The sequence below is a fragment of the Streptomyces sp. NPDC051018 genome (assembly GCF_044456085.1).
Taxonomy (GTDB): Bacteria; Actinomycetota; Actinomycetes; order Streptomycetales; family Streptomycetaceae; genus Streptomyces.
The window spans coordinates 518019-573943 of the sequence record NZ_JBITFN010000002.1 but is presented as its reverse complement, the minus strand read 5'-3'; the positions used below and the strand labels follow the sequence as shown (position 1 = coordinate 573943).

The 55925-nt window shown below is 72.8% G+C and carries 49 protein-coding genes; 16 read left to right on the top strand and 33 right to left on the bottom strand.

All coding sequences use genetic code 11. The features are described from left to right. Positions 1-29 precede the first annotated feature (29 nt). From ACIBCM_RS06170 to ACIBCM_RS06160, 3 genes are all read left to right on the top strand, one after another. Positions 30-737, top strand: coding sequence for an NAD(P)-dependent oxidoreductase (locus ACIBCM_RS06170; RefSeq protein WP_399240735.1), 708 nt, complete (start codon positions 30-32; stop codon positions 735-737). A gap of 478 nt (positions 738-1215) precedes the next feature. Further along, the gene (locus tag ACIBCM_RS06165; RefSeq protein ID WP_399240733.1) at positions 1216-2142 is read left to right on the top strand and encodes a hypothetical protein; all 927 of its coding nucleotides are present in this window, start codon (positions 1216-1218) and stop codon (positions 2140-2142) included. 111 nt (positions 2143-2253) lie between these two features. Then, entirely contained in the window at positions 2254-2622 is a 369-nt protein-coding gene (locus tag ACIBCM_RS06160; RefSeq protein ID WP_399240731.1) for a hypothetical protein, read from the top strand. Between the two features lie 179 nt (positions 2623-2801). On the opposite strand, the gene ACIBCM_RS06155 is transcribed toward ACIBCM_RS06160, so the two are convergent. The 7 genes from ACIBCM_RS06155 to ACIBCM_RS06125 all read right to left on the bottom strand — a co-directional run bounded on the left by ACIBCM_RS06155 (position 2802) and on the right by ACIBCM_RS06125 (position 10503). Then, positions 2802-3455: an ABC transporter ATP-binding protein gene (locus ACIBCM_RS06155; RefSeq protein WP_399240729.1), complete on the bottom strand. Its 654-nt coding sequence runs from the start codon at positions 3453-3455 to the stop codon at positions 2802-2804. Continuing rightward, complete coding sequence (locus tag ACIBCM_RS06150) at positions 3448-4371, bottom strand: ABC transporter ATP-binding protein (RefSeq protein ID WP_399240804.1); 924 nt, start codon at positions 4369-4371, stop codon at positions 3448-3450. The genes ACIBCM_RS06155 and ACIBCM_RS06150 overlap by 8 nt, the downstream gene beginning before the upstream one ends. Positions 4372-4412: 41 nt before the next feature. Further along, entirely contained in the window at positions 4413-5288 is an 876-nt protein-coding gene (locus ACIBCM_RS06145) for an ABC transporter permease (RefSeq protein ID WP_399240726.1), read from the bottom strand. After that, positions 5281-6246 (bottom strand): ABC transporter permease, encoded by a 966-nt coding sequence (locus tag ACIBCM_RS06140; protein WP_399240724.1) that lies wholly within the window; start codon positions 6244-6246, stop codon positions 5281-5283. The genes ACIBCM_RS06145 and ACIBCM_RS06140 overlap by 8 nt, the downstream gene beginning before the upstream one ends. Positions 6247-6305: 59 nt before the next feature. Beyond that, the gene (locus ACIBCM_RS06135; RefSeq protein ID WP_399240722.1) at positions 6306-7883 is read right to left on the bottom strand and encodes an ABC transporter substrate-binding protein; all 1578 of its coding nucleotides are present in this window, start codon (positions 7881-7883) and stop codon (positions 6306-6308) included. Positions 7884-8693: 810 nt separating this feature from the next. Further along, positions 8694-9656, bottom strand: coding sequence for an NADPH:quinone oxidoreductase family protein (locus ACIBCM_RS06130; RefSeq protein WP_399240720.1), 963 nt, complete (start codon positions 9654-9656; stop codon positions 8694-8696). Positions 9657-9948: 292 nt separating this feature from the next. After that, a complete protein-coding gene (locus ACIBCM_RS06125; RefSeq protein WP_399240802.1) occupies positions 9949-10503 on the bottom strand; it encodes a helix-turn-helix domain-containing protein in 555 nt (184 codons plus the stop codon). A gap of 791 nt (positions 10504-11294) precedes the next feature. Between ACIBCM_RS06125 and ACIBCM_RS06120 the strand changes: the two genes are divergently transcribed. Then, complete coding sequence (locus ACIBCM_RS06120; RefSeq protein WP_399240718.1) at positions 11295-12122, top strand: ribokinase; 828 nt, start codon at positions 11295-11297, stop codon at positions 12120-12122. Positions 12123-12334: 212 nt separating this feature from the next. Further along, positions 12335-13216, top strand: a complete 882-nt coding sequence (locus tag ACIBCM_RS06115) for an SDR family oxidoreductase (protein ID WP_399240716.1) — start codon at positions 12335-12337, stop codon at positions 13214-13216. 353 nt (positions 13217-13569) lie between these two features. Here the strand turns inward: ACIBCM_RS06115 and ACIBCM_RS06110 are convergent, their stop codons facing one another. The 3 genes from ACIBCM_RS06110 to ACIBCM_RS06100 all read right to left on the bottom strand — a co-directional run bounded on the left by ACIBCM_RS06110 (position 13570) and on the right by ACIBCM_RS06100 (position 16561). Continuing rightward, positions 13570-14403: an enoyl-CoA hydratase/isomerase family protein gene (locus ACIBCM_RS06110; RefSeq protein ID WP_399240714.1), complete on the bottom strand. Its 834-nt coding sequence runs from the start codon at positions 14401-14403 to the stop codon at positions 13570-13572. A 78-nt stretch (positions 14404-14481) separates the two neighbouring features. Then, entirely contained in the window at positions 14482-15234 is a 753-nt protein-coding gene (locus ACIBCM_RS06105) for a PIG-L deacetylase family protein (RefSeq protein ID WP_399240712.1), read from the bottom strand. Positions 15235-15262: 28 nt separating this feature from the next. After that, positions 15263-16561: an alpha/beta fold hydrolase gene (locus tag ACIBCM_RS06100; protein ID WP_399240710.1), complete on the bottom strand. Its 1299-nt coding sequence runs from the start codon at positions 16559-16561 to the stop codon at positions 15263-15265. Between the two features lie 272 nt (positions 16562-16833). On the opposite strand from ACIBCM_RS06100, the gene ACIBCM_RS06095 reads away from it, so the two are divergent. Next, on the top strand, positions 16834-17997 hold the full coding sequence (locus ACIBCM_RS06095; protein WP_399240708.1) for an ABC transporter ATP-binding protein: 1164 nt from the start codon (positions 16834-16836) through the stop codon (positions 17995-17997). Positions 17998-18228: 231 nt separating this feature from the next. Continuing rightward, complete coding sequence (locus ACIBCM_RS06090) at positions 18229-19626, top strand: hypothetical protein (RefSeq protein WP_399240801.1); 1398 nt, start codon at positions 18229-18231, stop codon at positions 19624-19626. 78 nt (positions 19627-19704) lie between these two features. Here the strand turns inward: ACIBCM_RS06090 and ACIBCM_RS06085 are convergent, their stop codons facing one another. The 4 genes from ACIBCM_RS06085 to ACIBCM_RS06070 all read right to left on the bottom strand — a co-directional run bounded on the left by ACIBCM_RS06085 (position 19705) and on the right by ACIBCM_RS06070 (position 23252). After that, positions 19705-20670 (bottom strand): ABC transporter substrate-binding protein, encoded by a 966-nt coding sequence (locus tag ACIBCM_RS06085; protein WP_399240706.1) that lies wholly within the window; start codon positions 20668-20670, stop codon positions 19705-19707. After that, positions 20667-21341 (bottom strand): ABC transporter permease, encoded by a 675-nt coding sequence (locus tag ACIBCM_RS06080; protein WP_399240704.1) that lies wholly within the window; start codon positions 21339-21341, stop codon positions 20667-20669. Before ACIBCM_RS06080 ends, ACIBCM_RS06085 begins: the two co-directional genes overlap by 4 nt. Continuing rightward, positions 21338-22090 carry an ABC transporter permease gene (locus ACIBCM_RS06075; RefSeq protein WP_399240702.1) on the bottom strand — a complete coding sequence of 251 codons (753 nt, stop codon included), beginning with the start codon at positions 22088-22090 and terminating at the stop codon, positions 21338-21340. The genes ACIBCM_RS06080 and ACIBCM_RS06075 overlap by 4 nt, the downstream gene beginning before the upstream one ends. A 145-nt stretch (positions 22091-22235) precedes the next feature. Continuing rightward, complete coding sequence (locus ACIBCM_RS06070; RefSeq protein WP_399240700.1) at positions 22236-23252, bottom strand: acyl-CoA dehydrogenase family protein; 1017 nt, start codon at positions 23250-23252, stop codon at positions 22236-22238. A 53-nt stretch (positions 23253-23305) separates the two neighbouring features. Here ACIBCM_RS06070 and ACIBCM_RS06065 point away from each other — a divergent pair, with 53 nt between their 5' ends. Further along, positions 23306-23854, top strand: a complete 549-nt coding sequence (locus ACIBCM_RS06065; protein ID WP_399240698.1) for a DUF1062 domain-containing protein — start codon at positions 23306-23308, stop codon at positions 23852-23854. A gap of 76 nt (positions 23855-23930) precedes the next feature. Here the strand turns inward: ACIBCM_RS06065 and ACIBCM_RS06060 are convergent, their stop codons facing one another. After that, the gene (locus ACIBCM_RS06060; protein WP_399240696.1) at positions 23931-26312 is read right to left on the bottom strand and encodes an NACHT domain-containing protein; all 2382 of its coding nucleotides are present in this window, start codon (positions 26310-26312) and stop codon (positions 23931-23933) included. Positions 26313-26475: 163 nt separating this feature from the next. On the opposite strand from ACIBCM_RS06060, the gene ACIBCM_RS06055 reads away from it, so the two are divergent. Continuing rightward, on the top strand, positions 26476-26895 hold the full coding sequence (locus ACIBCM_RS06055; RefSeq protein WP_399240694.1) for a hypothetical protein: 420 nt from the start codon (positions 26476-26478) through the stop codon (positions 26893-26895). After that, complete coding sequence (locus ACIBCM_RS06050; RefSeq protein WP_399240692.1) at positions 26888-27427, top strand: TetR/AcrR family transcriptional regulator; 540 nt, start codon at positions 26888-26890, stop codon at positions 27425-27427. The genes ACIBCM_RS06055 and ACIBCM_RS06050 overlap by 8 nt, the downstream gene beginning before the upstream one ends. Before the next feature lie 144 nt (positions 27428-27571). Here ACIBCM_RS06050 and ACIBCM_RS06045 read toward each other — a convergent pair whose 3' ends face one another. The 3 genes from ACIBCM_RS06045 to ACIBCM_RS06035 form a co-directional block, all read right to left on the bottom strand. Next, complete coding sequence (locus ACIBCM_RS06045; protein ID WP_399240690.1) at positions 27572-28924, bottom strand: alpha/beta hydrolase-fold protein; 1353 nt, start codon at positions 28922-28924, stop codon at positions 27572-27574. Positions 28925-29075: 151 nt separating this feature from the next. After that, the gene (locus tag ACIBCM_RS06040) at positions 29076-30542 is read right to left on the bottom strand and encodes an MFS transporter (protein ID WP_399240688.1); all 1467 of its coding nucleotides are present in this window, start codon (positions 30540-30542) and stop codon (positions 29076-29078) included. Positions 30543-31013: 471 nt separating this feature from the next. Then, the gene (locus ACIBCM_RS06035) at positions 31014-32687 is read right to left on the bottom strand and encodes a DUF885 domain-containing protein (protein WP_399240686.1); all 1674 of its coding nucleotides are present in this window, start codon (positions 32685-32687) and stop codon (positions 31014-31016) included. Between the two features lie 118 nt (positions 32688-32805). Between ACIBCM_RS06035 and ACIBCM_RS06030 the strand changes: the two genes are divergently transcribed. Both ACIBCM_RS06030 and ACIBCM_RS06025 read left to right on the top strand, forming a co-directional pair. Beyond that, positions 32806-33333, top strand: a complete 528-nt coding sequence (locus tag ACIBCM_RS06030) for a GbsR/MarR family transcriptional regulator (protein WP_399240685.1) — start codon at positions 32806-32808, stop codon at positions 33331-33333. 211 nt (positions 33334-33544) lie between these two features. Next, a complete protein-coding gene (locus ACIBCM_RS06025; protein ID WP_399240683.1) occupies positions 33545-34366 on the top strand; it encodes a polysaccharide deacetylase family protein in 822 nt (273 codons plus the stop codon). 235 nt (positions 34367-34601) lie between these two features. Here the strand turns inward: ACIBCM_RS06025 and ACIBCM_RS06020 are convergent, their stop codons facing one another. From ACIBCM_RS06020 to ACIBCM_RS06010, 3 genes are all read right to left on the bottom strand, one after another. Further along, positions 34602-35642: an NAD(P)-dependent alcohol dehydrogenase gene (locus ACIBCM_RS06020; protein ID WP_399240681.1), complete on the bottom strand. Its 1041-nt coding sequence runs from the start codon at positions 35640-35642 to the stop codon at positions 34602-34604. Between the two features lie 119 nt (positions 35643-35761). After that, positions 35762-36604 carry an amidase family protein gene (locus ACIBCM_RS06015; RefSeq protein WP_399240800.1) on the bottom strand — a complete coding sequence of 281 codons (843 nt, stop codon included), beginning with the start codon at positions 36602-36604 and terminating at the stop codon, positions 35762-35764. Continuing rightward, the gene (locus ACIBCM_RS06010) at positions 36492-37226 is read right to left on the bottom strand and encodes an amidase (protein ID WP_399240679.1); all 735 of its coding nucleotides are present in this window, start codon (positions 37224-37226) and stop codon (positions 36492-36494) included. The genes ACIBCM_RS06015 and ACIBCM_RS06010 overlap by 113 nt, the downstream gene beginning before the upstream one ends. 261 nt (positions 37227-37487) lie before the next feature. Between ACIBCM_RS06010 and ACIBCM_RS06005 the strand changes: the two genes are divergently transcribed. Continuing rightward, positions 37488-38312, top strand: coding sequence for an SAM-dependent methyltransferase (locus ACIBCM_RS06005; RefSeq protein WP_399240677.1), 825 nt, complete (start codon positions 37488-37490; stop codon positions 38310-38312). A gap of 38 nt (positions 38313-38350) precedes the next feature. Here ACIBCM_RS06005 and ACIBCM_RS06000 read toward each other — a convergent pair whose 3' ends face one another. The 3 genes from ACIBCM_RS06000 to ACIBCM_RS05990 all read right to left on the bottom strand — a co-directional run bounded on the left by ACIBCM_RS06000 (position 38351) and on the right by ACIBCM_RS05990 (position 40664). After that, positions 38351-38803, bottom strand: a complete 453-nt coding sequence (locus ACIBCM_RS06000; protein ID WP_399240675.1) for a DUF6234 family protein — start codon at positions 38801-38803, stop codon at positions 38351-38353. Positions 38804-39123: 320 nt separating this feature from the next. Beyond that, a complete protein-coding gene (locus ACIBCM_RS05995; RefSeq protein ID WP_399240673.1) occupies positions 39124-40020 on the bottom strand; it encodes a polyphosphate polymerase domain-containing protein in 897 nt (298 codons plus the stop codon). Next, positions 40017-40664, bottom strand: a complete 648-nt coding sequence (locus ACIBCM_RS05990; RefSeq protein ID WP_399240671.1) for a DUF4956 domain-containing protein — start codon at positions 40662-40664, stop codon at positions 40017-40019. Before ACIBCM_RS05990 ends, ACIBCM_RS05995 begins: the two co-directional genes overlap by 4 nt. 471 nt (positions 40665-41135) lie before the next feature. Between ACIBCM_RS05990 and ACIBCM_RS05985 the strand changes: the two genes are divergently transcribed. Then, positions 41136-41783 carry an HD domain-containing protein gene (locus ACIBCM_RS05985; RefSeq protein ID WP_399240669.1) on the top strand — a complete coding sequence of 216 codons (648 nt, stop codon included), beginning with the start codon at positions 41136-41138 and terminating at the stop codon, positions 41781-41783. 407 nt (positions 41784-42190) lie between these two features. Then, complete coding sequence (locus ACIBCM_RS05980) at positions 42191-43588, top strand: FAD-binding oxidoreductase (RefSeq protein WP_399240667.1); 1398 nt, start codon at positions 42191-42193, stop codon at positions 43586-43588. A 188-nt stretch (positions 43589-43776) separates the two neighbouring features. Here the strand turns inward: ACIBCM_RS05980 and ACIBCM_RS05975 are convergent, their stop codons facing one another. Continuing rightward, the gene (locus tag ACIBCM_RS05975) at positions 43777-44958 is read right to left on the bottom strand and encodes a PucR family transcriptional regulator (protein ID WP_399240665.1); all 1182 of its coding nucleotides are present in this window, start codon (positions 44956-44958) and stop codon (positions 43777-43779) included. A 281-nt stretch (positions 44959-45239) separates the two neighbouring features. On the opposite strand from ACIBCM_RS05975, the gene ACIBCM_RS05970 reads away from it, so the two are divergent. Continuing rightward, positions 45240-46445 carry a M20 family metallopeptidase gene (locus ACIBCM_RS05970; protein WP_399240663.1) on the top strand — a complete coding sequence of 402 codons (1206 nt, stop codon included), beginning with the start codon at positions 45240-45242 and terminating at the stop codon, positions 46443-46445. A 302-nt stretch (positions 46446-46747) separates the two neighbouring features. Here ACIBCM_RS05970 and aroC read toward each other — a convergent pair whose 3' ends face one another. The 8 genes from aroC to ACIBCM_RS05930 all read right to left on the bottom strand — a co-directional run bounded on the left by aroC (position 46748) and on the right by ACIBCM_RS05930 (position 55874). Then, positions 46748-48004, bottom strand: a complete 1257-nt coding sequence (aroC, locus tag ACIBCM_RS05965) for a chorismate synthase (protein WP_399240661.1) — start codon at positions 48002-48004, stop codon at positions 46748-46750. A gap of 40 nt (positions 48005-48044) precedes the next feature. Continuing rightward, on the bottom strand, positions 48045-48845 hold the full coding sequence (locus ACIBCM_RS05960) for a sulfite exporter TauE/SafE family protein (RefSeq protein ID WP_399240659.1): 801 nt from the start codon (positions 48843-48845) through the stop codon (positions 48045-48047). After that, positions 48842-49966, bottom strand: a complete 1125-nt coding sequence (locus tag ACIBCM_RS05955; protein WP_399240657.1) for a zinc-binding dehydrogenase — start codon at positions 49964-49966, stop codon at positions 48842-48844. The genes ACIBCM_RS05960 and ACIBCM_RS05955 overlap by 4 nt, the downstream gene beginning before the upstream one ends. Then, complete coding sequence (locus ACIBCM_RS05950; RefSeq protein WP_399240655.1) at positions 49963-50874, bottom strand: ABC transporter permease; 912 nt, start codon at positions 50872-50874, stop codon at positions 49963-49965. Before ACIBCM_RS05950 ends, ACIBCM_RS05955 begins: the two co-directional genes overlap by 4 nt. A 9-nt stretch (positions 50875-50883) precedes the next feature. Then, the gene (locus tag ACIBCM_RS05945; RefSeq protein WP_399240653.1) at positions 50884-52026 is read right to left on the bottom strand and encodes an ABC transporter permease; all 1143 of its coding nucleotides are present in this window, start codon (positions 52024-52026) and stop codon (positions 50884-50886) included. Beyond that, positions 52023-54167: an ABC transporter ATP-binding protein gene (locus ACIBCM_RS05940; RefSeq protein ID WP_399240651.1), complete on the bottom strand. Its 2145-nt coding sequence runs from the start codon at positions 54165-54167 to the stop codon at positions 52023-52025. The genes ACIBCM_RS05945 and ACIBCM_RS05940 overlap by 4 nt, the downstream gene beginning before the upstream one ends. After that, on the bottom strand, positions 54142-55251 hold the full coding sequence (locus tag ACIBCM_RS05935) for a BMP family ABC transporter substrate-binding protein (RefSeq protein ID WP_399240649.1): 1110 nt from the start codon (positions 55249-55251) through the stop codon (positions 54142-54144). Before ACIBCM_RS05935 ends, ACIBCM_RS05940 begins: the two co-directional genes overlap by 26 nt. 257 nt (positions 55252-55508) lie before the next feature. Then, complete coding sequence (locus ACIBCM_RS05930) at positions 55509-55874, bottom strand: VOC family protein (protein ID WP_399240647.1); 366 nt, start codon at positions 55872-55874, stop codon at positions 55509-55511. Positions 55875-55925 lie beyond the last annotated feature (51 nt).

The following is a 55925-nucleotide window of genomic DNA, read 5'->3' as shown; positions in this document are numbered from 1 at the left end:
CCGGTGTTTCCGGCGAAGGGGGCCGCGCCATGGGCACGGACGGAATGAAGAAGGTCTGTATCGTCGGGGCTTCGGGGAAGCTCGGGCAGTACATGGTCCGGCAGGCACTGGAACGCGGCTACGAGGTGGTCGGTGTGTGCCGGGAACGCAGTGTGCCGAAGCTGGCCGCGTTCGAAGGCCGGATGACCGTCGTCCCGGGACCCACCAACGACCCGGAGGTCATCCGGCGCGCGGTCGCCGGGTGCGACGGAGTGCTGACGGTGCTGGTGCCCTGGGGCGTGCAGCAGTACTCGTCGGGCACGGCCCAGGCGGTGCTCGACCACGCACGGCCCGGCGCGCGCCTGATCTTCTCGTGCGGCTGGCACATCACACGCGACGGCAAGGACCGGTACTCATGGCTGTTCCGGACCGCCCTGCGCATCGCCGCCGTGCTGGGCAAGCTGGTCCGCGCCGCCGAGATCGACGACCAGGTGGAGGCGTGCCGCCGGGTGTTCGCCAGCGACACCCGGTGGACCGTGGTGCGCGGCAGCAGCCTGGAGGAGGGCGCCAGCCAGGGCCTGCCGGTATGGAGCCGTCATGTCGGTGACCCGGTCCTGGCCAGCGATCTGACGCGCCGGGTGGACTTCGCGCTGTTCATGGTGGAGGCGCTCACCGACGACACCCTCGTCCGGGAGGCCCCGGCGATCGTCGGCTGCCGCACCCCGAGCGCCCTCGCCCACGCCGGCGGCCGCCCCTGAGCCGCTTCCCCGGCCCGTCCGGCCGTCCTGTGGCTCCGCTACCGCGTGATCCGCACGCTCTTCTGTGACACGGCGGCGTCCCCGTGCGCCCGGACCGGGCCCACACACCCCGGGCCCCACGCCCGGAGCCGGCTCCCTGACGGCACCCGCCGCGAAACCCCGAGTCGCCCCATGGGCGGTCGCGCCCCCGCACCCGGGCACCGCCCCCGAACACCGGCGAGTGCCGGGGAGTGTGCACGATTCGGCAGACAGTGTGCACGCGTTGCCATGTACGTCCCACCGCCGCACCCGCATTCTCGATGTCGAGTGGCACACCGGCCGACCAGGGCCAGGGCCGGGAACTCCGCGCAGGGGACATCCGCTCGCCCGAGCGGATTCCTCCCGGCCGGATGCGCCGCCGGCACCGGGCGGAAGCACCACGCACGGCCCTCCGGCCGAGCGGTGCCCACGCCGAACCGCGGGAAGACGGGGGAGCACCATGCGACACGGCAGCCGGGCGGCGGGAGCCGCGACACTTCTCGTACTCCTCCTGGCGGGATGCGGCAGCGGGCCGGGAACCGGACAGCCGGGTGAGGGGAGCGCACCCGCCACACTGGCTCCCGCGCCCCCGACCCGGCCGGGGAACGCCCTTCCCCTCGACGCCTATCTGCCCTCGCCCGAGGAACAGGCGCGCTCCGACCGTGCTCAGGCGACGCTGGAACGCGCCTGCCTGACCCGTTACGGGCTGCGCTGGGAGGGACCCGACGCCCTCGCCCTGGAGACCGGCGGGCGCATGGTGCTCTCGGAGCGGGCGACACGATTCGGGGTGGTGGACCCCCGGCAGGCGGAGCGATACGGCTACCACGCGCCCGACTGGAGCACACACAACCCCCGGGTGAGAAAGCTGCTGGCCCGGCATGCGGACGTGCCCCGCGATGTGGAGAAGGTGCTCCACGGCACGGCCACGGAGTTCGCGGACAAGCCCGTTCCGCGGAACGGATGCAGGTCGGAGGCGGCCGGGCGGCTCGCGGCGGGTGCTCCTCAGGCGGACCGGAACCTGCCCGGCCGTCTGGCGGACGAGGCAACGGCCGCGAGCGCCCGGGACCCCCGGCTCACGGCGGTCCTCAAGGAGTGGCGCACCTGTATGACCGGTGCCGGCCACCGCCACGGCTACACATCACCGTACGCCGCGGCTCACGACGCCCGCTGGCAGCGCGATGAGGCCCCCGGCGAACGGGAACTCGCCGTGGCCGCGGCCGATGTGCGCTGCCAGCGGCAGGCGGGGTATCTGCCCGTCCTCGTGGAGGTCACGTCCCGGTACCAACGGGACCTGATCTCCCGTCACACCACCGAGCTCGGCCGGCTGAAGCGCCTCAAGGACGTTCGGGCGCGGAACGTCGCCGAAGCGCTCTCCACCCGGCCGTAAGGCTCCGGTCCCTCGCGGGAGGGGGGACCGGAGCCGGGTGAGGGCGAGCCGCCGGTCGGCCCGACCGGCAACGGGAAAGCGACAGAAAGCGACCGAGAGGAGACACGAAACATGCGACGCAGAATCATCACGGCGCTGAGTGCCCTGGCCCTCACGGCGGCATCCGCCGGGCTGTGGGCGGCACCGGCCGGCGCGAGCGCCGTCTACCAGGGTGACGACTGGGCGACGCACTCCTACGACGGGACCTGGTTCACGTACTGCGACGCCGAGGACGACAACCACTCCGTATGGGTCGGCTACTACTACTACGTGAACTCCCTCAGCAACTACACGACCGCCACCCCGGTCACCTACGGGCACTGCGAGAGCGAGTCGCTGAACCTCGGCTATCTGGTCGATCTGCGAGTGGTCGAGGACAACCCCTACAGCGGCACCAACTTCTACGGCCCCTGGCACGGCTATCCGGTCGTCGACAACTGACCGGGAACAGGGCAGCGGGGCCGGGAGCACGGCGTTGACCGCGCCCCGGCGCGGGCTTCGGCGAAGCCCGCGCCGGGGTGTTCGCGATGGCGGCCCGGCGGACGATCGCACCCCTCGCACCTGGCTCGGGTGATCCCGGGGGCTCGGCACAGATGTGCGCCGGACGTCCCGGACAGCCCTCAGCTCAGAGCCGGCCAGTGGATGGTTCGGCTGCACCAGCGTTCGAGGAGGACCTTGTCGTGGCCGACGGCCAGCAGGCCCGCGCCCTCCTCGCGGCGGTAGGTCTCGACGACCTGGACCAGGGCCGCCGTGGTCGACGCGTCGAGCATCGCCGTCATCTCGTCGCAGACGAGCCAGCGCGGGCGCAGCGCCAGGGCCCGTGCCAGACAGGCCCGCTGGAGCTGGCCGTCACTGACCTCGTGGGGGCGGCGGCCGAGGAGTTCGCCGGTGAGACCCACGGCGCCGGCCAGCTCCTCCGTGCGGGCGGCGGCCTCGGTGCGCCGGCCGGTCGCCCGCAGGGGCTCGGCGATCAGATCGCGCAGGGACAGCCGGGGGTCCGCGGACAGACGGGGCTGCTGGAAGACGACACCGAACGCGGTGCGCTGTTCGCGCGGGGCGGTGTGCCGCCAGCCGCGGGCGGGTTCGCCGTCGATGACGACCCGGCCGGAGGTGGGGCGGTGCAGCAGCGCGGCGACACGCGCGAGTGTGGACTTGCCGCAGCCGCTGGGGCCCAGCAGCCCGACGGCCTCACCGGGCGCGAGGGTGAGGGAGACATCGCGTACGACCGGACGGCCGGGTTCGTAACCGGCGGTGATCGCCTGGAGTTCAAGCACGCCGGGCCTCCTTCTCCGGCAGGGCGGCCGGATGGTGGCAGGCCACGCCGCTCTCGAAAGCGGGGAGCGTCCCGCAGCGCCCGGTCGCGCGGTCGCAGCGCGCGGCGAAGGCGCAGCCCTCCGGCAGATCGCCCAGTTCGGGCGGCAGCCCGGGTATGGGGGTGAAGTCCCGTTCCGGGAGGGCGTCCAGAAGGCCGCGGGCGTACGGGTGGCGGGGGCCGGGCGCGCCGAAGAAGTCGCGGGCGTCGGCGAGTTCGACGATACGGCCCGCGTACATCACGGCCACCCGGTCGGCGATGCGTTCCGCCGCCGCCAGATCGTGGGTGATCATCAGCAGCGCGCGGGCGGTCTCGCCGTCCCGGGTGTGCCGGCGCAGTTCGTCGACGGTGCGGTCGACGAGGTCGCGGTCGAGTCCGGTCGTCGGTTCGTCGGCGAGCAGCAGGGGCGCTCCGCCGATGAGGGCGAGCGCGGTCGCGGCCCGCTGGGCAAGACCGCCGGACAGTTCATGGGGGTAGCGGTCGAGGTGGTCGGCGGGGAACGCGGCCCGCTCGGCCGCCGCGACGGCGGCCTCGCGCGCCTGTTTCCGCGGGGTGCCGGCGAGGGCGCGCAGGGTCTCCTCGATCTGGGCGCCCACCGTCCGTACCGGGGTCAGATGGGCGGCCGGGCTCTGCGGTACGAGTCCGATGAGCCGGCCCCGTACCGCACGGGCGAGGGTGCGCTCGCCGGCGCCGAGGAGTTCCGTGCCGCCGACGGTCGCGGTGCCCGAGGTCTGGGCGTTGCCGGGCAGCAGCCCGAGGAGCGCGGAGGCGAGGACGGACTTCCCGCAGCCGCTCTCGCCGACGAGGGCCAGGCACTGGCCCGCCGCGAGGTCGAAGTCCGCCGAGGTGACCGCGGCGACATGGCGTCCGCCGCGCATCCGGAAGCGTACGGACAGGTCCCGTACCGACAGCACGGTGCTCACAGCATCAGCTCCGATCGGCGGCGCGGATTGATCCGTTCCCGCCACACTCCGGCGAGGCCCGCGATCGCGAGGGTGGGGATGATCAGGAACAGACCGGGGAAGAGGGTGGGCCACCAGTCCCCGGCGAGGAGGGAGCCGCGCGCGGACTGGACGAGGTTGCCGAGGCTCGCCTGGTGTGTCGGCAGTCCGAGGCCGAGGAAGGACAGCGCGGACTCGTGCCACATGGCGTGCGGAACCATCAGCACGGCCGCGAGACCCGCCTGCGGGAGGACGCCCGGCAGCAGATGGCGGGCGGTGACCCGCAGCCGGGACGCGCCGCCGGAGACGGCCGCGTCGACATAGGGGCGTGAGCGCAGGGACAGCACTTCGGAGCGGACGATCCGGGCGGTGGAGAGCCAGTGGGTGAGCGCCACGGAGGCGATCACCGGCCAGACCCCGGGGCGGAACATCGCCACGATGAAGATGCCGAGCAGCAGGTGCGGCACGGACGAGAAGGTGTCGACCAGCCGCATCACGATCCGGTCGGTCCAGCCGCCGAAGGCGGCGGCCGCCGCGCCGACGAGTGTGCCGACGACGGTGGCGACGAGCGCCGCGACCAGTCCGACGAGGAGGGAGATCCGCAGTCCGTAGACACAGCGCAGCAGCAGGTCCCGGCCGACGTCGTCGGTGCCGAAGGGGTGGGCGGGGGAGGGCGCCTGGAGCTTCTGCGAGAGGTCGACGGCCTGCTCGTCGAGCTGCACGATCGGCGGCACGAGCAGCACGGCGAGGACGACGGCGGCCACGATCACGGCGGAGACGCCGAACCGTACCGTCCGGGTGGAGCGCCGGGTCCGCCCGTGGGAGTGCCATACGCGGTCGGCGACATCAGCCATCGAAGCCCACTCTCGGGTCGGCGAGTCCGTACAGCAGGTCGGACAGGAGATTGCCGGCGAGGACAGCGGCGGTCGCGAGGACGGTGAGCGCCGCCAGCAGGGAGAAGTCGACCGAGGTGGCGGCCTCGACGGTGGCGGCGGCGACGCCGGGCCAGCTGAAGACGGTCTCCACGAGCAGGGCTCCGGTGATCAGTTCGGGAACGCGGGAGCCGATCAGGGTGAGCATCGGCAGCATTCCGGAGCGCAGGGCGTGGCCGAGGAGTACGGAACGCTCGCTGAGCCCCCGGGCGCGCGCCCCGCGCACGGGGTCCTCGTCGAGGGCGTCGGCGACGCCCTGGCGTACGTACAGGAAGAACCAGGGCAGCTGGCTGATCCCGAGGACGGCGGCGGGCAGCACCAGATGGGAGGCCACCTGGCCGAAGGTGACGACATCGCTGCTGGTGTCGGTGAGCCCGCCGGCGGGCAGCACACCGAGTTCGAGCGCGAAGAACCAGATCGCGAGCAGTCCGAGCCAGAAGGCGGGCGCCGCTTCGAGGGTGTACGCGGCCGAGCTGACGGCACGGTCGAGCCAGCCGCCCCGCCTGCGCGCAGCCAGCACCCCGAGGGCGGTGCCCAGCAGGATCGCGACGGCGAACGCGGTGGTGGCGAGGAGCACGGACCAGCCGACGCGCTCGCCGATCACATCGGCGACGGGCTGGCGCAGCACGGTGGAGTCGCCGAGGTCGCCCTGGAGCGCGGAGGTCAGCCAGTTCCACCATCGGGTGACGAGCGGCTGGTCGACACCGAGGTTGGCACGGATCTGGTCGAGGTTCTCCTGGGTGGCGGTCATCCCGGCCACTCCGGTGTACGCCTTGACCGGGTCGAAGGGCGAGGCCGCGGCGACGGCGAAGACCCCGAACGTCACCGTCAGGAGGACGGGGACGGCGAAGAGGGCCCGGCGGCCCGCCATCCGGGCCATCGGACCCCAGGGCGGACGGCGCCGCGGGGGCGCCGTCCGCCTCTCGGTGAGGCCGGTGGTCACTTCTTGGGAGTCCAGTCCTCGACGTTCCACCAGGGGCCGGAGGCGAGCCCGTGCTCGTGCGGCTCGACCTGGGTGGACAGTCCGTCCCAGCTGTCGTCGACGACGTACAGATGGTCGATATGGGTGAGGAAGGTGTAGCCGGGGTTCTTGACCAGTTCGCGCTGGACGGTGTCGTACGCGGCCTTGCGCTCGGCCTTGTCACCGCTCCGGCGGCCCTCGACGAGGGCCCGGTCCACGGCCGGGTTGCTGTACCAGGCCATGTTGTTGAAGCCGTCCCCGGCGACGGTGGAGGTGAGCAGGAGGTACTGGTCGAAGTCGGGGTCTCCGGGGGAGCCGCCGCCGGCGAGGACGGCGTCGCTCTTCATCCTCGGCTCGATGACCTCCCAGGTGCCGGCCTGGGTCTTGATGGAGATGCCGGCCTTCTTGGCGTCGGAGGCGTAGGCGAGGGCGTGGTCCTGGCGGAGCTTGTCGCCGGAGGGGTACCAGAGCGGGAACTCGGCCCGTACGCCGTTCTTCACCCGGATCCCGTCGCCGCCCGGCTTCCAGCCCGCCGCGTCGAGGATCTCCTTGGCCCGGCCGGGGTCGTAGGTGCGCTCGGTGCCCTTGGCGAACCACTCGCTGTCGGTGGGCACCGGACCGTAGGCGGGCTTTCCGGCGCCTTCGAGGATCTTGTCGACCATGGTCCCGCGGTCGACGGCGACGTCGAGTGCCTGCCGGATCGCGAGATCGCCCGTGACCTTGTTGTGCGTCGGCAGGGTCACGGTCCGGTAGTCGTAGGTCGTGGCCGCGTGGGTCTTCTTGGACGAGTCGTTCTTGAAGCCCTCGGCGAGGTTGGGCGGCAGGATCGCTCCGTCGAGGTCCCCGGCGCGCAGCCGGGTGGCGCGGACGTCGTCGTCCTTGATGACGGCCATGGTGAACTTCTTCACCTCGGGCTCGCCGCCCCAGTAGGAGGGGTTGGCCTTGAAGGTGAGCTTCTCGCCCTTGGACCAGCCGGTGAGGATGTAGGGGCCGGTGCCGACGGGCCGTGTGGTGAAGGTTCCGCTGTTGACGTCCTGCTTCGAGGCGATGTGCTCGGGCACGATGGGGTGCACGGTGCGGTGGGCGAAGGGCGCGTAGGGGTACTTGAGCGTGAAGACGACGGTGTCGTCGCCGGTCGCCTTCACCTCCCTGATCGCGTCGAGTTCGGACTTGGAGGCGTTGTTCGTCTTCGCGTCCAGGACCGTCTCGTAGGTGTAGACGACGTCCTTGGCGCCGAACGGCTTGCCGTCGCTGAAGGTGACGCCCTCGCGGAGCCGGTAGGTGTACGTCAGGCCGTCGGCGCTGACCTCCGGGAGCGCGGCGGCGAGCGCGGGCTTGAGCTTCATATCGGTGTCGAGGGCGAGCAGTCCGTCGAAGATCTTGGAGTTGCCGTCCTTGCCGAAGCCGAGCAGCGGGCTCAGGCTCTCGGGCTCGGTGGCGATTCCGACGACCGCCGAGTCCTTGGCGCCGTTCTTGCCGGCCGTGCCGCTGCCCGGGTTCGAGCAGGCCGCGGCGCCCGCGGTCAGTGTGACGGCCAGCGCGCAGACGGCCGGCACCCGTATACGACGGCTCGGACGGGCCGATCGGCCGGATCGAGCGGACACAGCACCCACACCCCTAATGAAGATCAACCGTTATTGCGAACGCATCGCAATTAAACAGCATGAAATGGGTGCTGAATACATGGGCCTGGGGCGGGCGGGGGCCTCTCCGGCCCGGGGCGCCCGGGGTCCGGCCGGCCCCGCCGGGTCCGCCTGGTGCCCGCCGGACCAACGGCCCGCGATCCGGGCGGACTTGACGCACGAAGGGGCACGGATGCGGGGGCGTCCGGGCGGTGCCGGTGGCGGGCGTGCGATGGGACACACTCCCGGGCCCGCCGACCGGGTTCAACGGGCGGGGACGGGGGCTGGTGCCGGGGCAGTGGGCACGCGGCCGGGGGCAATGGGCACGGGGGCCGTGTCCTGCTTCGGGCGGGACCGGTTCCGGGAGGCCGGGCGCTGACGTGCCCGGCGAGGATCCCCGGTGTCCCGGCCGCCGCGCGGGCGGGGATACGGCTCCGGGACCGGGCCGGGGCCGCACCGCAAACCCGGGCCGACCGCGGCCCGCGGGCCGGGGGGCCGGGGCCCGGGCCCCCGGGTGGGCCCGCGAGCCCAGGTGGGCCGCCGCGAGGCCGTGGCCGGGGACTTTCCCTCGGGAAGCCGTTCGGCTCGGGCCGGGTGCGGGCGGTCACGCGATGGTGAAGTCCCCCGGATCGAGGGCAGTCCGGCGCGGGAACCGCCCGGCGCGCGGCCGAGGTGACCTCGGGCTGGCCGGGTCCCAGGGGAGTCTCCCGGCCCCGTCGCGGGGTACGGCAGCCCCGAAGGCCGTCAGGCGCCTTCCGGGAGGACCACGACACGGCCGGTCGTCACACCGTCGGCCACCCGCTGTACGGCGTCGGGCGCTTCCTTCATGGCGAACCGCCCGCTGATCAGCGGCTTGATCACGCCCTGGGAAACCAGTTCGGTCAGCTTCCCGTGGCACTCGCGGACGGCGGCCGGGTCCCGCTGCCGGTACAGGCCCCAGTGCAGTCCCAGCACGGAGTAGTTCTTCACCAGGGCATGGTTGAGCGCGGGAGTGGGGATCACCCCGCTGGCGAAGCCGACGACGACGATCCGCCCCTCGAAGGCGACGCACTTCGCGGACTGGGCGTAGGCGTCCCCGCCGACGGGGTCGTAGATCACATCCGCGCCCCGGCCGCCGGTGGCCTCCTTGACGGCGGCGACGACATCGTCCGTACGGCGGTCGACCACCAGATCGCAGCCCAGCTCGCGGGCGATGGCGGCCTTGTCCCGGCCACCGACGACACCGATGACCCGGGCCCCGGCCGCCTTGCCGAGCTGGACGGCGGCACTGCCGACCCCTCCGGCGGCCGCGTGGACGAGCAGGGTCTCGCCGGGCCGCAGTCCGGCACGGCGGTGGAGCCCGAACCAGCCGGTCTGGTAGCCGATGTGGAGGGCCGCCGCCTCGGCGTCGTCGAGGGACTCCGGAGCGGGCAGGACCGCCGACTCGTCGGCGAGGGCGTAGTCGGCGAGTCCCCCGCGCGGCAGTACCGCGCCGGCGACGACCCGGCGGCCGTCCTCGGTCTCGCCGCAGATCTCGATACCGGGGGTGAACGGCAGCGGGGGCCGTACCTGGTACTGGCCCCGGCACAGCAGTGCGTCGGGGAAGTTGACGTTCGCGGCACGGACCTTCAGCAGCAGCTGCCCCTCGCCCGGACGCGGCCTCTCCACCTCTTCGAGCCGCATCACCTCGGCCGGCTCACCGTGCCGGTGCACTTGCCATGCCTGCATGTCCGGGGCCTCCCACAAACCATCGGCTGTACTGTGCTCGCGACGCATGCTAAGCAGCCGCTTGCCGTACCGGAACCCCCGGGCGCGGTGACCCGCGTCGCCATCCGGGCGTGGTCCATCCCAGGAGCGCGCGGACTTCGGCGCCCGGTACGTCCCGTCACGAGGGTGTCGGGCCGCCCTCGTACAGGGCCCGTACCCGGGTGCCCCGGCAACGCGGCGAAGGCTCGCCGGGGGCGGGACGAACGCTGGCGGGACGGGCACCGGCGGGACGGCCCGGGGCTTACGGCGTGTCTCAGGCGCGCTTGGGCCGGGCCCGGACGTGCATCCGCTCCCCCTGCGGGCCGAAGAGGCTCAGAATCTCCACGGGTGTGTCGTCGGCGGTGCCGAACCAGTGCGGGACCCGGGTGTCGAACTCGGCGGCCTCCCCCGGCCCGAGCACGACATCGTGCTCGCCGAGGACCAGCCGCAGCCGCCCGGAGAGCACGTACAGCCACTCGTACCCCTCGTGCGACCGGGGGTCGGGGCCGGGGCCGCCGGGCTGCTGCACCACCTTGTACGCCTGGAGCCCGCCGAGCCTGCCGGTGAGCGGCAGCATCGTACGGCCGTTCCGGACGATCGGCTTCGACCTCACCCTCGGGTCCTCCACGGGCGGCGCGCCGACCAGTTCGTCCAGCGGGAGCCGGTGGGCCTGTGCGATGGGCAGCAGCAGTTCGAGGCTGGGGCGACGCCGACCGGACTCCAGCCGGGACAGGGTGCTCACGGAGATCCCGGTGGCCTCGGACAGCGCCTCCAGGGTCGCGCCGCGCTCCCTTCTGATCCTGCGGAGCCGGGGGCCGACCTCGTTCAGTACGGTGTCGAGCGGCGCGTTCGCCTCCGTACGGGTGCCGGCGCGCCGGGCGGGAGACTTTCCGGCGGCCGGCCTTCCGGGAGCCCCGCCGTCTGCCGGGCGCCGGTCGGAGCGGCGCCCATCACCGCGCTCGTCCGCGTGCTTGCCCTTCCGCTGGTCCGCGCCCTGTTCCCGGAGCCTGTCCGCGCGCCCGCCCCGGGGCCTGCCCTTGTCCTTGTCCTTGTCCTTGTCGGCCATGGCTCCATTGCAGAATCGGCAAGGCGAGATGTCAATCCGGCACATCGGCGACCGAGGGGGCGGACCGTCGGCGGGTTCCCGTCAGGCCCTTGCCCCGCCGGTGGGTCATCGACTCCAATGTGCGCGGGGACCGACGCGTACCGGAGGGCCAGAGCGTCATCAGCCAGACAACCGGCGGGCTGCCGGAGCACCTGTACCGTCGTCATCCGTACGCCGGGCCCTCGTTCCGCGCACCTGCGCACCTGCGCGACGGCGGCCTTCGACGGGGCCCCGCTCGCCCGCGCCACTCTCCCGCTCCCGCTCGTCACTCGCCCGCGAGCGGTGCCCGGCGACATTCCCGAACGGGCGGGGTCGGGCGCCCGGCATCTGCCGCGTGCTCCAAGGACCGGGGCGGAACCGGCCGTTCGCAGGGACCGGCCCCTTCGCAGGCACCGCCCGGACGCAGGCGGCCGGCCGGTCGCGGGGTACCGGGCGCCCTCCCGCCGGGCATCCGGCCGCCGGGCGCCACTCCCGCGGTGAATCACTGTCGCTCCGTTCAGAAAGGGAAACAGCGGATGCGTGACCACGACCTGCTCGTCGTCGGATCGGCCGGCGCGGACCTGATGGTCGGCGTCGAACGCCGGCCCGGCCCCGGCGAGACGGTGCTCGGCACCGCCCTCGCCGTCCACCCCGGCGGCCGGGGCGCCAACCAGGCCGTCGCCGCCGCACGGCTGGGAGCCCGCACCGCCCTGCTGGCGAGGGTCGGTGACGACGGTCACGGAAGGATGCTGCTGGAGTCCCAGCGTGCCGCCGGGGTCGATATCGAGGGGGTCCAGGTGGGCGGAGCGCCGACCGGGGTCGCGCTCATCACGGTGGACCCGTCGGGTGACAACAGCGTCGTGTCCTTCCCCGGGGCCAACCGCCGTCTGTCACCCGCCGACGTCCGTGCCGCCCGGGAGCTGGTGCGGACCGCCCGGGTGGTCTCCGTACAGCTGGAGATTCCCCTGGACACGGTGGCCGAGATCGTACGGACCCTGTCCCCGGGGAGCCGGTTCATGCTCACCGCCACTCCCCCGGCGGCACTGCCCGCCGAGGTGCTGTCGGCCTGCGACCCGCTGATCGTCAATGAGCACGAGGCCCGGACCCTCCTCGGGACCGGAGCCGGGCTGGAGCCGCGGGACTGGGCACTCGGGCTGCTGTCGCGCGGTCCCCGGGCGGTGGTGCTCACCCTGGGGGCGGCGGGGGCGATGGTCGCCGACGGCCGCAGCCGGACGTGTGCCCTGGTGCCGGGCCCGCGTGCCGGGGACGCCTTCACCGCGGCGCTGGGGTGGCGCCTCGGGCTGGGCGAGGACCTGGCGACGGCCACCTCGTACGCGATGCGGGCGGGGGCCGCGCGGCCGTGACGGGGCGCCTACTCGGGGAGAGAGGCACTCCACGGCCCCTGAAGGCCGGCCCAGGGGCTCCGGCCGCTGAAAGTTCCCCGCCGAGCCCTGGATCGTGGCGCGGGGGCGCGAGCGGGGCGGTCCGGGCCGTGCGACGGCACCTCCGGAGCCCGGGCGCGGAATCCGGTGCACGGGCCTGGACGTCTGCGCGCGGAGCGGCTACGCATGCGGGCATGACCGAACGCTCCGGCCTTCCCGCGCCCCCGCCCCTCGGCGCCGCCGCACTGCCCGACGGCACCTTCGAGGGGCGGGGCGTCCTCGTCACCGGAGGCGGGTCCGGGCTGGGCAGGGCCATCGCCCGTGAGTTCGCCCGGCTCGGCGCGGACCTGATGCTCGTGGGGCGCCGGGCCGACCGGCTGACGGCCGCCCGTGAGGAACTGTCGGAGTTCGGCGGGCAGGTGTCGGCCGCCGTGTGCGACATACGCGAGCCCGGCCGGATCGCGGAGGTGTTCGACGCCGCCGAGGCCGCGATCGGGCTGCCCGATGTCCTGGTCAACAACGCGGCCGGCAACTTCCCCGTCGCCGCGGAGGACCTGACCGAGGGCGGCTGGCGGGCGGTCGTGGACATCACACTGAGCGGCACCTGGTTCATGACCAGGGAGTTCGGCCGCAGGCATCTTCTCGCGGGCACCCCGGCGTCGGTCGTCAGTCTGGGCGCCTCCTACGCCTGGACAGGCGGCCCGGGGTATGTGCACTCGGCCGCCGCCAAGGCGGGGGTGCGGAGCATGGTGGAGACGCTCGCCGTGGAGTGGGGGCCGTACGGGATCCAGATCAACGCCCTTGTGCCGGGGCTGGTCCCGCACGAGGACATGACGGCGGATTTGCGCGGCGGGCTCGACCGGGCCGGGGACAAGGACCTGAGGCAGCCCGCGCTGCGGGTGGGCCGCCCCCGGGAGATCGGCTGGGCGGCCACCTTCCTCGCCTCACCGTACGCGCGGTTCATCTCGGGCCACACCCTGGTGGTGGACGGCGCGAACTGGCAGCGGCGCACCCTGGTGAACGACCCGGTGGTGACGGTACGCGAGCAACTCGGACGAGGTCCGTTCGAAGGCTGACACCTCGGACGGGAGCGCGGCCGGGGGCCTGGGCGTACTCGTGGCCTCCGGCAGCCCGGCGGAGGCCGGGACCCGCGGTCGGCACCGGCTCCCGGGGCGGAGCCGACGGCCCGGAGCCCCGACAGCCCCGCCCGTAACCCGCAGTTCCCGCCGGCACCGGCGGAAACCGGTGGCCCGGATCGCCGTCCGCACCGGACGGAAGGCTCATCGGCGAATGGCCGGCGGCCCCGAGCCGGCCGCGGGCCTCCGGCGGCCCCGGGCCGAACTCACCGGCCCCGGCCAACAGCCGCGAACCCCGGCGGCCCGCCGGACCGTCCCCGGGACCCCGGGCAGCCCCGCCGGACCGTCCCCGCTCAGCATCCCCCGAAGCGAGGCGTCCGCCGTGCCGCCTTCGCGGTGTAGCCCTCGTGGCAGTCGTCGGACGTCAGGGTGAGTGCCGCGCTCATCGCCGTACGGTCGAGTGCCGCCGCCAGTCCCGCGTCGGCGAAGGCGTCGATGTCCCGTTTGACGGCCCGTACCGCCAGCGGCGCGTTCGCGGCGATGTCCCCGGCCACCGCGCGGGAGACCGCGGGCAGTTCGGCGGCGGGGACGACCCGCTGGAGCAGGCCGAGGCGTTCGGCGGTCGCCGCGTCGATACGGCGGCCCGTGAGCGCCAGGTACTTGGCCCAGCCCGCCCCGGCGTCGCGGGCGATCCGCAGATCGCCGCCCGCGTCGACGGCGACCCCGAGACCGGTCTCGGGCAGGGCGAAGACGGCGTCGTCGGCCGCGACGCGGATGTCCGCCATCAGGGCCAGTTCGAAGCCGAAGCCGAGGCAGTAGCCCTGCACGGCGGCCACGACCGGCTGGGGCAGCCCGGCGAAGGCGGCGAACCGCTCGTGCGCCCAGCGGATGCCCTCCTGGTAGCGGTGGGCCCGCTCGGCGGTGGTACGGCCGGTGATCCCGCCGCCGGGGGCGGTGACGTCGATACCCGCGCAGAACGCGCGCCCCTCGGCACGCAGCAGGACGGTCCGGATCGAGTCGTCGAAGCGGATACGGTCCGCCATCAGCCCCAGCTGGCGGGTGGACTCCCAGCTCCATCCGTTGAGTGTGCCGGGGCGGCAGAGGGTGAGGAGGCCGATGCCGTCCTCGACGTCGAGCCGGATCCGCTCCTCACCCCCGGCGATCTCCCGGTCCAGTGTGTCGATCATCGCCACCCCTCCCGAACGCCCGCGACGCGCATAGGCTTCTGACGCATCATCAGAAACCAGGGCAGCGTACCCCCGCCGTCAGCGCGGGAACAGCTCGAAGGTGACCGCGGGCCTGCCGCCGAAGCGCGCGCCCGCCGCCTCGGCCGTGCCGATGAGGAAGGAGCGGCAGTACTGTTCGGGGTCCTCCTGCGTCAGGACCTCGATGTACGTGCGGTGTTCCAGCAGCGACCGGACGGAGCGCTCCAGCCCCGCGGTGGCGTCGACCGCGTGGGTCGGTGTCGTGGAGCCCGCGACCGCCGTCCAGCGCACCCCGTCCCACGGTTCGAGACCCTGCTCGGTGATCAGCTCGGGGAAGATCCACCGGTTCCCGGCGTCCGCCGCCGCGTCCAGCGTGGCGCGGCCCACGGCCCGGTGGTCGGGGGTGTTCCAGACCGTACCGCCCCAGGTGTCCCGGTGGTTGAGGGTGATGACGAGTTCGGGGCGGTGGCGGCGGATCGCCGCCGCGATGTCCCGGCGCAGCGCCGTACCGTACTCGATCACCCCGTCCCGGTGGTCCAGGAACTCCACCGTGGAGACACCGACGACGGCGGCGCTCGCCCGCTGCTCGCGTTCGCGCAGCGGGGCGCACTCGGCGGGGGCGATGGTGTCGATGCCGGCCTCACCGCGGGTGGCGAGCAGGTAGGCGATCTCCCGCCCGCCGTCGGTCCATCCGGCGATGGCGGCGGCACAGCCGTACTCCAGGTCGTCGGGGTGCGCGACGACCGCCAGGGCGCGCTGCCAGTCGTCGGGCATGGGTCGCAACTGATCGCTGTTGTCCGTCGGATCGCTCATGCGCGCAGGATACGGCGGCGGTCCCGGATCAGACGTCCCCCCGGGCAAGCCCGATCAGCCGGTCCAGGACCCGGGGGCCGCCCGTCCGGACAGCGTCGTGCTCGAACTCGTCGGTGACCCAGGTGCGCAGCCCCCGGACCGCGCGGGCTGTGCTCAGGGAGTGGCCCGTGTCGACGTACATGTCGTCGTGGTAGACGGCGGCGGCGACCGGGACCTCGTTGCGGGCCAGACGCCCGGCGTCGTACAGCGGGGTCCAGTCGGTGCGCGCGGCGAGCAGTTCGGCCGCCTCCCGCAGCGGACGCAGGGCGGGATCGACCTCGAAGTGCCAGGGGTGGACGGTCTCTCCGGTGAACAGCAGCAGCTCGCCCCCATCGAGGGCGGCGGAGGCGTCGAAGGCCGGGAACTCGGCCCGTACGCGCTCGGCGGCCCAGGCGGTCGGGGCCCCGCCCTGGCCGTAGATGGCTTCGTGGAGTACGGCGTAGAGGGGATGGCCCGCGAAGGAGAGGGTGGTGAGCACGGCTTCCTGGAAGGCGTCGGAGAGTTCATGGCGCCCGCCGACCCGGATGAAGGCGTCCTCCAGGAGATAGTGGAGCCGGTGGCTGCCGTCCGTGCCGCCGAGCAGGATCCCGAGGGACTGGAACGCCTCGGGCGTCAGGACGTAGCCCGTGGGCAGAACGGTCCGGTGTCCGGCGAGATGGGCGGCGATCCGGCGGGCGAGTGCCGCGTCCTGCGGATAGCGGGCGTAGTGCGCCTCGTTCCTGCGCCGGATGCGCGGATAGGCGGCCCGGTAGACGTCGTCGGCGTGGGCGTCGAGCGAGGGCAGACCGCCGGTGATGAACACCTCGCGCAGCCCCTCGGGCGCCGTGGAGAGGTAGTGGGTGGCGCAGAAGCCGCCGAAGCTCTGGCCCAGCACGCTCCAGGGGGCTCCCCCGGTGAGCTGTTTCCGTACGGTCTCGCAGTCGCGCACGATGCTGTCGGCGCGGAAGCGGGCAAGATGGCCGGCCTGGGCCTCCGGTCCGCCGCGCCCGGGCAGGGTCTGGCGGTTCTGCGGGGTGGAGCGGCCGGTTCCGCGATGGTCGAGCAGCAGGACCCGGTACTCCTGGACGGCTCGGCCCAGCCATCCCTCGCGTCCGGCGAAGCGTCGGGCGCCGAAGCCGGGACCGCCCTCCAGATAGACGAGCCACGGCAGCTCGTCGGCCGCCCGCGACCCGGCGGCGATCTCCCGTCCGTACAGTTCCAGCTGCTCTCCGCCGGGGTTCTCATGGTCGAGCGGAACGGTGAAGTGCCGGTCGGTGAGGACGATCCCGGGCTGGCGGTAGCGGGTCACTGGTGCTCCTGGTTCTGTGTGTCGCGCCCTCCCATGGGATCACAGGCGGGTCCGGGGAGCCGACCGGGGTCCGGGGAGGAAGCCTGCGGTCAGCGGCGCGCGGGGAGACGCCGGGGCCGGTCGGGGCGAGCCGGGGCGGTGGCTGCGGGCACCGGACGCGGGCCCGGTGGGTCCCGGCGGCCGCTGCTCCGTACGGCCCCGCCCGTACTCCGGATGACACGGACGGCCGCCACCCGTGTGCGCGTTCCCCCCGTCGCTCCTAGCGTGGGGGGATGATCCGGTTCGAGCAGGTCGGCAAGGTGTACCCGGACGGCACGACCGCCGTCGACGGCCTCTCGTTCGAGGTCGGGAAGGGCGAGCTGGTCACCCTGGTGGGCCCGTCGGGATGCGGCAAGACGACCACCATGATGATGGTCAACCGGCTCATCGAGCCGACCTCGGGCCGCATCCTCGTGGACGGCGAGGACATCTCCGGTGCGGACCCGGTCGCGCTCCGCCGCCGGATCGGCTACGTCATCCAGCAGGCCGGGCTGTTCCCGCACCGCACGGTCCTCGACAACACCGCGACCGTCCCCTCGCTGATCGGCTGGAAGAAGGCCCGGGCGCGCGAGCGGGCGGCCGAACTGCTCGATCTGGTGGGCCTGGACCCGAAGACGTACGGGCCCCGCTATCCGGCGCAGTTGTCCGGGGGCCAGCGCCAGCGGGTCGGGGTGGCCCGCGCGCTGGCCGCCGATCCGCCGGTGCTGCTGATGGACGAGCCGTTCGGCGCGGTCGACCCGGTGGTGCGCGAACGCCTCCAGAACGAGTTCCTCCGGCTCCAGGCGACCGTACGCAAGACCGTGCTCCTGGTGACCCACGACATCGAGGAGGCGGTGCGGATGGGTGACCGTATCGCCGTGTACGGGCAGGGGCGGATCGAGCAGTACGACACCCCCGCGGCGGTGCTCGGCGCGCCCGCGACCGACTATGTGGCGCGGTTCGTCGGCGCGGACCGGGGGCTGAAGCGGCTCTCGGTCACCGAGATCGAGGCGGACGACCTGGAGCAGCCGCCGGTCGCCCGGCTCGACGAGACCGCGAGAACGGCGGCGGTCCGGCTGCGCGAACAGGACGCGCGCTGGGCCGTGGTGCTCGGCCGCCACGGCGATCTGCACGGCTGGGTCTCCGCGGAGGCCCTGACGATCGCCGGGGAGGCGGGCACGGTCGGCGATCTGGCGCGCCGCATGGAGGCATGGGTGCCGCTCGGGGCATCGCTCAAACAGGCGTTCAGCGAGATGCTCCAGCACGACGCGGGCTGGGTCGCGGTCGTGGACGGTGCGCGCTTCGTGGGGGTGCTGACACCCGCGAAGCTGCACGAGGCGCTGCGCAGATCGGTGGACGCGGACGCGCAGGGTGTGGCGCGGGGCGCGGTGGAGTTCGACTCGGTGTCGGACGTGTAAGCGCTGTCCCGTAGGCACGCGCGCCACCGGGCCCGCACGGACCCTGGATTCTCGCGGTTCTCTCCGCCCGCCCGTGGTGTCCCGACCATCTCGACTGCTCCTCACCGGAGAGCCGGTGGTGAACCACGGGACCTCTGGGACACAGGTGGCCCGGGACCGCACGCGAACTCCGACGGGACCCGCGCCGGAACGTCGTACGGGACGCCTGCGCCGGCCTCGTCGGCTACGGTGCTGAGTGTGCTGAGCTCCGGAGTGGACACACGGGCGCCGGGAACCGCGCTGCTCATCGCGGCGGCGCCGGTCGGCAGAGGGCGCCTGATCGACGCCAGTCCGGTGCTGTCCGCGCTCGCCGCGGTGCCGCCGAGCGCGCTGACGGGCACCCCTGCGGCCACGGTCGTCGAACTCGCCGATCCCCTCGATCCGCAGACGGTGCTGACCCGGGTCCGGGCGGCGGCGACGGCCGAGGGGCCGCTGTTCCTCTATCTCGCCGGGCAGGTGCAGCTCGACCGCAAGCAGCGCCTGCCGCATCTGGCGCTCGCCCGTACGACGGCGGCCACCCTGCGCTACACCGCGCTGCCCTGGCACTGGCTGGTCTCCGAACTGGCCGTCCGGCGCCCCGGTACGACCACCGTGGTCGTCGATCTGGTGGCCGGGGCGGACGCCTGGCGGCGGGTGGCCCGGGAAGGACTCGGGTTCGGACCGGCGGTCCGGCTGTACGGCCGGGTCGTGCCCGTGGCCGACCGCCGGGAGACGCCGGCACCGGAGTACCTCCGCTCCTGTGCGTCGATCTGGCGCAGCGGCGCCCGGCCGGATCCGGCGGCGCTGCACGAGCAGGCGGCGGCGCGGACGGAGACGGAGGGCGCGCTGCTGCTGACGCCGTCGTGGGTCCCGCCGGCCGCCGGGACGGCGCCGGGAGAAGTGACGTCCGGCCCCGGCTCGGTGGGAGTGGCGGCTCCGGCCGAGCGGCCCGCGCCCGTGGACGGGGCCGCGCCCGTGGACGGGGCCGCGCCCGTGGACGGGGCCGCGCCCGTGGACGGGGCCGCGCCCCTCCCCGTATCCGGCGCCGTCGTGGACGGGATCGTACTGCCGGACGGATACGCGCCCGGACCTCCGCCGGAAGCCGTGGCGGCCGCCGGGCGGGAGGCACCCCCCGAGGACGGGCCACCGCCCGCGCCGCGGCCGGACGGACCGCCACGACGACCGTCCGCCCAGGACCCCCATCCCGCGATCCTCGCCGCCGCCCGGGCGGGAAGGCACCGGGAGGCCGCGGCCACCGCCGCCGCCTGGGAACGGCGGGAGTCGCGGGCGCACGGTCCCGGCTCCCTCCAGGCGATCCACTGGCTGGAGGTCCGGGCCGATCTGGCGCGGCTGGCACGGCAACCGGCGCTCAGCTGCACCTTGTGGATGTCCGCGGCCGACGCCCGGCTGACCCGGCGGCAGCCGGCCGACGACCCCGATGTCGAGGCCGCGGTGGACCGGGCCCACCACCAGTGGGAGCAGATCCACGACGCGGCCGGGGCACGCGAACTGGCCCCTCGGCTCATGACGCTGCGCCGGCGTGTCCCGGGGCGGCAGCACGGAGCGCTGCGGGTCCTGGAGCGACGGCTGAAGGCTCTGCGCCCGGCCTGAGCCTGTGGTCACCCTCCGGCCGGGGTGAGCCCAACCGATTCGAGGCACCGTCCGGGCTCCTCGGGCGGGGGACGGGTCTCAGAGCAGGTTCTTCGACTCCAGATACTCCCTCGCGACGTCCCGCGGGAGCCGGCGCCAGCTGTCGACTTTTCTGTTCAGCGACGCCAGATCGGCGGTCGTCAGTACGGTGTTGAGCCGGGCCAGCGCCCGGGTGACCCCGTCTCCCCCGGCCCGGGCCCGGTTGACGACGGGGACGATGTAGTCCGCGTTCTGAAGGTGTCTGTCGTCCGCGAGGAGCACCAGACCGAACTGGTCGAGCGTGGCGTCCGTGGTCGTCGTCAGCACCATCTGGTCCTGTCCGTTCTGGACGGCCTGCTTCGCCTGGGTGGTGCCGACGCCCTTGGGGTCGACGGCGGTGATGTCGATGCCGTACGTCTTCCTCAGCCCCGGCTCGCAGTACGGCCGCTGGACGCACTCGTCGCCCGCTGCGAGCCGCACGGGCAGCCCCGCGCGGCCCAGGTCGCTGAGCGTCCTCAGGTGGTGCCGTTCGGCGTACCGGCGGCTGACGGCGAAGGCGTTCTGGTCGACGGCCCGGCCCGGATCGAACACGGTCAGCCCGCGTGGTGCGGCGAGCCGTCGCAGCGCGGTCATCGTCGTGGTGAGGTCGGGCGAGCCGACGGGGGGCGCCTTCGGGCCGTTGGCCTTGGCGTTCAGCCAGTCCGCGAAGGTCGCCGCGTACTCGGGGACCACATCGATCTGGCCGTCCTCCAGGGCTGGTTCGTAGATCTCCCGGTTGGTGACCGAGAGGATCTCCGTACCGTATCCGGCACGGTCCAGGAGGAGGGCGTACATCTGGGCGAGCAGATCGGACTCTGTGAAGCCCGCCGAACCGATCGTCAGATGTCTGCTGTCGCCGGGCGGCGCTGTGACCGCGCCCTGGTTCTCCAAGGAAGGCCCGGTGGCGCAGGACGTCAGCGCCGCCAGGGCGGCCGCCGCCGTCAGGGCGCCCGTGGCCCTCGTGCCCCGAGCGCGCCGGGCCCTCATCGGCCGCTCCCCGGCGACCGGTTGGGCGCGAGCCACCGCACAAGCTCGAACAGTCCCTCCACGAGCAGCGCGAAGGCTGCCACCAGGACCGCGCCCGCGACGACCTGGGGCGTCGAGGCCAGATTGAACCCGGCGGTGATGATCCGGCCGAGCCCTCCGCCCCCGGCGAGCGCGGCGATCGTCGCGGTGGCGACCAGTTGTACGGCGGCGATCCGCACCCCTGTGAGGATCAGCGGCGCGGCGAGCGGGATCTCCACGCCGAACATCACCTGCGGGCCCGTCATCCCCATGCCCCGCGCGGCCCGTACGACGTCCTGGTCGACCCCCCGCATCCCGACGTAGGCGTTGGTGAGCAGCGGCGGGACGGCGAACAGCACCAGGGCGACGATCGTCGGCCAGGAGCCGTGGTCGCCGAGGGGGCTGAGCAGCAGCAGTACGAGAACCGCGAAGGTGGGGACCGCGCGGCCGGCGTTGGAGATGTTGACGGCGAGCGCGCCGCCCCGGCCGAGGTGCCCGAGGACGAGCGCGACGGGCAGCGCGACCAGACAGCTCAGGCCGAGGCACACCGCCGTGAGGAACAGATGCTCGCCGAGCCGGTTCCAGACGCCGTTGTCGCCGGACCAGTTCGCCGCGCTGGTCAGCCAGCTCCAGGCGTCGGAGAGGGTGTTCACGCGTTGGCTCCCCTCGTCGCCTTGGTGGCCCTGGTCCCCTTGGTCCCCCTGGTCGCCCTGGTCTGTCTCGTCGCCCTGGTCCCCCTCGTCCAAGGAGTGGCGAACCGCTGCACCAGCAGCAGCAGGACGTCCGCGGCGATGGCGATGACCACACAGAGCACGGACGCGGTGAGCACCTGGGCCTTGAAGTAGGTGTTCATGCCCGAGTAGATGAGGTTGCCCAGACCGCCGTATCCCACGATCGCCCCGATGGTGACGAGGGAGACGGCCGAGACGGTGGCGATCCGCAGCCCCGCCATCGCCGCGGGGAGCGCGAGCGGCAGTTCGACGGTGAGCAGCAGCCGTACGGGGCCGTACCCCATGCCCCGCGCGGCCTGCCGGGTCTCCTCGGGGACCGCGCGCAGCCCGGCGAGAATGTTCCGTACAAGCAGGGTCAGCGAGTAGAGGACCAGACCCGCGACGACGAGCGACGCGGACAGCCCGTACACCGGCAGCAGCAGCGAGAACATCGCCAGCGAGGGGATCGTGTAGAGGATCGTCGTCACGCCCAGCACCGGCCCCGCGGACCATCGCCAGCGACGGGCGGCGACGGCGAGGGGGACGGCTGTGACCAGCCCCAGGAACACCGCGACGACGGTGATCTGGAGATGCTGGAGGACGGCGTCCCAGAGGATCTCGCGGCGGGTGGAGAGGTACTCACCGCAGATCCACTCATTGCGTGCGAGGCAGTCGTCGGGGGTCGCCGTCATCCCGCAATTGGAGCCCGGGGGATGGGGTCGCGCGCGCGGTGCTCACCCGTCCGGGTGAGTGCTCGTTCGCCGGACGGGCGGAAGGGGCCCCGGGCGGGTCCCACGGGTGCCCCGGCGGAGGACGGGTGAGCGGGGCCGGCGCGGCTCAGCGTGCGGTACGGGCGAGATGACGGCTGATGACCAGGCGCTGGATCTGGTTGGTGCCCTCGAAGATCTGGGTCACCTTGGCCTCGCGCATATGGCGTTCGACGGGATGGTCGCGCACATAGCCCGCTCCGCCGAGGACCTGGACGGCCTGGGTGGTGACGGACATCGCGGTGTCGGTGGCCACGAGCTTGGCGATGCTGGCCTGCCTGCTGTAGTCCTGTCCCGCGTCCTTGCGCCGGGCGGCGGTGAGATAGGTCGCGCGGGCGGCCTCGGTGGCGGCGGCCATGTCGGCCAGCAGAAAGCCGACTCCCTGGTGGTCCATGATCCGGGTGCCGAAGGTCTCGCGCTCGCAGGCGTAGCGAACCGCGTAGTCGAGGGCGGACTGCGCGATGCCGACCGCGACGGCGGCGATGCCGAGACGCCCCGCGTCCAGCGCGGTCAGGGCGATGCCGAGGCCCTGGCCGGGGCGGCCGATCAGCCGGTCGGCGCCGATGGGGACGTCGTCGTAGTGCATGGTCGTCGTCGCCGAACTGCGCAGGCCCATCTTGCGCTCCGGCGCGCCCGGTGAGAGCCCGGGAGACCGGCCGTCGATGTGGAAGCAGGAGATCCCGCCGCGGGGGTCGTCGCCGGTGCGCAGGAACGTGGTGTAGTGGTCCGCCCAGCCGCCGTGGGTGATCCAGCTCTTGCTGCCGGTGGCCCGCCATCCGTCCGGTGCCGCGGTGGCCCGGGCGCGCAGGGCCGAGGGGTCGGATCCCGCGTGGGCCTCGGAGAGGCAGTAGGCGCCGAGGGTCGTACCGACACGATGCGCCGCAACGGCAAGGTGATCGGCACCAAGGCTCTGATGATCCTGGGCTCGCGCCGCAACGGCGCATAGACCGTGGGGGCTCGCGAAAATCGCTGGAGCCGCGCCGCTGTGTTCCCCTATCGTGCTGCGGAACCCCGTCGTCCGGTGAAGGGCACGCCGTTGTACACCGCCTGAGACATCCCGAGTGCTGATCGGTCGCGCGTCGCGCATCTGCGCCGCGCTGCTTTCTGCTGCGGACTTCTCACTGAAACCGGTGTACTTCTGTGCTCAACGTCTGGGTGGTCATGCCCACCTGCCTTCCGCTCGTCCGCCGCCGCTGCCACGCGTGCGCGTCCGAGCGCTTCCGCGCAAGCGGCAAATTCCGCGTCAACGCCCACCACAAGCTCCTCGACGCCTGGCTCCTCGTGCTCTGTACCTCGTGCGGGGACACCGTGAAGCTCACGGTCCTGGAGCGGGTGAATGTGCGCTCCGTACCATCCGAGCTGCTGGACCGGCTCCACGGCAACGACCCCGGCCTGACGGCCGAACTGCTCCAGGATCCGGCCCTGCTGCGCCGCAATCGCATCGCCCTCGACTGGGACGACGCCTGGCGCCTGGACACGGGCGGTTCGGATCATCTGGACCGGGAGGTGATCGACGTCTCGGTCCGCTTCGCGGCGCGGATCCCCGTCCGGCCGGTGCGACTGATCGCCGAGGGCTGCGGTCTCTCACGGGCCGAGTTCGGGAGACTGATCGCCCACGGGAAAATCGTGTCGGCGGTACGGCTGAGCGGCCGGCTCTCCGGCGGCTTCACCTTCACGCTCAAGCGCTGAGCCCTTCCGGTTTCAGCGCCTTGGACCGGGGGCCCGCCCGGCCGATCCGCCGGGCGGGCCCCCGGGCAACGGGGAGTCAGGGGCCCGGCGGGGCCTGGGGCCGGGCGGCCAGGTGCTGCTGGAGTTCCCGGTGGCGGAACTGGTAGCCGATACCTGCGACACGCAGCAGCCCCAGCCGGTAGCAGACGTACAGGAAGCGGCTCAGCCGCCAGGGCAGCAGGCCCCGCGTACAGAGGAGGAAGGCCAGATACCGTACGGTCACCGCGCCCGAGCGGCCGAGAGCCAGGGCGAGGGCGACCGAGGCGAGCCCCAGAACACCGCCCAGCACCATCGGCCGGGCCGGGCCGCGTCCGGGGATGTTCCCCAGGTCGACCGCCATATGCGCAGTGAGACCGAGAATCAGTACGGCCGCCGTCACGGTCGCCAGCGCGACTCCGAGAGCACTCAGCGCGTCCGTACGGACGATGGTGCGCGGGTCGCCCGTCGGCTCGCTCCTCGGCCGCAGCAGCACGTTCGCCACGCCGGCCACCAACCCCACCAGAAGCCCCAGCACCGCTCCGGTCACCAGAATGCTCGAGAAGAGCTGTCCGAACATCCGGGCCCCGCTGCCCCCGTCCCCGCCGGTCAACACGTCCAGCAGAGCGGCGACCGCGAGCAGGAATCCCATCCATGCCCCGATGAGCAGAAAGGCGACCACCCCGCCGAGGCCGCCGAGACCCGCGCCCGTGGCCGTGGCCACCACCACCTTGGCCAGGGCCCGGAAGCGCTCGGCCCAGGTGCGCAGGGACCGGAGCTCCAGCTGGAGCGGCACCGGCCAGCCCCTGCCGAGGGCACCGAGCCCGGCCAGGACCACGAAGCCCGTCACGACGACCGGCCGTCCGGGGTCCGGCTCGCCGTACACCCGGCCCATCACCGCGAGGACGGCGGCCAGTTGGCCGATGACCAGAGCGGCCGTGAGGGCGCCGCCGACCACGCGCGACCTCGGCGCCAGCGGCCACAGCTCGTGCAGGACGAGGTCGACCCCGGACAGCGAGCGGCCCGCGCGATGGCGGGAGCCGGCGGTGTTGGCGTGCAGATAGCCGGCGAGCACGGCCAGGTACCGCCAGGTGGAGCGGGGGTCGAGGCGGGGCAGCCGCTCGGTCCCGTACTCCCTGGTACGGGCCTCCCGTTCGGCCTCGGACTCGTTCTCGTCGGCGCGGCCGCTGTGCACGGCCGCCGTCACATAGTGGTCCAGCAGATAGGTGTAGAGCGCTCCGGTCCCGGCGAGTGCGAGGAGATCCTGCGGCCGGCGGCGGAAGGCACCGGCACCGGCACCGGTGGCGCGTTCCTCATACACGACGGCTGCGAGTGTCAGCCGCCAGGGCGTGCTCAGCGCCCGCCGTACCTCGGGATCGGCGGTTCCCGGTGGGGAGCCCGGCGGCGGGTCGAGGGCGTCGAGCACGGGCTGCCAGCGTGCCCGGTTGCGTGCCGAGTAGCCGACCCTGGCCTCCAGATAGCGGCGCGCCCGCGCCCCGTCGACCCGGTCCAGGGCCACATGCGCCGTGATCTGGGGCTGCGCCTCCGCGTCGGCCAGCGCCGCGTACGCCCAGCCGCGGCAGGTCATCACGACCGGCGCCCGCCCGCCGCCCAGTTCATAGCGCTCGACCTCGCGCATCAGCTCGGCGGCGCGGGAGTCCCCGGGACTCGGAAGGGCGGGATCGAGTTCGTCCAGTCCGTCGATGACCGGCAGCAGCCGATTGCTCTCCACGAGCGCGTGCGCGTCGCGCCGGGGCAGCCGGTAGACGTCGACGAGGTGCTCCTCCAGCCACCGGGACAGCCGGCCGCCCGGCCAGGTCGCGGCGGTCAGCCGCACCGGGACCCGCGCACCCGGCTCCCAGCGTTCGGCGAGCTGGAGCGCCAGGGCGAGCGCCAGCACCGTCTTGCCCGTGCCCGCGTCCTCCTGGTGGCCGGCCGCGGGCGCGGCGGTGCCCGTGATCACCAGGCGCCCGGGCCGCAGCCGCAGAAAGAAGTCCCCCACGCCCTCCAGGGTGCCGCCGGGGTCCACGCCCTCGACGCCCGGCGCGGCGACCACCCGGAAGGGCAGATCGATACGGCCGTTGAGCGCTGAACGCCCGCCGCCCAGCAACTGCCGGTACTCGGCGCCCTCCAGCCGCAGGACCGACCGGGTCAGGACCTCCGCGATCATGTCGGGGGTCCGCTGCTCCCGGCCGGTCCGCAGGGCGACATTGAGCCCCCAGACCCCGGCCACCGTACCGATCACACCGACTCCGAAGGAGAGGACTCCGGCCGAGTCGGCCTCGGAGACCTTCACCTGCGGGAGCATCCACCAGGTCAGAGCCCCGCCCGCCACCACGACGACTGCACTGACGACAACACCGATCGCGGTCCCCCCGCGCCCCCTGCGCACCATGGCGACCATGGTGCCGGTCGCGGTGGCGACGGAGGGTGTTGTCTTCATACTGTGACCCGGCCGACGCGGACCGGCAACCGGCCCCGCCCGGCGCGACGGCGAGCATCCGCGGGTCTCTTTTTCCTGAACCCCCTGGACGGCTAACACCGTTAGCCCTATAGTCTTCCTCAGCGGCTAACAACGTTAGCCACCGAGAGGACGGGAGACTGCGATGAGCGTTCACACCATCGGAACACTCCGGATGGCCGACGGCGCGGACGGCGCCGCCAGCGGCGGAGGTACGGACGGCACGACGGGCGGGGCCACGCCCGGCAAGGGCGCGCGTCCGCTCGGGCGGGTCTGGGGATGGGGCACCCTCGCCGTCCTGCTCACCGCTTTCGCGATCTTCGAGTCCGCCAAGTACGGACTGCCCACCACCACCGCCGCCGTCCTCTTCTTCCTCGCCCCCGACCTCATCACCCGCACCACCGGCACCCACAGCATCGCCGCACGCATCGCCCGCAACGGCTGGATCCCCCTCGCCGTCATGGTCTTCTACGCCTTCGGCCCCATCATCTGGCCGCCCCTCTTCACCGCCGCCCTCGCCTGGGAAACCCGCATCGTCATCGCACAGATGCTGCGCCGTGGCTGACCGCGCCGAGCAGATCGTGTCCGCGGCGCTGGAGATCCTGGAACGGGACGGCGCCGAGGCGATGTCCATGCGGGCCATCGCCGACCGGGTCGGGATCCGGGCACCCTCGCTCTACAAGCACTTCCCCGACAAGGCCGCCGTCGAGACCGCGCTGATCGTCGTCGGCATGGCCGAGACCGCCGAACATCTGGAGGCGGCGGAGTCGGCCCAGCCGGGGCTGCTCCATCTGGCCCGCGCGTACCGCACCCACGCGGTGAGCCATCCGCATATGTACCGGCTCACCGCGGCGCAGCCCCTCCCCCGCCACGCCCTCCCCGAGGGCCTGGAGGAACGGGCCGCGGCCCCGCTGTTCCGGGCGGTGCACGGAGACCCCGACGTCGCCCGTGCGACCTGGGCGTTCGCACACGGGATGGTGATGCTGGAACTCGACGGCCGGTTCCCGCCGGGCGCGGATCTGGACACCGCCTGGGAGGTCGGCTGCACGGCCTTCGAGTCCGCCGCCAAGACCCGTCACCACGCCCGGGACGAGTGACCGCCGGACCGGCGCGGGAGCTGATGGACGGCGGGCGCGTCCGGCCCACCGGACGCGCCGCCGCCGACTCGGACAGCCGGAGCCCTCGCGGTCACCGCACACCGGGGAACGCCGGGCGGTACGCCGGGGACACCGTGGGCCCGCTCATTCTCCGGTGCCGCCGGGTGTCCGGCCGCCCCCGGGGTCACCGCCCAGCAGATGGCGCAGCCCGTCGGCGAACGTCCGCCGCCAGCCCGCCTGTTCATGCGCGCCGGGGAACTCGTCGTAACCGATGTCGCACCCCTTGGCGGTCAGTACGTCGCGCAGATGCCGGTTGGCGCCCAGCAGGGTGATGCCGCCGGGCAGGGGCTGGGTCTCCAGGGTCCCGGCGGCGATCCAGAACCGGGTCGCCGACCTCGGCCCCGCGGCGAACTGCCGGGCCAGCCACTGGGGTTCGCCGTCGCGGCCCATCGCGTACGGGCCGTCCTCGGCGCCGAAGATCTCCTTCTGGCCCCACCAGAACGAGCCGGAGAGGGACAGGACGAGGCCGAAGAGCCCGGGCCGGTTGTACGCCAGCCACGCGGAGCCGAGCCCGCCGTAGCTACAGCCGGAGACGGCCGTACGGGACGGGTCCTCGCCCGCGCCGAACTCCGAGCGCAGCCAGGGCAGCAGCTCGTCGCCGTACTGCCGGACGAGATCGGGGTTGCAGCACATCTCGACCATCCGCGACTCCTCGTCCTTGTTGTGGACGTAGGCGACGACGGTCGGCGGGATGGCCCCGGCCTCGATGAGATTGTCGACGACGGCCGGGTAGTGGTCCACATGGAACTCGCCGTCGAGCAGCATCACCAGCGGGTAGCCCCCGCGCCCGGGCTCGTATCCGACGGGTGTCTGGACGGTGACGGTCCGCTCGTCGCCGAACACCCCGGACGGTACCCGGTGCTCGGTGAGCGCGCCGGGGGCGCTGCTCGGTCCGAACCATGTCCCGGTGGCCGCGCCGGGCAGCGTCAGTACGGAGTCGTAGGTGACCTTCCCGGAACGCGGGCTCATGGAGGAGGCACCCGAGATGATCCGCTCGGGGTTGAACGGGTCCGCGCGCGCCGCGCGGGTCATCTCCTCCAGCATGTCCGGGTACTTGCCGTTCTGCATCAGCTCCATGATCTCGGTGAGCGGCAGCAGGGCGTACCGGTTGTCGACGGAGAAGCCGTAGACGACCGAGATCCGGTCGTCGGCGACCGGCACGGACAGATGCCAGACGTCGGTGCCCGCGATCCGTTGCATGGAGGCGGATCTGCCCTCGGCGTCCATGGTGAGCTGCGAGGCGATCTCGACATGCCCGGCGGGTCCGAGGTGGACGAAGGTGACGAGACGGCCTCCGCCGGGGAGCGGGTCGAGCAGGGGGCCGCCGGACTCGGTGAGCGCGTCTTCGAGCGCCCGGAGGGCTCCGTCCTCGCCCGAGGCGATCGCGCCGAGGAGCCGGCCGGCCCGGCTGCCGGTGACTGAGGTGTCCACGGTCATGGACGTCCCTTTCTGCTGATGGTGGTGTGCGGTGCTCTGGTGTCGTCGGTGGGGCGGAGCTCCGGGGTCGGACCGGTGGTGGGCGCTCCGGGGTCGGGGGCGGTGGGGCGGTGCCGGGGTCGCCGGCACCGCCGGGGGCGGGCGGGGCCGCTCAGACCGGGACGGTCGGTGTCCGGTCGGTGTCGGCCACCGCCGGCGGGGCGGCCCTCCGGCGGCCCGGGACGCCCCAGGCGCACAGCACGGCGAGGGCGGTGATGGCGGCGGCGACGAGGAAGCTGTCGGTGTAGCCCGCCTCCGTCGGCACCGGCACCGGAGAGCCCTGCGAGGAGCGGGAGACGACCGCGGCGGAGACCTGGAAACCGAGGGAGAGGCCGATGGAGCGCGCCACCGTGTTCAGTCCGGTCGCGGCTCCGGCGCCGTCCGGGCCCACGGAGTCCAGGATCCCGTTGTAGAGGGCGGTGAGCCCGACGCCCACGCCGATGCCGAGGAGGACGAAGAGCAGGATCAGCTGCCACGCCGAGTCGTGCGCCCAGGCGCCGAAGAGGGAGCCGGCCGCGGCGATCACCAGCCCGCCGGTCAGCACCGCGCGGGTACCGAAGCGGCGGCCCGCGACACCGGCCAGCGGACCGGCGAGGGCCGCGACGGCGGCACCGGGGAACAGATAGAGACCGACGTCGGAGACGGTTCCCCCGAGTCCGAAGCCCGTTTCCCTCGGCATGACGACCAGTTGGGGGATCGCCAGGTACGCGACGGCGTACCCCATGCCGAGCACGACGGCGACGAGGGTAGTGCCGATTATCACCGGGCGCTTCAGCATCGTGACGTCGACGAAGGGGGCGCTCACCCGGCGTTCCACCAGCACCCATACCGTTCCGAGGACCGGTGCGGCGGCGAGGAGCGACAGCACCTTCGGGGACGACCAGCCCTCGGAGGGCAGTTCGGTGAGGGCGAGCATCAGGGAGAACAGGGTGGCGGCCAGCAGGGCACCGCCCGCCCAGTCGACCTTCCCGGACGCCGCGCCGGACCGGGGCCCGGAGGCGGGGAGCACCCAGGCGGCGGCCAGGGTGACCACGGCGATGAGGAGTGCGGGCAGCGCGAACATCCACCGCCAGGACAGATTCTCGGCGATCGGGCCCGCCGTGATCACACCGGTGCCGCCGCCGAGGGTGAACAGTCCGGCGATGAGACCGACGGCGACGGTGCGCTTCTCCACGGCGAATCGTTCCCTCATGAGAACGAGACCCAGCGGTACGAAGGCCGCGCCGACGCCCTGGAGCGCCTGCCCGGCGACCAGCAGCGGGAAGGTGCCGGCCAGCGCGGAGAGGGCGGCGCCGGCGACCACGACGCCGCCCACGCCCAGCAGGAGGACCCGGCCTCCGTAGCGGTCGGCGAGGGAGCCCACCACCGGGGTGGCCAGGGCGCCGGCGATGACGAGGGTGCTCGGGATCAGCGCCGACTGGGCCGTACTGAGGGACAGATCGGCTCCCAGGAGGGGCAGGACGGGAATCGTCATGCTCTCCAGGGCGCCGATGACGACCGTCAGCAGCCCGATCAGGCCGATGACCGCGGGGTTGGACCGGGTCGGTACGGCCTTGTCTGTCGAGGATCTCTCGGACATGGGTCCTCCGCGGAAGGGGTGTGGGTGGTGCGGATGGGTGAACTGCCGGCCGGGCGGGGCGGGGTGGTGCCGCGCCCGTGTTCCTGCCGACCGCGGGGCGGTGCGGCGGGGCGGGTACGCCGGAGACGGTGAGGTGACGGGTGCTCAGGGGTGCTGACCACGGCGGACGGAGCGGCCCGGGTGGGAGCGGACTGTGCGCTCACCGCCGGGTCCGTACGGGCACGGCCGCAGGGGCGCTCGGGACCGGTGACGGCGGGGCCGGGCCCACCCGCCCGCGGGTTCGCGTCTCCGCGGGAGCCGGGGCCGGGGCCGGGCCGGGCCGGGCCGGGCCGCCGGGGGTACGGGTCGCGGCCACCGGGGTACGGGGTCGGCCGTCGGGGCCGTACCCGGTCCCGGACACCGGGAGGTGCCGGGTGGGCCCCAGGGGCCGGGCGAGGCCCGGCCGCCGGGTGCCTTCGCCGGTCCGGCGCCCTACCCGGCCGTCGCGATCCAGTCGGTGACGAGGTCGTCGAGAACGGCCAGGGGCAGATTGCCGTGTCCGATGACCTCGTGGTGGAAGTCTTTGATGTCGAAGCGGGCGCCGAGTTCCCGGCGGGCGCGCTCGCGCTGACGGAGGATCTCGCGGCGGCCGATCAGATACGCGGTGGCCTGGCCCGGCCAGGCGATATAGCGGTCGATCTCGTTGCGGACGTTCGCCTCGGTGGTCGCGGTGTTGTCCCGCATATAGGCGACGGCCTTCTCCCGGGACCAGCCCAGATGGTGCATGCCCGTGTCGACGACCAGCCGGCAGGCACGGACCGCGTCCAGCGACAGCATCCCGAACCGGGCGATGTCCGAGCTGTAGAGCCCCATCTCGTCCGCCAGGCGCTCGGTGTAGAGCCCCCAGCCCTCCACATGCGCGGTCATCCGGACCGCCTTGCGGCGGAACGGCGGCAGCTCGGTCAGCGTCTGGGCCAGGGCGATCTGCAGATGGTGGCCGGGGATGCTCTCGTGGAAGGCGAGTGCCTCGTACTCATACCGGAACCGGGTCCCGGGACGGAGGGTGTTGATCCAGTGCGTGCCCGGCCGGTCCCCGGGGCCCGGGGGCTGGTAGTACGCCAGGGGCGCGGTCTCCGCCTCCAGCGGATCGACCTCCCGTGTCACGCAGCCGGCGATCTCATACGTACGGAACCAGCCGGGCACGGCCTCCCGGGCCCGCTCCAGGGCGTCCTCGACGAGCGCGACGATCTCGGCCGAGGTGCCGAAGCGCAGGGAGGGGTCCTCCCGCAGCGCGGCCAGTGCCTCGTCGGCCGTCGCGGCACCGAGGACCCGGCCGCCCAGCTCGGCGAACTCCTCCCGCAGCGCCGCCACGGCCTCCAGTCCGATCCGGTGGATCTCCTCCGCTCCCAGACCGGGCCGGGTGTGCCGGGCGAGCGCGTCCGCGTACCCCTCCGCACCGCCGGGCACATGACAGACGCCGACATGACCGTCCGGCCTGGCGTGCTCCAGCAGACCGGAGGCGAGCCCTTCCCGGAACCGGGCCAGCGCCGGCCGGACCGCATCGCCGACCAGGGCACGGGCGCGCTCCTCGGCCTGGTGTCCCCGCACGGGTCGCACCAGGGGATCCGCCGGGAGTTCACCGGCGAGGTAGTCGTCCAGCTGCGCGATCGCGCTCTCGACCCCGCTGCGGACCGGCCACCGGCCCTGGCCCGCGGCCGACAGATACCGGTCGAGGGTCGCGTCGAAGTAGCCGGGCAGCGCGGCCAGACGGTCCAGGAAGGCCGCCGGGCCCTCCTCGTCCACCGGAGTCATCGCCAGCGCCTGGAGCACCTGGGCCTGCGGTGAGGTGACACCGGCGGAGACGGCGACATCGTCGAGCGCGTACCGGATCTCGTCCTCGCCGCCGCGGATGAGCGCCGTGAGGACCCGGTGGCTGATCCGTGCCTCGCCCGTCAGCCCTCCGGAGGGCAGGGCGGCCAGCCGTTCTCCGAGTGCCCGCAGCCGGGAACGGTGCTTCTCGGCCGCCTCCCGCGAGGGGTCGGGCACCTGATGGGCATACCCGGTGACCCCCAGCAAGGAGGCCGCGAAGGGGTCGTACGCCATCTCCCCGGCGAAGTACTCCCCGGCCAGATCGTCAAGCTCTGCCTGCTGGTGCCGCTGAACCACGGTCGCTCCCGGTGTCCGACATCTGCGATGCCGAGATTATTGAAGAGTGAGCGATATTTGGTCAAGAGAGATAGTCATTCAATTTTTAGTGAACGTTGTTCGCTGCTAATCTTCCCCTATGGCCCATGTGGATCGAAAGGCGCAGTACGAGCTGGAGTTCGCCGACGAACTGGCCGAGCTCTTCACCGGACAGGTGCCGCGTATGGCGGGCCGGATGCTGGGACTGCTCGTGATCACCGAGGAGCCCCATCTGTCGAGCAAGGAGCTGGTCGCCCGGCTGGATGCCAGCCCGGCCACGGTCTCCACCATGGGCAGGATGCTCATCCGCCTCGGACTGGCACAGCGGACGGTCTCCCCGGAGACCCGGCGCGATCTGTTCAGCCTGGCGGACAACGCGTGGGTCGGCGTCTACCGGGACGGCGAGCGCTATATCTCCGAGGTCGTCGTCGCGATCGACCGCCGCCTCGACGGGGACGACCTCGGCGACCACGCGCGCGCCAAGCTCCGCGAGATGCGCAATCTCTACGCCTTCCTGTGGGCGGAGATCCCCCGACTGGTCACCCGCTACGAGGAGTGGCGCTCCACCCACGGCCCCGACGCGATCTACCAGCCGTCGGACACGCCGGGCCCCGGGGTGCCGGAGTAACGGGGCAGCCTCACGAGCCCCACCGCCTCCCGAAGCTCCCGAAGCTCCCGAAGCTCCCGGTGGTCAACTCCCGTTCGGTAAAGGACAGTTGACCCCTCCGCGATGGAATGTCTCCATCCGGGGAATTTTCCGCTCAAGACGTGAACAGGCTCTTGACCAGGGCCGGTTGCCGCAGCCAAATGGCCACGTCACTTCGTGCGGAAGGCTCTTCATGCGCTCGCGATCGCTCCGGAAGCTCCAGCTGTCCGTCCTGGCCATGAGTCTGGCCGTGGCCCCGCTCACCGCGGTGGACACCACGGCACGGGCCGAGGCCCCCCGCCGCCCCATACCGCCCGCCGCCGGGGCGACCACGGGCACCGCGCCGCCCGTCCCCGCGGCCACCACGGGATCCGCGCCGCCCACCGCCCCGCGGGTCACCCGGCCCTCGGCCCCGCCCGCCTCCTCACAACCGGTTCCGGCCGCGGCACCCGCGAAGGTCGTCTATCTGACCTTCGACGACGGCCCCAAGGCCACGTACACCGAGCAGATCCTCAAACTGCTCGCCGCCCATGGGGTCCGGGCGACCTTCTTCGTGACCGGCGCCCAGGTGAAGGCGTATCCGGAGATCACCCGCCGGATTCATCTCCAGGGCCACTCCGTGCAGAACCACACCTGGTCGCACCCCCGGCTCACCCGGGTCTCCGCGGCCCGGTTCCGGAGCGAGATCACGGGGACCGACCGCGCGATAAGGGCCCGGACCGGCTACACCCCCCGCTGTCTCCGGCCTCCGTACGGCGCGTACGACGGCACCGTGAAGGCACGGGCGGCGGCACTCGGCAAGAAGCTGCGGCTGTGGACCGTCGACCCCCAGGACTGGGCCCGGCCGGGCACCCGGACGATCGAGAACCGGGTGCTGAACGGAGTCCGGCCCGGATCGACCGTGCTGCTCCACGACGGGGGCGGCGACCGCAGTCAGACGGTGGCCGCGCTGCCCGGGATCATCACGACGCTGAAGGCGCGGGGTTATGTGTTCCACAGCACCATGTGCCCGTAGGTCCCCGGGGGCCCGCGGCCGTTCCCGTACGGCGGCCACGGGTGCCCGTCCGCGCCGGCTGCCCGCGAGGCGAGCGGTGTGTCCGGGACCCGGCCGGGCCGGAGCGGGCCGGCGGCGCTGCCGGCATATGACACCGGGACACAGGCACGTGTGACGGAGAGGGGCAACGCCCCGGGCCTCCGGTTGTCCTGGCGGCCCGGGGCCCGCCGTGGCCGGGGCCCGGCGGCCGGCGGGGTCAGCCGTTGGGGAGGATGACGGCGCGGCCGTTGATCCTGCCCGCGTGGAGCCGCTCGTAGGCGAGCGGGGCGTCGTCGAGGGTGTAGGTCTCCGTGTGCACGGACAGCACTCCCGAGCGGGCGAGCGCGATGACCTCTGCCAGTTCGGTGCGGCTGCCCCAGTAGGGCGCGGTGACCGACATCCCGTACGGGACCTGGGCGAAGCCGACGCGGATGGCGCCGCCGCCGAGGCCGACGAGCTGGACGTCGGCGTCCATGGCGGCCATCGCGACCGCCGAGGCGCCGGTGGCGTCCACTCCGACGAAGTCGAAGACGGCCTGCGCGCCGAGGCCGCCGGTCGACTCCCGCACCCGCGCCGCGACCCCGGCCTCCGACAGGAACGCCTCGTGCGCGCCCACGCGCCGGGCCAGTTCCAGTTTGTCCCCGGAGATGTCGAGGGCCACCACACGGGCGGGGGTGAGGGCCCTGAGCAGCTGGATGGCGAGGTGGCCGAGTCCGCCCGTGCCGATGACGACGGCGGTGGAGCCGGGTACCAGTTTCGGCAGGGCGCGCCGGACCGCGTGGTACGGGGTCAGTCCGGCGTCGGTCAGCGGTACGGCGGCCACCGGGTCCAGATCGCCGATGGGCACCAGATGGCGGATGTCGTCGACGAGCAGGTACTGGGCCATGGCGCCGGGTGAGCCGAGTCCGGGCGGGCGGATGCCGAGCCGGGCCGCGTGCGGGCAGTAGTTCTCCCGGCCCGAGGCGCAGACCGGGCAGGCACCGCAGCCCCAGGGGCCGTACACCACGACCGCGTCGCCGACGGCCACACCGGTGACACCGGCGCCCAGCGCGGCGACGGTTCCCGCGCCCTCGTGCCCGAGGGTGAGCGGCAGCGGAAACGGAAGCCGCTCGGCGGGCATCGACATCACCGCGATGTCGGAGTGGCACACCCCGGCCGCCGTGACCTTCAGAAGGATCTGACCGGGCCCCGGCTCGGGGGCGGGGATGTCGACGAGCTCCGGAGCCGAGCCGACCGTACGGTACTGCAGTGCCTTCATGGCCGTTCTCCCTGTGCGCCCCGGCCGGCGAGGTGCACAAGGGCGTCGTCGCCGGTCAGGAAGGTGGGCAAAGCCGTCGGCGGCTGAATCGGCCGCCGCCTGGGTTCCTTTGACCGAGACTACGTCCGCCCCTGGTGGGCGGCCATCGGGGGTCCCCCGTCACCGCCCGGCGGGGTGAGCACGCGTTCGACCGCACGTCCGTAGCGGTACAGCGTGGCTTCGTCGAACGGCCTCCCGATGAGCTGGACGCCCACCGGAAGCCCTCCGGAACGGACGGGGAACGGCACGGTCAGACACGGCAGTCCGGTGAGATTGTGCTGGCCGGTGAAACGGATCAGGGCGGAGCCGACCGGCATATCGGCTCCGCCGAGGGCGACGGCCCGCGCGTCCCGCGGCGGCGCGAGGACCGGGACCGTCGGGCAGAGCAGCACATCCGCACCGGCGAGGAGCCGGACGTAGGCGGCCCGGATACGGACGCGCTCCCCGAGCGCGGCCTCGTACCCGTCGTGGGGCATGGATCCGTAGGCCCGCAGTCCGGTGCGCACCGCGGGCTGGTAGACCGCGGGCATCCGGGCGAGTTGCTGTTCGTGGGTGGCCGAGACCTCTGCGGCGACGATCGCGTAGAAGTGGTCCAGCACTCCGTCCACCGGCGACGGGTCGGGATACGACACAAGCGCGCCCTCGGCCGTGAGCGCGGCCGCCACCGCGGCGACCGCCTCGCGCACCGCCGGATCCGTCTCGTCGTAGGCGCCGCCCGACAGCACCGCCACCCCGCCGCCGCGCACCCCGCGGCCGAGGAGGCGGGTGTAGTCCTCGCCCGGACGCTCCACGGACACCGGATCGCCGCTGTCATGGCCCGCGATCACGTTCAGTACGAGGGCGTTGTCCTCCACGGTCCGGGACATCGGGCCCACATGGTCGAGCGTCGGTGCCAGGGGGTAGAGGCCGCGGCTGCTGACCAGACCGTACGTCGGCTTCATCCCGACGACTCCGCACAGGGCGGAGGATGCGGATCGAGCCCCCGGTGTCGGTGCCGATACCGGCGACGCAGAACCCCGCGGCCAGGGCCGCCGCGGTCCCGCTGCTGGAACCGCCGGTGATCCGCGAGGGGTCGGCCGGGTTGCGCACCGGTCCGCCGAAGGACATCGTGCCGGTCGCGTGCGCGGCGAAGGTGTCGGTGTTGGCCTTGGCCACGATCACCGCGCCCGCCTCCTTCAGCCGGCGCACCACCTCGGCGTCCTCCTCGGGGATGTGGCCGGTGAAGGCCGCGGAGCCCGTGGTGGTCCGCAGACCGGCGGTGTCGATGACGTCCTTGACGACGACGGGCACACCGTGCAGGGGGCCGCGCAGCCGTCCACGGCGGATCTCCTCGGTGACCGTTTGCGCCTCCGCCTCCGCACGGTCGTTCACCGTCACCAGGGAGTTGAGCGCTCCGTCCCCGGCTTCGATACGCGCCAGAGCCTCCCGGACGATATCGAGCGGGGAGGCCGCGCCGGTACGAATGACCTGTGCGCATCCGGTGAGCGAGCCCAGCGGATCGCCGTTGGTGCTCTCATGGATCCCCCGGGCGAGCTTCTCCGCCATCCCCGACACCCCTCTCCCGTAGCCCCGAACGACTATTCACATCCTTCTGCCCGTCTGTCAATGCCCACGCGCTCACGGCCGACGGCGCGACCGCCTCCGGGGACGGCATCCTCCGAAGGAACGCCGTCTCCGGGGGACCGTGACGCAGCGCGCCGGCTCAACACGCGTATCTGTTCTGCGGATCAGGGGTGCCGTACGGTGGACCGGCACCGAGTCGGCGTCCGACCGTGACGGCGATGTGCGACACCGGGGGGTTGCTCCATGACAGCCGGAAAACCGACGGCCGGAACTCCGGAACAGGGCCCGGAACGGGCGGAGTTCGACACCGGGTCGCCGTGTTCGGCCCGGGTGTGGAACTACTGGCTGGGCGGCACGGACAACTACCCCGTCGACCGGGAGGTCGGTGAGAGCTTCCGCGTGTTGTTCCCCGGGATCGTCGATCTCGCCCGTGACTCCCGGGGGTTCCTGTCCCGTGCCGTGACCCATCTGGCCGGGGAGGCGGGGATCCGGCAGTTCCTGGACGTGGGCTCCGGACTGCCCACGGCGGACAACACCCATCAGATCGCCCAGCGGGTGGCCCCCGAGGCCCGTGTCGTCTGTGCCGACAACGACCCGCTGGTGCTGGCGCAGGCCCGTACCCTGCTGGTCAGTACCCCGGAAGGGGTCACCGACTGCGTCGGCGCCGACCTCAACGACCCCGGGCCCCTGGTGCGGAAGGTGTGGAGCATCCTCGATCCGGATGAGCCGGTCGCCCTCATCCTGATGCAGGTGGTGGGTCATATCGCGCCCTACGACAGGGCGCTGTCGATCGTGAACCGGCTGATGGCGGCCCTGCCCTCGGGCAGTTACCTCGTGCTGAACGACAGTGTCGACACGCACCGGGGCAACGCCGAGGCCACCCGCCTCTACAACGACAGCGGGGCGGCGCCCTACCATCTGCGCGGTCACGATCGGATCAGCGGGTTCTTCGAGGGACTGGAACTGCTGGATCCGGGGGTGGTGCCGCCGGCCCGGTGGCGGCCCGCTCCCGGGGCGGCCGTCGACGGTGAGGTCATCGCGCACGGAGGTGTCGGGCGCAAGCCCTGAGCGGCAGCTGAGCCCCGGGCGGGCAGGGGCCGCGCGGGTCACACCTCCCGGCAGGGCACTCCGGCGGCCGTCGGGCAGGGCGGCAGCGGATCCGGGTGTGCCGCCTTGTACTCGGTCCGCCAGACGAGCGCCACAAAGGCCAGGGCGAGGACCGCGACGACCACTTGGACCGTACCCGCGATCCGGAGCCCCGCCCGCAGGAACGCCACCGCGACGGCGATGACGGCCAGGGTGAATCCGCCCACCCACAGCACCGGCACCCAGTCCATCACGGGCTCCGGGGGCGGCTCGCCGCCCATCTCGTACTTGTGGTCGCCGACGGTGCCCCAGGCGCGCAGTCCGAGCGCCACCAGGAGCCCGAAGCCGAGCACGATCTCCACGAGGGGTACCAGAACGGCCAGGCACGCCTCACCGGCCCTGCCCGCGGTGCGCCCGGGCGGAGATCCGTCCTGCGGGCGGCGGGGCGCGGGGGTACCGGGGTGCGGGGACATGACGGCGGTGGCGGCCTTCCCTGAGAGCGGTGGGGAGGCTTCCGCCCCCGTCGCGCGGAACAACTGTGCCCTGTCCCGGCGGACGGGACCAGGGCGGTGCGGGGTGCGCCCGCGGTGGGGGTGTGCCCATCGAGGTGTGCCCGTCGGGCGCGGGAGGCGGGGCCGTCGCGCGGGGCGCCGAGGTGGTCCGCCGATGGCTTCGGCGAGGTCCCGGGCGGTCCGGCGCGGCCTGGTGCCCGCCTTCGTCGCTCTTGACCTCGCCGAATCGGATGCGATGCGATCATCCGGATGGATCCCACTGTGCCGGTGGCCGGCCGCGGCTATCCGCCGCGGGTGAAGGCCAGCCGGGCGGCCCGGCGCCAGCGGTTGGCTGGCATCCTCGGATGGAGGGCCGCGATCGCCGCACAGTATTTCGTGAACACCGCGGGCCTGACACCGTGGGCGTGCAGGAAGAGGTCCGCCTCGGTGAGGTGGCCCGTGGTCTTCGTCTCGACCAGGACCAGCCCCGGATCGCAGCGGACAGCGGCATCGGCCCTGACGTCATGGCAGCGCAGGCCCATGTCGCAGGTGATCCGTTCTCCGTCGGAGACCAGGGTGGCCCGTCGGTAGTCGGTGATGATCGACGGTTTGAGCGAGGCGGGCGGCTCAAGGCCGTACGCCTCACGCAGATGATCCGCGAGGAAGCCCTGGTAGGGGGCGTCGAGCGGAGTGTCCCCGCCGGTCAGCTGACGGCGGTGCTTGACCGTCTCACCGCGACCGCTCTTCAGTTTGATCTCGAACTGCCGCAGCCCTGAGTCCTGGTAGACCCGCTCACGGATCTTGAATCTCATGCGGCGGCCTTGACGGTGTTCATGGAAGCAACGCAGCTCCGGTGTGTCGTAGTAGACGGAGTGGTAGCGGAACCAGCGGCGCCCCTCGATGGCCAGCACCCGGAACGGCCCCTTGGGGCGCCTGGGGTTGGTCATATGCGCGACGAGCGCCGTGAATATCGGAGCGGGAACGAGATACGCCTGGTCGAAGCGGGCCATGAGCTCGGCTCGTTCCTGTACTTCGGCGAGGGAGATGGACCTCGCCGCGAGCACGGACTCGGCCGTGGCGTCCAGTTCGGGCAGGACGAGCTGTTCGGCGTTCCGGGCCGTGAACGGCCATGTGATCCGACCCTGTTCCGAGGCGACCTGGGCGGCGCGGGCCGCCCCGGGCGCGACGAGGGTGGTCACACGGCCTCCAGCGAGGGCTCGGCGGTGCGGTCGGCCCCGGTGCCCGCCTTGGCGGCCTTCTTGGGTGCGATGTCCTTGCCGGGCTCCTTCGCGACCCGGTATCGGACGTCGACCACGGTCAGATCGCGGACGAAGTCGACCTCCATGACAGTCCAGTTGAGGGGCTCTCCCAGACGCAGGTCCAGGTCGGCACGCAGATCGTCCGGGTTGCCGTAGACGGCGTCGAGCGTCACGATCGCCCGGCGGGACCGGGCGAACAGCTTGGGGTGATCGGACGCGTAGACGACGGCGAGCAGCAGACCGGTGAGTGCGCCCGCCTGGCCCAGTTCCAGCTGCGGCAGCCCGCAGATGAGACCGATGACCAATGTGGTGAAGTAATAGGCAACCTCCTCATGCTGGATGGAATCCGAACGGAGCCTGATAATCGACAACACGCCGAAAAGGCCGAAACCGAGCGCCGTACCGCCGCCATTGCCGACCTCCGCCAGCGCCGCCACTACCGTGAAGAGCGCGGCGTTGAGGGCGAGATAAGCCGGAAGCAGATCCCTGCGACGATGCCGCGGGTAGTACACGGCGAACGTCAAGATAGCCACGGCGGTCAGGTCGAGAGCGAGGTGAAGGGCGAGTTGTCTCAAAGACTCCATGGATGCACCTCCTACACAGAATCATGAAGCTGGATTCAGATTTCTGGAAATCCTAAACGAACAGAGAGCAAAGAAATGGGCAAGGAAATTTCTGTTTACGCAAAAGAGGTAATGAGACGGCGTTCATGTGAAAATGAGACGCCCTTCATCTTCGCAGCCGAGGGCCGACGGGTTTTTCAACGGGGTGGCCTGAATTAATCCGCCGTCCGTTCCCGGGCAGGGCGGCGACGGCACGGAATGGCTTTTCCATTCAGCGCATACCGGACGACTCGCCGTCGGGGGACGTCCGCGCCGCCCGCCGAACGGGCGCGCGAGGGGTCATGGTGTGCGGGACACGGAGAACGGGCGGGCACACCCTGCCCGGTTGGCACCCGGCCCGTGCGGAGCGGGGGCACCCGGCCCGTACGGCATCCGCCACCCGGCTCGTACGGCATCGGGCACCTGGCACCTGGCACCGAAGAGGAGAGATGCATGGACACCACCCCGGCGACCGTCGCGGGAGTCACCGTCCCCGACAGCCGACTGGTCCGCGAGGCCACCGAACTCGTGCGGGAGGCGGCCTCCCCCACCGTCTTCCACCACTCCCGGCGGGTGTTCTTCTGGGGCACCCTGCGCGGGCGGTCCCGCGGGCTGCGCGCGGACCCCGAACTCCTATACGTCGGCGCCCTCTTCCATGACCTCGGTCTCACCGACCGCTTCAGCGAGAGCGAGCAGCGTTTCGAGATCGACGGCGCGGACGAGGCCCGCGGCTTCCTGCGGGGGCACGGCGTCCCGGAGGCCGCGGCGGGGCTGGTCTGGCAGGGGATCGCCTTGCACACCACCCCGGAGATCCCCTGGCACATGGCTCCCGAAGTCGCCCTCGTCACCGCCGGGGTGGAGGTCGACGTCCTCGGGATCGGTCTCGGCGAGATCGAGCCGGCGTCGCTCACCGAAGTCGTCGCCCTGCATCCGAGGCCCGACTTCAAGCGGCGCATCCTCCAGGAGTTCACCCGGGGCGTCGCCCACCGCCCGGCGACGACGTTCGGCAACGTCAAGGCCGATGTGCTGGAACGGTATGTGCCCGGGTACGAGCGGGAGAACTTCGTCGACGTCATCCTGGAGTCCGACTGGCCCGAATGACCGAGCCCGGCCACTCCGCCGCCCTCGGCGGGCCGGCCGGAGCGGCGAGCGGGGGGAACGGCCGGACGAGCGGCGGCCGGTCTCATGAGCCGCCGCCCGGCCGCTCCCCCGCCCAGGTGCCGTTCCGTGCCGCCCGATTGCCTTCCCCGTACCCCGGGATCCGGCCAGGGGCGCCCGGGTCCACCCCCGTCCTCCCGTCACCGTGACCCCTCGCGAGAGCGTCACGGTGTCCCTCACGGGGCCGGCGATTGCGCCGGAAACGGGCGGTGCGGGGAAGCGCACACCCGCTCCGGGCAGGAGCGGGACGGGTGCTCGGGGCGGACGCCGGGCGTGTGTCCGACCGCTCGTGCCGCGCCGATCGGGCTTACGATGAGAAGGTCCCCTCGCAGCCTGGGAAGGGGGCCACCATGGCGCCCCGGCACATCGCGGAGGCGGCACTGGCCGGCCTCCGGCAGGAACTGACCGGCGAGGTCTTCGCCCCCGTGGACGCGGGGTACGACGAGGCCCGCACCATCTACAACGGAATGATCGATCGGCGTCCGGCGCTCATCGCCCAGTGCGGGACGGGAGCCGATGTCGCACGTGCCGTCCGCTTCGGCCGTGAACACGAGCTGGAGATCGCGGTACGCGGCGGCGGGCACAGCGTCGCGGGCATGGCCGTCAACGACGACGGCCTGGTCGTCGATCTGCGCCGGATGCACGGTGTGGTCGTCGACCCCGAGGAGCGTACGGCCCGTGTCGGCGGCGGTGCGACCATGAGCCATCTGGACCGTGCGACCCAGCCGCACGGTCTGGCGACCACGGGCGGCCGGGCCTCCACCACCGGTGTCGGCGGCTTCACGCTCGGCGGGGGATCGGGCTGGCTGGAGCGCAAGTTCGGGCTCGCCTGCGACAATCTGGTGTCGGCCGAGCTGGTGACCGCGGACGGCACCACTGTGCACACGGACGCCGACGACGACCCGGAGCTGTTCTGGGCGCTGCACGGCGGGGGCGGCAACTTCGGGGTCGCCACCTCCCTCACGCTGCGGCTGCACCGGCTTCCCGTGTTCTCGATGGTGCTGCTGCTGTTCCTGCCCGAGAAGGCGGGGGATGCCCTGCGCGCGTACCGCGACCTCATGGAGGCCGCACCCGACGAGACCGGCGGCGCGCTCATCTATCTGACGGCGCCGCCCGAACCGTTCGTGCCCGAGCATCTGGTCGGCAGGCTGGTCTGCGCGACGCTGGTCACGTACACCGGTACGGAGGCCGAGGCCCGCGAGACCGCCGGATCGCTGATCGCGCTCCCGCACGAGGCCGAGGTCATCACCGAGGTGCCGTACGCGGACCTCCAGTGCATGCTCGACGACCCCTCCGGCCTGCGCAATTACTGGTCCGCCGAGTATCTGACGGGCTTCCCGGACGACGCCGTGGAGGTCTTCCGCTCACTGGCGGACACCATGCCGGTGCCGACGGCCTCACAGCACATCATGTTCCCGATGGGCGGCGCGGTGGCGGGCGGCGCCAAGGACTACCCGCTGCCCTGGCGCACCTCTCCGTGGGCCGTGCATCCCTTCGGGGTCTGGGAGAACCCGGCGGGCGACGGACGCGCACGGGGCTGGGTCCGTGGCGTACGGGCCGCGATGCGGCCGTGGGCGATCGACTCGGTCTATCTGAACTTCATCGGGTTCGAGGGCGAGGAACGGGTCGTCGCCTCCTTCGGCGAGCGGAACTACCGGAGGCTGGCCGCCGTGAAGGCACGGTACGACCCCGACAATGTGTTCCGGCGCAACCACAACATCCGGCCGGAACTCCCGGTCGCGGTGTGAGCGCCGCCGATGCGGGCCCAGGGGGCCGGGGCCGTGTCCAGGGCCGCCTCCCGGACTGGGCGGCCGTGGTCGTTCCTCCGGTGGCGGGGGAGCTCCAGGGGGCCGCGGCGGGTCGTGCGGTGACCGGCTGTGGGTTTGTTCCCGACGGCGGCCGGACCGGGGCTCGCGCGGGCCGGCGGGGCGTGGGCTCAGGCGGGGCGGCGGGTCCCGTCCTCCCGCATGACGGAGAGGAGTTCACGGGCAGTCAGGGCGGCCTGGAGGCGCAGGGTGACCTCCGGGTCGAGCGGGTTGGCGTCCAGGAGTTCGCGGATCTGGCCGACCCGGTAGCCGACGGAGTTGCGGTGCAGATGGAGGAGTTCCGCGACGGCGGCGCGGCTGCCCTTGGTCGCGAGCCACGCGCTGAGTGTGTTCACCCACTCCTCCCGCTCCAGTATCGGGCCGAGATGCTGCTCGACGAATGCCTGAAGGCGCTCCGGGGAGACGCCGAAGAGGAGTTGGGCCAGGCCAAGTGACGCGAACTTCAGCTCCACCTCGCCGGGGCGCCTGCGGAGCAGACCGAGAACCGTCTCGGCGTCGCGGAAGGAGCGCGCCGTCTCCCGTACGTCGGAGACCACGGGCCCCGCCGCGGCGAGCACCGGGCCCTCGCCGACCATGCCCTGGAGCCGGACGCGTATCCGGGTGATCTCCCGGTCGATGTCCCCCTCCAGGACGGCGAGACCGAACGGGCCGTCCTGCCGGACCGGCATCTCCAGCCAGGACAGGGCGGTGGACCAGGTGCGCTGGTTGGGGCCCGCGTAGGCGAAGACGACCGCCGCGTGCGGCCGGTCCAGGCGCAGACCGAACCGGGCGGCCGTACGCAGGACCTCCAGGTGGTTGCGCAAGGCGCCGTAACGCAGCTCGTCGATCAGCCGTCCCGCGGTCTCGGTGGTGGCCGCGGCGACGGCGTCACGGCGGATCGCCTCGATCGCGACCGCCGTCGAGGCCGCGCTCAGGACGGCCTCGTCCTCGGGGGCGGCGGTGCGTGCGGACCCGCCAAGCAGCAGCAGACCCACCCGGCGTTCGCCCGCGCGCACCGCGCGGGCGGTGGCGTGCCAGCCCGGCTCGCAGGTCACGGTGGCCGGGCCGTCCCCGGCGAAGACCTGGGCGACGCTCACGGGTGTCATGGACGCCGTGCCGTCGTCGGTGGCGGCGAGCACTCCCCCGTGCACCCCGACCAGGCGGACCGGCCGCCCGGTGTGATGGGCGACGGCACGGAGAATGGCCGGCCAGCCGTCGCCCGACAGGGCGAGAGTGTTGAGCCTTCGCTCCAGCGCTTCGGCCTCCCGGGTAGTGAGGCTCTGACGGACTTCTCTCCCGACGGTCTGGCTCATGGTGCTCCGCACTACTCGGTCGGCGAATGGTCCAGCCGGTCGCCGCGCTGGCCGATTCCACAGGTGGTGCCGTGATCGCCGATATCCCCGATATACCGAAATCCCCGACTCGGAGGTGTTGGTATCGGGAACGTATCCCGTGACGATCGACTTTCGCTACGCCCTCTACCTCCTGAATGACGGAAGGTGCGGCCCTCGCCGTCCCGACGGGTCACCGCATTCCCGCATGCGGACGGGCACGGGTATCGCGAACGGCGGGGTACCCATGGCACGATGCCGAAATGTCTTCTTATGGCGAGATATTTAGCGACCACACGGTCACGGGCGCTTCGGAGGCCAAAGCCGCTGCTCAGGCGGTCGTCGACCGGGCCGCGCCCGAACTGGTCGCGCTCAGCCACCGTCTGCACGCCCATCCCGAACCGGGGTTCGAGGAGGAGCGCGCCCGCGACTGGATCGGCGAACTCCTCACCGCGAACGGCTTCGCCGTGACCCCGGGCGTCTGTGAACTCCCCACCGCGTTCGTCGCCGAGCGCGGGAGCGGGCCGCTGGTCCTCGGCATCTGCGCGGAGTACGACGCCCTGCCCGGCATCGGGCACGCCTGCGGGCACAATGTGATCGCGTCGGCCGCCGTCGCCGCCGGGCTGGCCCTGGGAGCGGTCGCCGATGAACTGGGCATCACCGTCAAGGTCCTCGGCACGCCCGCCGAGGAGAACGGCGGCGGAAAGGTCCTGATGCTGGAGCGCGGCGCCTTCACCGGCGTCCACGCCGCGATGATGGTGCACCCCGCGCCGCGCGAGCGCCTCGATCCGGTGTGCCTGGCCCGTGCGCAGCTCCGGGTCCGTTACGAGGGCCGGGCCGCGCATGCCTCCGCCTGCCCCGAGGACGGCCTCAACGCGGCCGACGCGCTCACCGTCGCCCAGGTGGCGCTCGGTCTGCTGCGCCAGCACATGACCCCCGACCAGCGGATCCACGGGATCACCACGCTCGGCGGCCAGGTGCCCAATGTGATCCCCGAGCTGACGGAGGCGGTGTACTACGTACGGTCCGCCACGCTGGCGGACCTCACGGAGCTGGAGGCCCGCGTCCGGGAGTGCTTCGAGGCGGGCGCGGTGGCGACGCGGACCCGGCTGACGATCGGCTCCGACTCCCCCGCGTACTCGCACTTCCGTCATGACCCCGGCCTCCTCGCCGCGTATGAGCGCAACGCGCTCGCCATCGGGCGGCGGTTCCCGCCCGGGGAGCCCGCGGACGACCGCCAGGCGGGCTCCACGGACATGGCGAACGTCTCCCTGGCGCTTCCCTCGATCCAGCCGCTCGTCTCCATCGGCTCCGGCACGGTGGGTCTCCATCAGGCGGAGTTCGCGGCCTGCGCGGCCCGGCCGGAGGCGGACCGGGCGCTGCTGGAGGGCGGGCTCGCGATGGCGTGGACGGGGGTGGATGTGGCGCGGGACGTGGTGGAGCGGGGGCGGCTGTTGGGTACCCGGTGAAGCCGGGCGGGGGCTTGCGGGGTACTCCGTGAGGCCCGGCACTGGTCGCCGGGGCCGTGCGGGTCCCGTCCGCCGTGAGCGCGGCGGTGCCCGCCGGGCGGGGCCGCGGTTGCGCCGGGCCTTGTCGGGTCCGGGTTTCTGTCGGGCTTCCGGGCCCGCCGGCTCAGGTCCCGGCCGGGCCCGGGCACCCGCCGGGGCCGGCCCCGGACCCCGCTCCTCAAACACCGGAGAGGCTGAAACACCACACCCCCGCCCTCGCCCGACAAGAGTGTCCGCCAGACCCGCCGGACCCAGGTGCGCCGTCATGACGGGGTGTCTGCTGTGACCACCCTGGCCGCCTTCAGGTACGCCTCGGCGTTGCGTCGGGTCTCGGAGACGCTGTCGCCTCCGAACTTCTCCAGTACCGCGTCCGCGAGGACCAGGGCGACCATCGCCTCGGCGACGACTCCCGTGGCGGGGACGGCGCAGACGTCACTGCGCTGGGCGATGGCCTTCGCGGGGTCGCCGGAGCGGATGTCCACCGTGGACAGGGGACGGGAGAGCGTGGAGATGGGCTTCATCGCCGCCCGGACCCGCAGGGCCTCCCCCGTGGACATTCCGCCCTCGATACCGCCGGTGCGTTCGGTGATACGGCGGACGGCGAGCCGTCCCGGGGCCGCTCCGGTGACACCCTCGATCTCGTCGTGGGCGAGGGAGCCCCGGCGGGAGGCCGTGGTGAAGCCGTCGCCGACCTCGACGCCCTTGATGGCCTGAATACCCATCAGCGCACCGGCCAGCCGGGAGTCCAGGCGGCGGTCCCAGTGGACATGGCTGCCGAGGCCCGGCGGCAGGCCGTGGACGACGACCTCGACCACGCCGCCGAGGGTGTCCGCGTCCTTGTGCGCGGCGTCGATCTCCGCGTCCATCGCGGCGGAGGTCGCCGGATCCAGGCACCGTACGGGATCCGCGTCCACCGCGTCGCGGGAGCCGCGTACCGGCACCAGGCCGTCGGGGAGGGCGACCGCCCCGATCCGTACGACATGGCTGATCACCTCCGCGCCGAGGACCTGGTGCAGAAACGCCCGTGCCACCTCGCCGAGCGCGACCCGGGCGGCGGTCTCCCGGGCGCTGGCCCGTTCCAGGACGGGCCGGATGTCCTCGAAGTCGTACTTCTGCATACCCGCGAGGTCCGCGTGGCCGGGCCGGGGCCGGGTCAGGGACGCGGCCCGGCCCCGGTCGGGGAAACGGCCGGGCTCGTCGAACCTCCGCCCCTCGCCGTCCGCCGGGTCGGGGGCCATCACCTCGGACCACTTGGACCACTCGGTGTTGGCGATACGGACGGCGACGGGCCCGCCCATGGTGCGCCCGTGCCGGACGCCTCCGTTGATCTCCACCTGGTCTCGTTCGAGCTTCATCCGGGCCCCGCGCCCCTTGCCGAGCCGCCGCCGGGCCAGCGCCTCGGCGAGGTCGCCGGTCGAGATCTCCACACCGGCGGGCATACCCTCCAGCACCGCGGTCAGGGCGGGTCCATGGGACTCCCCCGCGGTCAGCCATCGCAGCATGTTCGTGCCTTTCGTCATTGTCCGTCCGTGGTCGCGCGAGCGGGCCGCGGCCCGCGGTTCAGGTCAGCAGCAGCGCCACCCCCGCCACCGTGCCCACCACGACGACCACCGCCCGCAGGACCGCCGGGGGCACCGCCCGGCCCAGCGCGGCGCCGAGCAGCCCGCCGGGTACGGAGCCGAGGGCCACCAGGAGCACCGGCAGCCAGGCGACGTCGGCGGTGAGGGTGAACAGCACCGCCGCGACCAGGTTGACCAGCGCCTGGAGCAGGTTCTTCAGGCCGTTGAGCAGCCGCAGATCGTCGTCGAGGGCGATCGCGAGCTGGGCGAGGAGCAGCACGCCCTGCGCGGCGCCGAAATAGCCCCCGTACACACTCACCGCGAAGACGGCGGCGGGCAGCGCGCGGCCCGTGGTGCGCGGGGGCCCGGTTGCGGTACGGACGCCCCGCCCGTCGCCGTACGGGACCGCCCGCTCGCGCCGCTCGGCCACCAGCCGGGTCAGCCGTGGCTGAAGTGCCATCAGCAGCGCCGCCAGCAGCACCAGGACGGGCACGACGGCGCTGAAGGACCGGGCCGGGAGGCCGAGCAGCAGCAGCCCGCCCGTCAGACCGCCGAGGACGTCCGCGAGGGAGAGCGGGAGCAGCCTGGCCTTGTGCGCGGCGAGTTCGCGCCGGCAGCCGTAGGCGCCGCTGAGCGAGCCGGGGGTGAGTCCGATGGTGTTGGAGACATTGGCGACGACGGGCGGGTGGCCGAGGGCGACCAGGACGGGGAAGGTGAGCAGCGAGCCGGAGCCGACGACGGTGTTGAGCGTGCCGGCCGCCAGTCCGGCGGCCAGCACGAGGGCGATGTCGGACGCGGTCACGGGACGGCCGGCACCGTCACGGGCGAACCGGATTCCGTGCGGGCCGGTGAGGGCGGGGGCGGCGAGGGCGTCCCGGGTATCAGGACGATCTTGCCCATGGTCCGTCCGCTCTCCAGCCGGCGATGGGCCGCGGCGGCTTCGGAGAGGGGCAGGAGGGTGTCCACGACGGGTTCGAGGTCGCCCTCGATGCCTCCTCCGTCGCCGAGGCAGAAGTCGATCATGGCACCGAAGTCGGCGTATCCGCAGGACCCCGCTCCCAGGAGGGTGATGCCCCGGTGGAAGGCGTGCGGCAGGTCGAACGCGGCGGTTGAGCCGGTGGTGTCGCCGCAGAAGACCAGCCTTCCCCGCAGCCGCAGCGCGTGCAGCGACGGCTGGAACAGGGCGGGCCCGATATGGTCGAGCACCAGGTCCGCTCCCGCTCCCCCGGTGGCTTCCCGGACCCGGGCGGCGATGTCCTCCGTACGGTTGTTGATGACCGCGTCCGCGCCGAGCCTCGCCATGTGCGCCAGCTTCCCCGGCGAGCCGGAGGTGACGAGGACGCGGGCGCCGATACGGCGGGCGATATGGACGGCGGCCATGCTCACTCCGCTGCCTCCGCCGTGGACCAGCACACTCTCCCCGGCGCGCAGTTCACCGCGGACGACGAGGGCCTGCCAGGCCATGCCGTACGCGGTGGGCAGCGAGGCGGCGGCGACATGGCCGGTGCCGGGCGGGAGGAGGTGGGTGTGGGTGGCGGGGACGGTGACCAGTTCGGCGTACCCTCCGGGGCGGTTGCCGCCGACCACGGCGGCGCTCTCGCAGTAGGCGTCGTGGCCGGCGGCGCAGTCGGGGCAGCCGCCGCAGGCCACGGTGGGGTTGACCACGACCCGGTCGCCGGCGTTACGGCTCCGCGTGCCCGGACCGAGCGCGACGATGTCACCGGCGATGTCCGTGCCGGGGACATGCGGCAGCCGGAAGCCGGGGAGGACGGCGGGACCGCGCCGCTGGAGCAGATCGAGCCGGTTGACCCCCGCGGCGCGTACGGCGATCAGGACCTCGCCGGGACCGGGCACGGGATCGGGCAGTTCGGCCTCCTCCAGGGTCTCCGGTCCGCCGTGACGGGTGTGCAGGACGGCTTTCATGTGACCCCCCGGACGAATGGGACGCCGAGCGCGCCGGGTGCCCGGTGGCTCTTGGCGAAGAACATCATCGCGATCAGGGCGAGCAGATAGGGCGCCGCGATGAGCAGTTGGGCGTTGAGCTGGAGGCCGAGGGCCGGCAGGGCGAGGCGCATGGCGTCGGCGGCGCCGAAGACGAAGCAGCCGATCATGGTGCCGCGCAGGGTCCAGCCGCCGAAGATGACGGCGGCGATGACGACGAAGCCGCGGCCCGCCGTCATGTTCTGGTTGAACATGCCGACTTCGCCGACCGCGAGGTAGGCGCCCCCGAGTCCGGCGAGCACACCGCAGATCAGCAGCGCCTGCCGGCGGCGCCTGCGGACGTCGATGCCGGTGACATCGGCGGACTGCGGGTTCTCGCCGGCGGACCGCAGATCCAGTCCGAACCGGCTGCGCTGGACGAGCCACCACACGAACGGGATCAGGGCGACGAGCAGATAGACGGGCCAGCGGTGGGAGAACAGCACGGGCCCGAGCAGTGGGATGTCGGAGAGGAAGGGGATGTCGACCGCGCCGGCCTGCCGGTCCTTGTCGAGGGTGACGGAGTCGAGCAGAAAGCTGGTGAGGCCGAGAACGAGCGCGTTGAGCACCAGTCCGACGACATAGGTGTTGACGCCGAGGCGATGGCTGAACTCGGCGTGGACGAAGCCGATGACGAGCCCCGCGGCCATGCCGGAGATCAGCCCGAAGGAGGCGGAGCCGGTGAGGGTCGCGCCCAGTACGGCGTTGAACGCGCCGCCGAGCATCATCGCCTCGACGGAGATGTTGATGGTGCCCGCCCGCTCGGCGATGTACTCGCCGCAGGCGGCGAAGGCCAGGGGCACGGTGAGCCGCACGGCGCTGGCGAGGATCACGGACGCCTCGTCGATCATGGTGCCTCCTCAGGCTTCCGCGGTACGGACGGCCCTGCGCCGCCGGAGGGCGGCGAAGGCCGTGGGGAAGACGACGGCGAGGACGAGCAGGGCCGTCACGACGGCGACGATGTAGCGGGGGACGCCGGTGGCGGCGAGGAAGCCGCCGCCCGCGCGCAGCGCGCCGAAGAACAGGGCGACGGGGATCGCGCGCAGCGGGTGGTCCTTGGCCACCAGGGCGACGAGTAGTCCGTCGAAGCCCACATTGCCCGCGAAGCCGTCCTGGACGCGGTAGCCGCTGCCGGTGAGCATCGCGCCGCCCGCGAGCCCGGCGAACGCACCGGAGGTGAGGAGGGCGCCGCCGCCCACGACGACCGCGCCGACACCGGCCCGGTGTGCGGCCTTGGAGTTGAGGCCGAGGAGCCGGATCCGAAAGCCCCAGCGGCTGTGGCCGAGGGCCAGATACACGGCGATCGCCAGCACGACGGCGAGGAGGATGCCCGCGCCGACGTTGAATCCGGGGAACTCGCCGAAGCGCGGCAGCCACACGGACTCGCGGAGCATGTCCGACTGGGAGGTGGTGGTCTGGCCCGGGAGCGCGGTCTCGCGCAGGAGGTAGTCGCGGTTGACGGCGAAGGAGACCACCTGGGCGGCGACGAAGACGAACAGCAGGGTGCTGATGACGACGTCGACCCCGCGCCAGTAGTACAGGACCGCGGCGATTCCGGCCCACAGGGCGCCCCCGGCGGCGGCACACAGCAGGATCATCGGCAGCACGAGCCAGCCGGGTCCGGGGACGAACAGGCCGACGCCCGCGCCGACGGCCGCCCCGATGAGGACCTGGCCCTCCTGGCCGATGTTGAAGATGCCCGCCTTGGCGGCGACGACCGAGCCGACGGCGACCAGCAGCAGCGGGGCCGCCTGGTCGACGCTCTCGCCGAGGGACGCGCCGCTGCCGAGACTGCCCTCGTACATCGCGACGGCCGCGTCCCAGGGCGACTTGCCGACGACGGCGATCAGCGTCGCCGCGATACCGAAGGCCACGGAGAGCGCGGCGGTGTAGAGGGCGGGGGTCCGCAGCCGCGTGCCGAGCGGCGGGCGGGGCGGTGGGCCGCCGGGGTCCGGCGGCCCCGGGGCCCCGGAGGCCCGCGGAGCCTCAAGGAGTCCGGTCATGCGGTCTGGCCTCCCATCATCAGGCCGAGGCGTTCGACGTCGACGTCCGCGCGGTCCATCCCGCCGACGATCGTTCCGCGGTGGATCACCGCGATCCGGTGGGACAGGGTGAGGATCTCGTTGAGTTCGGTGGACAGCAGCAGCACGGCGATCCCGCTGCCGGCGGCGGCGTGCAGCCGCTCGGTCATGTACTCGATCGCGCCGATGTCGAGTCCACGGGTGGGCTGGGCGGCGACCAGGACCCGGGGGCGTCCCGAGAGTTCCCTGGCCAGGACGACCTTCTGCTGGTTGCCGCCGGAGAGCAGCCGCATGGGGGTGTCCGGGGACGGCGTGGCGATCTCGAACTCCTCGATGAGACCGCGGGCCCGCTCGGCGAGCCGTCCGCGGCTGAGGAATCCGCGTCTGCTGACCGCCCCGATATCGGCCATGACGAGGTTCTCGGCGACGCTCATGTCCAGGACGCAGCCGGAGGCGTGCCGGTCCTCGGGGATCACCCCGATCCCGGCGGCGCCCATGGCTCCGGGGCGTCCGGCGGCCACGGTCGCGCCGTCGACCTCGACCGTGCCGGAGGTGAGCGGCAGCAGACTGGAGAACAGATCGCCCACGGCGGCCTGTCCATTGCCCTCGACCCCCGCGATACCGAGGATCTCGCCCTCGCGCAGTTCCAGCGACAGTCCCCGGAGCAGCGGAATCCGCTCGGGGCTCATCGCGTGCGCGTCCCGGATCCTCAGGAGCGGCCGGGTGGCGGCGGCGGAGCCTCCGACGGATACCGCGCCGGGAGCGGGGGCGCCGTTCCCGGCGTACGCCCGGCCCGGCGTGGAGGTGCCGGCTCCGCCGGACGTTCCGCCGGGTGGCGCCGCCGGTGCCGGTGCGTCATCACGGTCCGCCGGTACGGCCGTCCGGGCGGCGGCCGTGGTGGTGGTGCCGTTCGTGGCCCCGGGCTGTCGGGCCGTGGTCGAGGGCTGCCCGCCCGTGGGCGTGGTCCCTCCGGCCGTGACGAGGTCCGGTCCGGCGGTGGCGGGGCCGTCGTCCGCGCCGCTGGTGCCAGGGGTCCCGGAGGGTTCGGCGGCGACTGGCACGGTCGGCGCCGGTCCGGCCGCCCCGCCCGGTGCGGTGGGTACGGGCGGGGCTCCGGGAGCTGAGGGGCGTACGGGCGGTGTGGAGGAGCCGGTCACCCCGGGGAGGCCGGCGGCCCCGGGGGCGGTGGCCGCGGGCGGGCCGGAAGCGTCCGGCGCCGGGGCCCCCGGCTCGTACCGCTCCTCGATCACTTCGAGCGGTGAGCCGCCCTCGGGCTCGGTGCGGCCGGGCTCGATGAGGGCGTCCAGCGCGCCGACCGCTGTCGCGGCCGTCCACTTGGACAGTTCCCGGCCGACCATCTCGCGGGCGAGGGAGCGTTCGTCGGTCTCGGCGGTGATCCGGCGGCCGACGACCCGGCCCTGCCGCATGATGGTGACGCGGTCGGTGGCGTGGATGATCTCGTCCAGCTTGTGGCTGATGAGGATCACGGCCTTGCCGTGGTCCGCGACGACCCGGCGCAGCACGGTGAACAGGTCCCGCGACTCCTCCAGGGTGAGCACCGAGGTCGGCTCGTCGAGGACGAGGACATCGGGGTCCCTGCGGAGGCACTTGACGATCTCCACCCGCTGGCGCTCACCGGTGGAGAGGTCCTCCACCCGGGCGTCGGGGTCCACCGCGAGGCCGTAGCGCCCGCCCACCTCCCGTACCAGCGACCGGATACGGTCGCGGTCGACCCGCCCCCGGTCGCCGAGGGCGATGTTCTCCCACACGGTGAGCCTGCCCACCAGGCTGAAGTGCTGGTGCACCATGGCGATCCCACGGGCGGCGGCCATGAGCGGGTCGGCGATCTCCTCGGCCCGTCCGCGCAGCAGGATCCGTCCCGCGTCGGGGGTGACCAGGCCGAGGAGGATCTTCATCAGCGTGCTCTTGCCGGCGCCGTTCTCGCCGAGCAGTCCGTGGATCTCGCCCGCCGACACCTGGAGGTCGACCTCGCCGCAGGCGCACACCGGGCCGAACCGCTTGCTGATGCCGAGCATCTGCAGCGCGGGCGCGCCGGCTCCGGGGGCGAGGGCGGGCACCGGGTCCGGTGCGGTGCGGCTACTGCTTGCCTGCGACGGCGTCATCGACGTTCAGCCTTCCGCTGCCGATGTCCTCGATGAGCTTGTTGAGCTTCGCCTCCTGGTCGCCCTTCGGCTCACAGAGCTTGACGGTGGGCACGGGGTCCTTGCCGAGGTGCCACTCACGGGCGACTCCCATGCGCAGGGTGCCCTCCTTGAAGTCCTTGAGCGCTCCGGCGAAGTAGGCGCCGGGGCTGAAGATGACGGAGATCGCGTACTTCACCCCGGCGCCCGCGGCCCCGCAGCGGTCGGTACCGGGGGTCAGCGCCGGGACGCCCTTCTGATTGGCGATACGGGTGACGGAGTCGGTGGCACCGCCGAGATAGGGGTAGATCACCTTGACGCCCTGGGAGAGCTGGGCGTTGGCGGCCTCGTTGGCCTTGCCGGAGTCGTTGAAGTCGCCGGTGTAGTTCTCGATCACCTCGGCGTCGGGGACGACGGACTTGATACCCGCCGTGTACGCCTTGGCGACGGCCCGTGCGAAGTCGAGGTCGGGGCCGGTGATGTAGCCCGCCTTCTTGCCGCCGTTCTCCTTCAGGATGAGCCCGGCGGCGTAACCGGCCGCGTACAGGCTCTCGTTGATGAAGTCGACGGACTGGGTGAAGGCCGGTGTCTGCTTGACCCCCTGGCCGCCGCTGATGTACCAGGTGACACCCTTGCACTGGGGCTCGGTGGAGGCGGAGAGCGCGTCCTTCAGCTCGCTGGCGCCGATCGCGACCATGTCGACTCGCTGGAGGCAGAGATTGCGTGCCTGCTGGACTGCGTCGGCGGGGTTGATCTTGTCGACGACGGTGAGCTTCCAGCCGTTGACGTCGGCGAACTTCCGGGTGTCGTCGACGAAGCTCTGGTAGTAGCCCTTGTCCTTGGTGTCGCCCGGGCTCATCACACCGATGACGACCTTGCCGTCGCGGTTCACATCGGGCTCGTTCCCGGGCAGGGTGCCCCCGGCCCGGGTCCCGGTGGCGGCGGCCTTGCCGGTGCCGCTTCCCTTCGGCGACTTCGGCTTGTCCGTCTGGGGGTCCCCGCAGGCGGTCAGCAGCAGTCCCGGTGCTATCACCAGGGCTGCGACGGTTCTCAGCATCTTGTTCATGGCATGTCTCCAGACGACTCAACGCGGGTTCGGCATCTCGTACGGCGCTGGGCGGTACGGGGTGTGCTGCGGGAGTTGCAGGAGTGGGGGGAGCCACGGCGACCACGGGCTCGGCTCGATCCCTGGAGACCGCGGCCCGGGAATCACCGGTGCCGCTCTATGGGGTGCGATCGGGGGCGGGGGCGCCGCTGTGCCGGACGGCGCAGGGACCGGGGTCCGGGGGCCGGGGGTGCCCGGTTCATGCCCGGTGGGACCCGTCATCCCCGGTGGGACCCGGCGTCGGCGCCGGCACCCCACTGGATGATCTGGACGTAGTTGCCGTCGGGGTCGGCGAGGGTGCCGATCAGTCCGAACGGCATCTGCTCGACCTTCCGCACCCAGGTGACGTCCTGGGTGAGCAGCCGGGCCTCGACGGCGCGGCAGTCGTCGACGTCGAGGTTGACGATCACACGGGCGGAGTCCCGGTTCGGGCCGGAGACCTCGCTGTGCTCCTCGATGAAGAGCTGGACGTCTCCGAAGGGGAACGCTCCGCCCTCGTTCTCCGCCACCGCGAACGCGTCGCGGTACCAGGTCTTCATCTGCTCGACCCGGTCCGAGCCGATCAGCAGGCTGCCGATTCTCATGGGATTCCTCCGAAGGGGGCAAAGGGGTGCCGGCGGCCGGTGCCGTCGGGC

Coding starts and splice junctions, on each gene's coding strand:
- ACIBCM_RS06170 (WP_399240735.1), top strand. CDS start 30: ATGGGCACGGACGGAATGAAGAAGGTCTGTATCGTCGGGGCTTCGGGG.
- ACIBCM_RS06165 (WP_399240733.1), top strand. CDS start 1,216: ATGCGACACGGCAGCCGGGCGGCGGGAGCCGCGACACTTCTCGTACTC.
- ACIBCM_RS06160 (WP_399240731.1), top strand. CDS start 2,254: ATGCGACGCAGAATCATCACGGCGCTGAGTGCCCTGGCCCTCACGGCG.
- ACIBCM_RS06150 (WP_399240804.1), bottom strand. CDS start 4,371: ATGCGCGGCGGACGCCATGTCGCCGCGGTCACCTCGGCGGACTTCGAC.
- ACIBCM_RS06145 (WP_399240726.1), bottom strand. CDS start 5,288: ATGGCTGATGTCGCCGACCGCGTATGGCACTCCCACGGGCGGACCCGG.
- ACIBCM_RS06140 (WP_399240724.1), bottom strand. CDS start 6,246: ATGGCCCGGATGGCGGGCCGCCGGGCCCTCTTCGCCGTCCCCGTCCTC.
- ACIBCM_RS06130 (WP_399240720.1), bottom strand. CDS start 9,656: ATGCAGGCATGGCAAGTGCACCGGCACGGTGAGCCGGCCGAGGTGATG.
- ACIBCM_RS06120 (WP_399240718.1), top strand. CDS start 11,295: ATGCGTGACCACGACCTGCTCGTCGTCGGATCGGCCGGCGCGGACCTG.
- ACIBCM_RS06115 (WP_399240716.1), top strand. CDS start 12,335: ATGACCGAACGCTCCGGCCTTCCCGCGCCCCCGCCCCTCGGCGCCGCC.
- ACIBCM_RS06110 (WP_399240714.1), bottom strand. CDS start 14,403: ATGATCGACACACTGGACCGGGAGATCGCCGGGGGTGAGGAGCGGATC.
- ACIBCM_RS06105 (WP_399240712.1), bottom strand. CDS start 15,234: ATGAGCGATCCGACGGACAACAGCGATCAGTTGCGACCCATGCCCGAC.
- ACIBCM_RS06095 (WP_399240708.1), top strand. CDS start 16,834: ATGATCCGGTTCGAGCAGGTCGGCAAGGTGTACCCGGACGGCACGACC.
- ACIBCM_RS06085 (WP_399240706.1), bottom strand. CDS start 20,670: ATGAGGGCCCGGCGCGCTCGGGGCACGAGGGCCACGGGCGCCCTGACG.
- ACIBCM_RS06075 (WP_399240702.1), bottom strand. CDS start 22,090: ATGACGGCGACCCCCGACGACTGCCTCGCACGCAATGAGTGGATCTGC.
- ACIBCM_RS06070 (WP_399240700.1), bottom strand. CDS start 23,252: ATGCGCGACGCGCGACCGATCAGCACTCGGGATGTCTCAGGCGGTGTA.
- ACIBCM_RS06060 (WP_399240696.1), bottom strand. CDS start 26,312: ATGAAGACAACACCCTCCGTCGCCACCGCGACCGGCACCATGGTCGCC.
- ACIBCM_RS06055 (WP_399240694.1), top strand. CDS start 26,476: ATGAGCGTTCACACCATCGGAACACTCCGGATGGCCGACGGCGCGGAC.
- ACIBCM_RS06045 (WP_399240690.1), bottom strand. CDS start 28,924: ATGACCGTGGACACCTCAGTCACCGGCAGCCGGGCCGGCCGGCTCCTC.
- ACIBCM_RS06040 (WP_399240688.1), bottom strand. CDS start 30,542: ATGTCCGAGAGATCCTCGACAGACAAGGCCGTACCGACCCGGTCCAAC.
- ACIBCM_RS06030 (WP_399240685.1), top strand. CDS start 32,806: ATGGCCCATGTGGATCGAAAGGCGCAGTACGAGCTGGAGTTCGCCGAC.
- ACIBCM_RS06025 (WP_399240683.1), top strand. CDS start 33,545: ATGCGCTCGCGATCGCTCCGGAAGCTCCAGCTGTCCGTCCTGGCCATG.
- ACIBCM_RS06020 (WP_399240681.1), bottom strand. CDS start 35,642: ATGAAGGCACTGCAGTACCGTACGGTCGGCTCGGCTCCGGAGCTCGTC.
- ACIBCM_RS06010 (WP_399240679.1), bottom strand. CDS start 37,226: ATGGCGGAGAAGCTCGCCCGGGGGATCCATGAGAGCACCAACGGCGAT.
- ACIBCM_RS06005 (WP_399240677.1), top strand. CDS start 37,488: ATGACAGCCGGAAAACCGACGGCCGGAACTCCGGAACAGGGCCCGGAA.
- ACIBCM_RS06000 (WP_399240675.1), bottom strand. CDS start 38,803: ATGTCCCCGCACCCCGGTACCCCCGCGCCCCGCCGCCCGCAGGACGGA.
- ACIBCM_RS05990 (WP_399240671.1), bottom strand. CDS start 40,664: ATGGAGTCTTTGAGACAACTCGCCCTTCACCTCGCTCTCGACCTGACC.
- ACIBCM_RS05985 (WP_399240669.1), top strand. CDS start 41,136: ATGGACACCACCCCGGCGACCGTCGCGGGAGTCACCGTCCCCGACAGC.
- ACIBCM_RS05980 (WP_399240667.1), top strand. CDS start 42,191: ATGGCGCCCCGGCACATCGCGGAGGCGGCACTGGCCGGCCTCCGGCAG.
- ACIBCM_RS05975 (WP_399240665.1), bottom strand. CDS start 44,958: ATGAGCCAGACCGTCGGGAGAGAAGTCCGTCAGAGCCTCACTACCCGG.
- ACIBCM_RS05970 (WP_399240663.1), top strand. CDS start 45,240: ATGTCTTCTTATGGCGAGATATTTAGCGACCACACGGTCACGGGCGCT.
- aroC (WP_399240661.1), bottom strand. CDS start 48,004: ATGACGAAAGGCACGAACATGCTGCGATGGCTGACCGCGGGGGAGTCC.
- ACIBCM_RS05955 (WP_399240657.1), bottom strand. CDS start 49,966: ATGAAAGCCGTCCTGCACACCCGTCACGGCGGACCGGAGACCCTGGAG.
- ACIBCM_RS05950 (WP_399240655.1), bottom strand. CDS start 50,874: ATGATCGACGAGGCGTCCGTGATCCTCGCCAGCGCCGTGCGGCTCACC.
- ACIBCM_RS05945 (WP_399240653.1), bottom strand. CDS start 52,026: ATGACCGGACTCCTTGAGGCTCCGCGGGCCTCCGGGGCCCCGGGGCCG.
- ACIBCM_RS05940 (WP_399240651.1), bottom strand. CDS start 54,167: ATGACGCCGTCGCAGGCAAGCAGTAGCCGCACCGCACCGGACCCGGTG.
- ACIBCM_RS05935 (WP_399240649.1), bottom strand. CDS start 55,251: ATGAACAAGATGCTGAGAACCGTCGCAGCCCTGGTGATAGCACCGGGA.
- ACIBCM_RS05930 (WP_399240647.1), bottom strand. CDS start 55,874: ATGAGAATCGGCAGCCTGCTGATCGGCTCGGACCGGGTCGAGCAGATG.